Source organism: Geobacillus sp. CCR (genome assembly GCF_052906625.1).
Genome location: NZ_JBREBQ010000006.1, coordinates 1 through 57,671 on the forward strand (window position 1 = coordinate 1; position 57,671 = coordinate 57,671).

General features: G+C 55.4%; 57 protein-coding genes (1 of these 57 running past the window's edge). 2 read left to right on the top strand and 55 right to left on the bottom strand.

The window, feature by feature from the left end; genetic code table 11:
- Positions 1–267: 267 nt before the first annotated feature.
- From murA to ACVBDQ_RS04815, 45 genes are all read right to left on the bottom strand, one after another.
- Entirely contained in the window at positions 268–1,572 is a 1,305-nt protein-coding gene (murA, locus tag ACVBDQ_RS04595; RefSeq protein ID WP_021321920.1) for a UDP-N-acetylglucosamine 1-carboxyvinyltransferase, read from the bottom strand.
- Positions 1,573–1,603: 31 nt separating this feature from the next.
- Positions 1,604–2,359 (bottom strand): YwmB family TATA-box binding protein, encoded by a 756-nt coding sequence (locus ACVBDQ_RS04600; RefSeq protein WP_011232809.1) that lies wholly within the window; start codon positions 2,357–2,359, stop codon positions 1,604–1,606.
- 260 nt (positions 2,360–2,619) lie between these two features.
- Positions 2,620–2,859 carry a DUF1146 family protein gene (locus ACVBDQ_RS04605; RefSeq protein WP_014196942.1) on the bottom strand — a complete coding sequence of 80 codons (240 nt, stop codon included), beginning with the start codon at positions 2,857–2,859 and terminating at the stop codon, positions 2,620–2,622.
- 378 nt (positions 2,860–3,237) lie between these two features.
- Positions 3,238–4,731 (bottom strand): NADH-quinone oxidoreductase subunit NuoN, encoded by a 1,494-nt coding sequence (nuoN, locus tag ACVBDQ_RS04610; protein ID WP_023633284.1) that lies wholly within the window; start codon positions 4,729–4,731, stop codon positions 3,238–3,240.
- Positions 4,732–4,735: 4 nt separating this feature from the next.
- Positions 4,736–6,313 carry an NADH-quinone oxidoreductase subunit M gene (locus tag ACVBDQ_RS04615; RefSeq protein WP_446663057.1) on the bottom strand — a complete coding sequence of 526 codons (1,578 nt, stop codon included), beginning with the start codon at positions 6,311–6,313 and terminating at the stop codon, positions 4,736–4,738.
- Positions 6,310–8,163, bottom strand: coding sequence for an NADH-quinone oxidoreductase subunit L (gene nuoL, locus ACVBDQ_RS04620; protein ID WP_025039089.1), 1,854 nt, complete (start codon positions 8,161–8,163; stop codon positions 6,310–6,312). Before nuoL ends, ACVBDQ_RS04615 begins: the two co-directional genes overlap by 4 nt.
- Before the next feature lie 17 nt (positions 8,164–8,180).
- The gene (nuoK, locus tag ACVBDQ_RS04625; RefSeq protein ID WP_011232815.1) at positions 8,181–8,486 is read right to left on the bottom strand and encodes an NADH-quinone oxidoreductase subunit NuoK; all 306 of its coding nucleotides are present in this window, start codon (positions 8,484–8,486) and stop codon (positions 8,181–8,183) included.
- Complete coding sequence (locus tag ACVBDQ_RS04630) at positions 8,483–9,004, bottom strand: NADH-quinone oxidoreductase subunit J (RefSeq protein ID WP_446663058.1); 522 nt, start codon at positions 9,002–9,004, stop codon at positions 8,483–8,485. The genes nuoK and ACVBDQ_RS04630 overlap by 4 nt, the downstream gene beginning before the upstream one ends.
- A complete protein-coding gene (nuoI, locus tag ACVBDQ_RS04635; RefSeq protein ID WP_013146600.1) occupies positions 9,001–9,420 on the bottom strand; it encodes an NADH-quinone oxidoreductase subunit NuoI in 420 nt (139 codons plus the stop codon). The genes ACVBDQ_RS04630 and nuoI overlap by 4 nt, the downstream gene beginning before the upstream one ends.
- A 249-nt stretch (positions 9,421–9,669) precedes the next feature.
- A complete protein-coding gene (gene nuoH / locus ACVBDQ_RS04640) occupies positions 9,670–10,671 on the bottom strand; it encodes an NADH-quinone oxidoreductase subunit NuoH (RefSeq protein ID WP_011232819.1) in 1,002 nt (333 codons plus the stop codon).
- The gene (locus ACVBDQ_RS04645) at positions 10,668–11,768 is read right to left on the bottom strand and encodes an NADH-quinone oxidoreductase subunit D (RefSeq protein ID WP_014196947.1); all 1,101 of its coding nucleotides are present in this window, start codon (positions 11,766–11,768) and stop codon (positions 10,668–10,670) included. Before ACVBDQ_RS04645 ends, nuoH begins: the two co-directional genes overlap by 4 nt.
- A 3-nt stretch (positions 11,769–11,771) precedes the next feature.
- Positions 11,772–13,265, bottom strand: coding sequence for an NADH-quinone oxidoreductase subunit C (locus ACVBDQ_RS04650; RefSeq protein ID WP_446663059.1), 1,494 nt, complete (start codon positions 13,263–13,265; stop codon positions 11,772–11,774).
- A 3-nt stretch (positions 13,266–13,268) separates the two neighbouring features.
- Positions 13,269–13,781, bottom strand: a complete 513-nt coding sequence (locus ACVBDQ_RS04655; protein ID WP_011232822.1) for a NuoB/complex I 20 kDa subunit family protein — start codon at positions 13,779–13,781, stop codon at positions 13,269–13,271.
- Positions 13,772–14,140, bottom strand: a complete 369-nt coding sequence (locus ACVBDQ_RS04660; RefSeq protein WP_011232823.1) for an NADH-quinone oxidoreductase subunit A — start codon at positions 14,138–14,140, stop codon at positions 13,772–13,774. The genes ACVBDQ_RS04655 and ACVBDQ_RS04660 overlap by 10 nt, the downstream gene beginning before the upstream one ends.
- Before the next feature lie 273 nt (positions 14,141–14,413).
- The gene (locus tag ACVBDQ_RS04665; RefSeq protein WP_011232824.1) at positions 14,414–14,815 is read right to left on the bottom strand and encodes a F0F1 ATP synthase subunit epsilon; all 402 of its coding nucleotides are present in this window, start codon (positions 14,813–14,815) and stop codon (positions 14,414–14,416) included.
- A 22-nt stretch (positions 14,816–14,837) separates the two neighbouring features.
- Positions 14,838–16,259: a F0F1 ATP synthase subunit beta gene (gene atpD / locus ACVBDQ_RS04670; RefSeq protein WP_011232825.1), complete on the bottom strand. Its 1,422-nt coding sequence runs from the start codon at positions 16,257–16,259 to the stop codon at positions 14,838–14,840.
- Between the two features lie 27 nt (positions 16,260–16,286).
- Positions 16,287–17,144 carry an ATP synthase F1 subunit gamma gene (gene atpG, locus ACVBDQ_RS04675; RefSeq protein ID WP_011232826.1) on the bottom strand — a complete coding sequence of 286 codons (858 nt, stop codon included), beginning with the start codon at positions 17,142–17,144 and terminating at the stop codon, positions 16,287–16,289.
- A gap of 67 nt (positions 17,145–17,211) precedes the next feature.
- Positions 17,212–18,720, bottom strand: a complete 1,509-nt coding sequence (gene atpA, locus ACVBDQ_RS04680) for a F0F1 ATP synthase subunit alpha (protein WP_011232827.1) — start codon at positions 18,718–18,720, stop codon at positions 17,212–17,214.
- 24 nt (positions 18,721–18,744) lie between these two features.
- The gene (locus tag ACVBDQ_RS04685; RefSeq protein WP_011232828.1) at positions 18,745–19,281 is read right to left on the bottom strand and encodes a F0F1 ATP synthase subunit delta; all 537 of its coding nucleotides are present in this window, start codon (positions 19,279–19,281) and stop codon (positions 18,745–18,747) included.
- The gene (locus ACVBDQ_RS04690; protein ID WP_171660741.1) at positions 19,278–19,811 is read right to left on the bottom strand and encodes a F0F1 ATP synthase subunit B; all 534 of its coding nucleotides are present in this window, start codon (positions 19,809–19,811) and stop codon (positions 19,278–19,280) included. Before ACVBDQ_RS04690 ends, ACVBDQ_RS04685 begins: the two co-directional genes overlap by 4 nt.
- A gap of 120 nt (positions 19,812–19,931) precedes the next feature.
- A complete protein-coding gene (atpE, locus tag ACVBDQ_RS04695) occupies positions 19,932–20,150 on the bottom strand; it encodes a F0F1 ATP synthase subunit C (RefSeq protein ID WP_011232830.1) in 219 nt (72 codons plus the stop codon).
- A 71-nt stretch (positions 20,151–20,221) separates the two neighbouring features.
- Positions 20,222–20,935 (bottom strand): F0F1 ATP synthase subunit A, encoded by a 714-nt coding sequence (gene atpB, locus ACVBDQ_RS04700; protein WP_011232831.1) that lies wholly within the window; start codon positions 20,933–20,935, stop codon positions 20,222–20,224.
- Between the two features lie 17 nt (positions 20,936–20,952).
- On the bottom strand, positions 20,953–21,336 hold the full coding sequence (locus tag ACVBDQ_RS04705) for an ATP synthase subunit I (RefSeq protein WP_011232832.1): 384 nt from the start codon (positions 21,334–21,336) through the stop codon (positions 20,953–20,955).
- 4 nt (positions 21,337–21,340) lie between these two features.
- A complete protein-coding gene (locus ACVBDQ_RS04710) occupies positions 21,341–21,562 on the bottom strand; it encodes an AtpZ/AtpI family protein (protein WP_446663060.1) in 222 nt (73 codons plus the stop codon).
- Between the two features lie 603 nt (positions 21,563–22,165).
- Positions 22,166–22,795 carry a uracil phosphoribosyltransferase gene (upp, locus tag ACVBDQ_RS04715; RefSeq protein WP_011232835.1) on the bottom strand — a complete coding sequence of 210 codons (630 nt, stop codon included), beginning with the start codon at positions 22,793–22,795 and terminating at the stop codon, positions 22,166–22,168.
- Positions 22,796–22,946: 151 nt separating this feature from the next.
- A complete protein-coding gene (gene glyA, locus ACVBDQ_RS04720) occupies positions 22,947–24,185 on the bottom strand; it encodes a serine hydroxymethyltransferase (protein WP_446663061.1) in 1,239 nt (412 codons plus the stop codon).
- 92 nt (positions 24,186–24,277) lie between these two features.
- A complete protein-coding gene (locus ACVBDQ_RS04725; protein WP_446663062.1) occupies positions 24,278–24,856 on the bottom strand; it encodes a TIGR01440 family protein in 579 nt (192 codons plus the stop codon).
- A gap of 769 nt (positions 24,857–25,625) precedes the next feature.
- On the bottom strand, positions 25,626–26,072 hold the full coding sequence (gene rpiB, locus ACVBDQ_RS04730) for a ribose 5-phosphate isomerase B (RefSeq protein ID WP_011232838.1): 447 nt from the start codon (positions 26,070–26,072) through the stop codon (positions 25,626–25,628).
- A 95-nt stretch (positions 26,073–26,167) separates the two neighbouring features.
- The gene (locus tag ACVBDQ_RS04735) at positions 26,168–27,457 is read right to left on the bottom strand and encodes a methyl-accepting chemotaxis protein (RefSeq protein ID WP_011232839.1); all 1,290 of its coding nucleotides are present in this window, start codon (positions 27,455–27,457) and stop codon (positions 26,168–26,170) included.
- A gap of 25 nt (positions 27,458–27,482) precedes the next feature.
- Positions 27,483–27,929 carry a low molecular weight protein arginine phosphatase gene (locus tag ACVBDQ_RS04740; RefSeq protein ID WP_011232840.1) on the bottom strand — a complete coding sequence of 149 codons (447 nt, stop codon included), beginning with the start codon at positions 27,927–27,929 and terminating at the stop codon, positions 27,483–27,485.
- Positions 27,930–28,183: 254 nt separating this feature from the next.
- Entirely contained in the window at positions 28,184–28,735 is a 552-nt protein-coding gene (locus ACVBDQ_RS04745) for a manganese efflux pump MntP (protein ID WP_011232841.1), read from the bottom strand.
- Positions 28,736–29,147: 412 nt separating this feature from the next.
- Positions 29,148–30,215: an L-threonylcarbamoyladenylate synthase gene (locus ACVBDQ_RS04750; protein ID WP_013146615.1), complete on the bottom strand. Its 1,068-nt coding sequence runs from the start codon at positions 30,213–30,215 to the stop codon at positions 29,148–29,150.
- 129 nt (positions 30,216–30,344) lie between these two features.
- Entirely contained in the window at positions 30,345–31,208 is an 864-nt protein-coding gene (spoIIR, locus tag ACVBDQ_RS04755) for a stage II sporulation protein R (protein WP_013146616.1), read from the bottom strand.
- A 59-nt stretch (positions 31,209–31,267) separates the two neighbouring features.
- Positions 31,268–32,149, bottom strand: coding sequence for a peptide chain release factor N(5)-glutamine methyltransferase (gene prmC, locus ACVBDQ_RS04760; RefSeq protein WP_033005969.1), 882 nt, complete (start codon positions 32,147–32,149; stop codon positions 31,268–31,270).
- Positions 32,139–33,215, bottom strand: a complete 1,077-nt coding sequence (gene prfA / locus ACVBDQ_RS04765; protein ID WP_301102143.1) for a peptide chain release factor 1 — start codon at positions 33,213–33,215, stop codon at positions 32,139–32,141. The genes prmC and prfA overlap by 11 nt, the downstream gene beginning before the upstream one ends.
- A gap of 95 nt (positions 33,216–33,310) precedes the next feature.
- A complete protein-coding gene (locus ACVBDQ_RS04770) occupies positions 33,311–33,751 on the bottom strand; it encodes a hypothetical protein (RefSeq protein WP_015376071.1) in 441 nt (146 codons plus the stop codon).
- Positions 33,752–33,886: 135 nt separating this feature from the next.
- Positions 33,887–34,069 (bottom strand): hypothetical protein, encoded by a 183-nt coding sequence (locus tag ACVBDQ_RS04775; RefSeq protein ID WP_014196961.1) that lies wholly within the window; start codon positions 34,067–34,069, stop codon positions 33,887–33,889.
- Positions 34,070–34,086: 17 nt separating this feature from the next.
- Complete coding sequence (locus ACVBDQ_RS04780; protein WP_011232847.1) at positions 34,087–34,710, bottom strand: thymidine kinase; 624 nt, start codon at positions 34,708–34,710, stop codon at positions 34,087–34,089.
- Between the two features lie 163 nt (positions 34,711–34,873).
- The gene (rpmE, locus tag ACVBDQ_RS04785; protein ID WP_011232848.1) at positions 34,874–35,074 is read right to left on the bottom strand and encodes a 50S ribosomal protein L31; all 201 of its coding nucleotides are present in this window, start codon (positions 35,072–35,074) and stop codon (positions 34,874–34,876) included.
- 257 nt (positions 35,075–35,331) lie between these two features.
- The gene (rho, locus tag ACVBDQ_RS04790) at positions 35,332–36,606 is read right to left on the bottom strand and encodes a transcription termination factor Rho (RefSeq protein ID WP_011232849.1); all 1,275 of its coding nucleotides are present in this window, start codon (positions 36,604–36,606) and stop codon (positions 35,332–35,334) included.
- 252 nt (positions 36,607–36,858) lie between these two features.
- Positions 36,859–37,821: a class II fructose-bisphosphatase gene (gene glpX, locus ACVBDQ_RS04795; RefSeq protein WP_011232850.1), complete on the bottom strand. Its 963-nt coding sequence runs from the start codon at positions 37,819–37,821 to the stop codon at positions 36,859–36,861.
- A gap of 34 nt (positions 37,822–37,855) precedes the next feature.
- Positions 37,856–39,142, bottom strand: a complete 1,287-nt coding sequence (locus ACVBDQ_RS04800; RefSeq protein WP_011232851.1) for a UDP-N-acetylglucosamine 1-carboxyvinyltransferase — start codon at positions 39,140–39,142, stop codon at positions 37,856–37,858.
- A gap of 132 nt (positions 39,143–39,274) precedes the next feature.
- The gene (gene fsa / locus ACVBDQ_RS04805; RefSeq protein WP_011232852.1) at positions 39,275–39,916 is read right to left on the bottom strand and encodes a fructose-6-phosphate aldolase; all 642 of its coding nucleotides are present in this window, start codon (positions 39,914–39,916) and stop codon (positions 39,275–39,277) included.
- Positions 39,917–39,991: 75 nt separating this feature from the next.
- A complete protein-coding gene (locus tag ACVBDQ_RS04810) occupies positions 39,992–40,855 on the bottom strand; it encodes a class II fructose-bisphosphate aldolase (protein WP_011232853.1) in 864 nt (287 codons plus the stop codon).
- 208 nt (positions 40,856–41,063) lie between these two features.
- Entirely contained in the window at positions 41,064–41,426 is a 363-nt protein-coding gene (locus ACVBDQ_RS04815; protein ID WP_013146624.1) for a response regulator, read from the bottom strand.
- A 123-nt stretch (positions 41,427–41,549) separates the two neighbouring features.
- Between ACVBDQ_RS04815 and ACVBDQ_RS04820 the strand changes: the two genes are divergently transcribed.
- Entirely contained in the window at positions 41,550–42,071 is a 522-nt protein-coding gene (locus ACVBDQ_RS04820) for a DUF2529 domain-containing protein (protein ID WP_011232855.1), read from the top strand.
- A gap of 180 nt (positions 42,072–42,251) precedes the next feature.
- On the opposite strand, the gene ACVBDQ_RS04825 is transcribed toward ACVBDQ_RS04820, so the two are convergent.
- The 10 genes from ACVBDQ_RS04825 to ACVBDQ_RS04870 form a co-directional block, all read right to left on the bottom strand.
- Positions 42,252–43,847, bottom strand: coding sequence for a CTP synthase (locus ACVBDQ_RS04825; protein WP_011232856.1), 1,596 nt, complete (start codon positions 43,845–43,847; stop codon positions 42,252–42,254).
- Between the two features lie 160 nt (positions 43,848–44,007).
- Positions 44,008–44,565, bottom strand: coding sequence for a DNA-directed RNA polymerase subunit delta (rpoE, locus tag ACVBDQ_RS04830; protein ID WP_011232857.1), 558 nt, complete (start codon positions 44,563–44,565; stop codon positions 44,008–44,010).
- 387 nt (positions 44,566–44,952) lie between these two features.
- Positions 44,953–48,213, bottom strand: coding sequence for a fused isobutyryl-CoA mutase/GTPase IcmF (gene icmF / locus ACVBDQ_RS04835; protein ID WP_011232858.1), 3,261 nt, complete (start codon positions 48,211–48,213; stop codon positions 44,953–44,955).
- A gap of 17 nt (positions 48,214–48,230) precedes the next feature.
- Positions 48,231–48,863: a TetR/AcrR family transcriptional regulator gene (locus ACVBDQ_RS04840; RefSeq protein ID WP_011232859.1), complete on the bottom strand. Its 633-nt coding sequence runs from the start codon at positions 48,861–48,863 to the stop codon at positions 48,231–48,233.
- A 246-nt stretch (positions 48,864–49,109) separates the two neighbouring features.
- Entirely contained in the window at positions 49,110–50,252 is a 1,143-nt protein-coding gene (locus ACVBDQ_RS04845) for an acyl-CoA dehydrogenase (protein ID WP_011232860.1), read from the bottom strand.
- A 524-nt stretch (positions 50,253–50,776) separates the two neighbouring features.
- Positions 50,777–51,910: an acyl-CoA dehydrogenase gene (locus tag ACVBDQ_RS04850; RefSeq protein WP_011232861.1), complete on the bottom strand. Its 1,134-nt coding sequence runs from the start codon at positions 51,908–51,910 to the stop codon at positions 50,777–50,779.
- 233 nt (positions 51,911–52,143) lie between these two features.
- Positions 52,144–52,995: a 3-hydroxybutyryl-CoA dehydrogenase gene (locus tag ACVBDQ_RS04855; RefSeq protein ID WP_011232862.1), complete on the bottom strand. Its 852-nt coding sequence runs from the start codon at positions 52,993–52,995 to the stop codon at positions 52,144–52,146.
- 59 nt (positions 52,996–53,054) lie between these two features.
- Complete coding sequence (locus ACVBDQ_RS04860) at positions 53,055–53,216, bottom strand: hypothetical protein (RefSeq protein ID WP_446663063.1); 162 nt, start codon at positions 53,214–53,216, stop codon at positions 53,055–53,057.
- 101 nt (positions 53,217–53,317) lie between these two features.
- On the bottom strand, positions 53,318–54,496 hold the full coding sequence (locus ACVBDQ_RS04865; protein ID WP_015376074.1) for an acetyl-CoA C-acetyltransferase: 1,179 nt from the start codon (positions 54,494–54,496) through the stop codon (positions 53,318–53,320).
- Positions 54,497–54,652: 156 nt separating this feature from the next.
- Entirely contained in the window at positions 54,653–56,749 is a 2,097-nt protein-coding gene (locus ACVBDQ_RS04870; RefSeq protein ID WP_014196973.1) for a heterodisulfide reductase-related iron-sulfur binding cluster, read from the bottom strand.
- A 336-nt stretch (positions 56,750–57,085) separates the two neighbouring features.
- On the opposite strand from ACVBDQ_RS04870, the gene cls reads away from it, so the two are divergent.
- Positions 57,086–57,671: the beginning of a cardiolipin synthase gene (gene cls, locus ACVBDQ_RS04875; RefSeq protein ID WP_011232866.1), read on the top strand. 605 nt of this gene lie beyond the right edge of the window; the window shows 586 of its 1,191 coding nt (coding positions 1–586); the start codon lies at positions 57,086–57,088; its stop codon lies off the right edge, out of view.

The following is a 57,671-nucleotide window of genomic DNA, read 5'->3' on the forward strand; positions in this document are numbered from 1 at the left end:
TCGTTGGGTAGTCGTCAACCTGCCCCCTGATGCAACCCCAAGTCAAGGAAGGAGGACGAAGTCCGTTTGCACTTCTGGGGAGTTGCAAGCCCCCACTTCAAGCGTTAGCTAAGTGGGGGTAGTTGACACAGACGGTCTTTCTCTGAGCTTCAAAACAGACCGTTAGGAACGAACGGTTGTTTTTTACCGTCCTTCGACGGTCGCCCGTGTTCCAAGAAAAAACGACCATTCCCTGCTCGAAGGCAGTTCACGGTCGTTTTTTCGCCATTATCCGTTCCATTCGATCGCTTGGATCGGGTCGAGTTGTTCTGTTTCTTCCCGAACGCGTTCAATGTCAGCGCCAAGCGCGGCCAGTTTTTCATGAAAGCGGACATAGCCGCGGTCAAGATGACGAAGCTCGGTCACGCGCGTGTAGCCGTCCGCCGCAAGTCCAGCCAAAATCAAAGCGGCGGCAGCGCGCAAATCGGTGGCCGCCACTTCGGCGCCTTGCAGCTGGCACGGGCCATTGATAATGACGGAACGCCCTTCAATTTTAATATCGGCGTTCATGCGCCGGAATTCCTCCACATGCATAAAGCGATTTTCAAACACCGTCTCGGTGATCATGCTCGTGCCTTCCGCTTTCAACAAGAGAGCCATCATTTGCGACTGCATGTCGGTCGGAAAGCCCGGATATGGCATCGTTTTAATGTCGACGGCTTTCAGCTTTTCCGGACCGATGACACGCAAGCCGCTTTCCTCTTCAATGACGGTCACGCCCATTTCTTCGAGTTTAGCGATCAGCGAGCCTAAATGTTCCGGAACGGCTCCTTGCACGAGGACATTGCCGCCGGTGATTGCCGCCGCCACCATAAACGTGCCGGCTTCGATGCGGTCCGGAATGACCGTATGCGTTGTGCCGACGAGCTCGTCAACTCCCTCGATTCGAATCGTTCCGGTGCCGGCGCCGCGCACTTTGGCGCCCATCGCGTTCAAAAAGTTCGCCAAATCGACGATTTCCGGCTCTTTCGCACAGTTTTCGATCACAGTCGTGCCTTCCGCGAGCACGGCGGCCATCATAATGTTTTCCGTCGCCCCGACGCTTGGAAAGTCCAAATAAATTTTGGCGCCGCGGAGCCGTCCGTTCACTTCCGCATCGATAAAGCCATTGCCGACTTTCACAGACGCGCCCATCGCTTCAAATCCTTTTAAATGTTGATCGATCGGGCGCGAGCCAATGGCACAGCCGCCCGGCAGCGCCACGCGGGCTCGGCCGTTGCGCGCCAACAGCGGCCCCATGACAAGCACCGACGCGCGCATTTTTCGCACATATTCAAACGGCGCTTCCACCGTCAACGGACCGGTGGCATCGACGGTGACCGTCTCGTCGGCAATGTGCACATCGGCGCCTAAATAGCGGAGCACTTCACTGATTGTATATACATCGGAAAGAGCAGGCACATCATGAATCGTACTTGTTCCTTTCGTAGCCAATAAAGTGGCAGCGATGACAGGCAAAACGGCATTTTTTGCGCCTTCCACTTTGACGGTGCCGCTCAACCGGTTTCCGCCACGGACGATGATCTTTTCCAAGGTATTCCCCTCCGCGTCCAATTTCTCTATATTAGTATTCAATGGTAATGATTGGGGTTCCAGCAACGACGCGCGTCTTGCCGCCCAATTTTTCTCTCAAGGCGAGTTGCAGGTTGATCGGCTGATGATTGGCGGCCGGGAGAACGTTCTTCCACTGCCCAGTATATGCAGACAGGGAAACGAGTGACTCTTCCCGCAGCCACTCGACAGGCGTCGCTTGAAAATCGCGAAGCAATTGAGAAGCTTGATCGAACAAACCACCTTCCATATTACCACTGAACTCGCCTTCAATACAAGCGAAAAATGTAGAGTGATTCACAAATAGTCCGTTCGTCGTTTTTTGAATGTGCTGTGCTGCTTCTTTCCACCCAGCTTGGCTCCACGTTGGGCCGGTCGCTTCATAGAGGATATACGTTTGCGGCGTTCCATTTGTGACGGTCATCACGAGCTGGATTTGTTCACGAAAAAAGGAATGTTCATTCGTGCCGATCACTTTTTGCCAATGGCTAGTTTGGTGGAACGTCCAGCGGAAGGAGCGGTATGTTTGTTTGAACTCCGCCATTTTTTTGAAAAAGTCCGCATCATTTTGAATATCGTGGGCATACTCTCTTGTGTACACGACCCAGCGGCCGAGCGAGGCACCGTGTTGCGCCAATGTGTGCGCCATCATTTCCAACGGTTCGGACCATTCGTTCCCCCGCGCGCCTTCCGTCCGGTATTGCCCTGCGGCCAACAACAAGACCGCGGCGGCCAGCGCCATCAGCCAACAGATTGGATTTTTTCTCATCTTCGTTCCCTTCCTCTCCTTACTTGTTATTGTTGCCACCGGGCAAGGGAACATACGTCAAAAAAATCGACAACCGGCGATTTTTGAAATCGCTTTCATAAATAAACATCAAAGCGGAGGGCAAACAGCCGAGAATCCATGGAAGAAGGGGACGGGACGGGGAGCAAAGAGGCGGCGGCAAGAACGGATCGGCCGGACAGAGGGCGGGGCAAGCGGACAGTTGGAGGGGGAGCCGAAGCACCACGGCGCCCCGGGCCTCCCTATTCGCGGAACAAATACGGCAAATCGGTTGACCAAGCCCAATAGTCAAGGAAAAAGTTCGCCACCGTCGAGCCGATGGCAATCGTCAATAAAATGTACAGCAGCCGCCCTTGGACGACGCGGTTCGGCCGAAGCAGCACCTCGAGCCGCACCGCCTGCAGCGTCCACCACGTCACCGCTAGAAACGCCAAATGAACGATAATCGAAATCAACGCTTGTTGGCCGATGACCAGCATCATCAAGTTTCACCTCTTTCTCAAGCATATGTGAAACGGCGCATACGAAGCATTTCCTCTTTTTCGGAACGCGGCGTGCAGCCAAAGCACTTCATGCGTTTCGAAAACAGATTAAGCGTCGCATGACAAGCTCTTCTCCCCCGAAACAGCACCGGCCGCACATCCAAGGTGCTCCTCGTCCCGAAACAAAGCCAGCGGGATGAGCATTCCCCTCTTTCTATGAAAATGCGCAGGCCTTGAAACTTTCATGCTAGGTGGAAAGCAAACATTGCTCGATGGAGCTTTCCTGCGCAAAGCACGCAGCGCATCCCCTCCTTTCCAAACGAAGCCGGCGGCGCAAAAAAAGAGGAGAGGCATTCTCCCTCTCCCTTTATTCTACCGTTACGGCAAAAAATCGCCAAAATGCCCAAACTGGGCAAGCATATCGTAAGCAAGCCCCGGCGCCCAGCCGATCGCCAACGTTCCAAGCGCGCAAAGAACGACGGCGGTCGACAGCCCGGCCGGCAGCCGGCCAAGCGGCGCGGTGAACGTCGGGCGGAAAAAGAGCTGGACGATCAAATTGAAATAATACACGTACGAGATGACGGTCGTGATCGCCATCACGGCGGCGAGCACATAATGGCCCGGCTCTGTGACGACAAGGCCGATGAAAATATGCAGCTTGGCGATAAAGCCAGCTGTTCCTGGGATGCCGGCGAGCGAGAGCAAAAACAGCCCGAACGCCGCAGCCAGAAATGGGCGGTGCCGATATAAGCCGGCGAGCCCATCCAAATCATCGGATCCGGTTTCATTGACAATATGGGCAATAATGGCAAACGCCCCGATGTTCATCAACGTATAGACGAGCAAATACATCCAGAGCGAATCGATCATCGCCCATGACATCGCGGCAAACCCCGCGAGCAAGTAGCCGGCGTGGGCGATGCCTGAGTAGGCGAGCAGCCGCTTTAAACTCCGCTGCCGAAGCGCCACGACGCTGCCGATGATCATCGTCAATCCAGCTAACACGGTGATGATCGGCTGCATCGACAAAAGAAGCGATGATGGGTCACGCCCTTCAGACGGCGCCGCGGCAAAGATCGTCACCAGCAAACGGAGAAGAAGGGCAAAGCCGGCCGTTTTCGACACGACGGCAAAAAACGCGGTCGCTGGAACGGGCGCTCCTTCGTACACGTCCGGCGCCCACATATGAAACGGAACAGTCGCCAGCTTAAACGAAACGCCGATGAGCAAAAGCAGAAACGCCAAAGCAAGCATGTACGGCTCGTTCGTCTCCTGCAAGCGGCGCGCGATGCCGCCGAGATTCGTCGTTCCGGTCAAGCCGAACACATAACTCATGCCAAACAGCATGATGGCGGTGGCGATGCCGCCATTGATGACGTATTTGAGCGCCGCCTCGTTCGATGCCGGCGCCGTTTTGCGCAAACCGGCCAAAATGTAGGACGACACCGAAAGCAGCTCAAGGCTGACAAATAATGTAAGCAAATCGCCGCTAGACGCCATCATCATCGCCCCAAGCAGCGCAAACAACATCATATAGACAAATTCGCCGCGGTGCGGACTGCCTTCTTTCGGCGCCCATTCGGCCACTAAAAGCAGAGCGAGCGCTCCGCCAGCCAGCAAAATGAACTTGAACGCTTTGGCGAACGCATCGAGCCGGAACGTATCATGCAAAATCGATGCCGACCCGGCCGGGATCATCGCCGCTGTCGCGATCATGGCGAGCGCCGCCGCCGCCGCGGCGCCCCAAGCAAGCGGCCGGCGGCTTCGATCACTCGGCAGCGCCAAGTCCATCACCAACAGCGCTATGGCGGCCGCGAGGACGATCCATTCGGGCGCCATCATGCTCCAATCGGATTGCCATACATCGTTCATGTGATCAACCCCCTAGCCCGTTCATCATCGTCTTGACGACGGCCGTAAGCGGCGCGGCCAATAGCTGTGGATAGACGCCGACGGCCACGATCAACGCGACGAGGATGAACGCCGGCACAGCTTCTTTTCCTTGCAAGTCAACGACGCCCCCTTGCGGTTCACCTAGGCTTGCCGCAGATGCTTGCGGCTCACGCCAGCCCATGACCGCTTCCCGCCGGTCGCGGGGGCGGCCGAACGTGATATCAAGGACGGCTTTCAGCGAATAGACAGCGGCGAAGATCAATCCAAGCGCACCCACGGCGGCAAGGGCCGGCTTCGTTTGAAACAGACCGAGAAACGACGTGAATTCACCGACAAATCCCGCCAGCCCCGGCAGACCGAGCAAGGCGAGCGCCGCTGTGAGCAAATACCCGGAAAAGAGCGGCATCGCTTTCGTCAGTCCACCAAGCCGGTTGATGTCCGTTGTTCCCATTCGATGAGCGAGCACGCCGACAAGCAAAAACGACAAGGCCGAGATGAGTCCGTGAGCCACCGATTGAAAGACCGCTCCTTGAATGCCGGCCTCATTCAACGCACCGAGTCCGATGAGCACGATCCCCATATGCGACACGCTTGAGTAGGCGAGCACGCGCTTCAATTCGCGCTGGCGAAGCGCCAACAGCGCGCCGTACAGCACGTTGATGACGCCAAATAGAGCGAGAACGCCGGCAAACGAGCGGAACTCATCCGGAAACAAGCCGACCCCGAAGCGAATCATCCCATACGCTGCGATTTTCAGCAACACCCCGGCATGAAGCATCACCACCGGCGGCGGCGCTTCGACGTGGACGCGGATGAGCCAGCAGTGGAACGGAACAGCCGGCAGCTTGACGGCAAATGCCAACAACAGCCCGCCGAGCAGCCAGCGACGCCCTTCCTCCGTCAACGGCGCAATCAGTTGCCCTTCCGCCGCTGGATTATGTAACATTTCATGAAGCAAGGCAAAGTTCGCTGTTCCAGTTCGGGCAAGCAGCACCGCGATCACAACAAGCAACAAAGCCGAGCCGAGCCCGTTGTACAACAAGTAGCTGTACGCCGCCCGCTCGCGCTCAAACCCGCCCCACTTGCCGACAAGCAAAAACATAGCGACCAACGTCACTTCTAAGAAGAGGAAAAACCAAACGAAATTGGCGGCGGAAAATACGCCGAGCATGCCAATCTCAAGCGCCAGCAGCCAGAGAAAATACCCTTTTTTCTCCGTTTTGACAAGCATCGACGCCAAAGCGGCCAACGTCGCCAACACCGCGGTCAGAACGATAAAGACAAGCGACAGCCCATCGATGCCGAGCTCATAGCGGATCACATACGCCGCGTCCGTCAAAAATGGCAGGTCAGCAAGCCGCACCCAGTCCCGCGCTTCGTCGAGCCGCTCGAGGCGAAACCCGCGCCCGGACTGAATGAAAGCAAACAACGCCAAAATGAGCGGCGGTACGGTGGCAGCCGTTCCGAGCCATTGAATCATTCGTTCATCCGTTTTGCGGACAAACATCAGCAACACGATGCCTAACAGCGGCGAAAAGACGAGCAGCGATAAAAACATCATAGCCAGTACCCCCCTGTTAAGGCGAAAATGACGACCAAAATCGCCAATCCGGCCACCGTCACCGCCCCATACGTCTGCGCCTGCCCGTTTTGCCCGCGCGACCCAGCCGAGGCGGCCGCGCCGACAATGCCGGCGGCAAGCCGGGCGAGCCCTTCAACAAGGAAGCGGTCGACATACGTCAACAGGCGGCTGATCCATGACACAAGCGACACGACCGTCAAACGGTAAATGTCATCGATGTAGTAATGACGGCGCAGCAGCTCATCAACATACGGAACACGCGCGGACAGCCAATCGCGCGGCATTTTCTGCGCCCCGTACATCAGCCAAGCGAGAAAAATCCCTGCAAACGACACGATCGTCGCCAAAACAGCGATCCATCCCGGCGCCGCTTCATGACGATACGCTCCATCCGTCAACCATTCGCCAAGGAACGAGCCAAACCATGGCGTTTGCATGTATCCGGATGCAATCGACAGCACGCCGAGCACAAGCATTGGCGCCACCATCGAGGCTGGCGCTTCATGAGCATCCTCATGATGCCGCGCTTTGCCGGCAAAGACGAGGAAAAAGAGCCGGAACATATAAAACGACGTCAACAGCGCGGCAGCGACCGCGAGCCAAAAGAGGAGGCGCGGCCCGTTCGTCCAGGCGGCGGCCAAAATTTCGTCCTTGCTGAAAAAGCCGGCGAATAGCGGAACCCCGCTGATCGACAGCGCCCCAATGAGGAATAGCGGCGCGGTCCATGGCAGCCGCCGCCAAAGCCCGCCCATTTCCTCGATGTTTTGCGTACGGACGGCATGAATGACGCTCCCGGCGGCCAAAAAGAGGAGCGCTTTAAAGAACGCATGCGTCGTCAAATGGAAGATGGCCGCGACATAGCTGCCGGCGCCAAGCGCCAACATCATATAACCGAGCTGGCTGATCGTCGAATACGCGAGGACGCGCTTAATGTCCGTCTGCACCAAGCCGATCGTCGCGGCGAAAATCGCCGTCACCCCGCCGATCGTCGCCACAGTCATCATGGCTGCATGGCTTGCCTCATACAGCGGAAACAATGCCGCCACAAGGTACACACCGGCCGCCACCATCGTCGCAGCGTGGATGAGCGCCGACACCGGCGTCGGGCCTTCCATCGCGTCTGGAAGCCATGTATGGAGCGGAAATTGCCCCGATTTGCCGATGGCGCCGATGAAAATCAAGATCGCCGCGAGCGTCGTCATCCCCGGCGACAGCGTCCCGTCGCCGACGGCGCGGAAAATGTCGTCGTAATCAAAGCTGTGCGTTTGCCAAAAGAGCAACATCATGCCGATGAAAAAGCCAACGTCGCCGATGCGCGTCATGATGAACGCTTTTTTCGCCGCCGCTTTTGCTTCTTCCTTATAGAAGTAAAAACCGATCAGCAAAAACGATCCAAGCCCGACGAGCTCCCAAAAGATGTACGCCTGCAGCAAATTCGGCGACAGCACAAGACCGAGCATCGCAAACGTAAACAGGCCCAAATACGCGTAAAAGGTGGAAAACCGTTCATCGCCAGCCATGTACCCTTGCGAATACACATGGACGAGCCAGCTGACGAGTGCGACGACGACGAGCATCCAAGCGTTTAGGGCGGTGGCGGAAATCCCGACCGTCAACGTCACGCCGCCTATCGTCATCCATGTCCAGTTTGCCTCATACGTCGACCCGCCGAGGCGGTCCACAAGCACCGCGAGCGCCAAAAGCAGCGACAAGAACGCCGCGGCGATGCCGACATAGGCGCTTGCCTGTTTCCATCTCCGTCCGAACAGCAGCAACAGAATGAACGAACCAAGCGGGAACAGCGGCACGACCCAAGCTAGGTTCATCATCGTTCCCATCCCCTTCTCTAATGTTTCAACGAATTGGCTTCATCGACTTGAACCGTCTTCCGGCTGCGGTAAAAAGCGATGAGCGCAGCTAAGCCGACGGCTGCTTCCGCCGCCGCCACGGCGATCGCAAACAGCGCGAACACATGCCCGTGAACGCTGGGATGGGCGCCGTATTTGGCAAACGCGACGAAATTGATGTTAACCGCATTTAACATCAGCTCAATGCAGATGAGCACAATGACCGTATTCCTCTTCGTGAGCGCCCCGTACAGCCCGATGCAAAACAAGATCAGCGCCAACGCTAAATAGGCCGATAATGTCATTCGTCTTCCGCCCCCTTGCCGTCTTTTTTCGCCAACACGATCGCGCCAATTAAGGCGACAAGCAAAATGACAGACACGATTTCAAACGGAATCGTATAATACGAGTAAAGCAACTTGCCGATCGCCTTAGCGTTGTCGCCCGCCAGCGCGCTGCCGTCAGCGCCGAAGTCGAGCTGGCGGATGCCGAAGTAGACGGCAAGGCCGAAGGCGATGACGGAGAGGGCGGCAACCGCTTTATGCCAGACGCCGCCGGTGGTTTGGCGCTCCCTTTCGTCTGTGTGATGGCGCGTCAGCATGATCGCAAACAGCATGATGATCGTGATGGCTCCGGAATAGATGAGCACTTGCACAACAGCGACAAATTCGGCGTACAACAGCACGTACAGCCCGGCAATGCCCAAAAATGTCATGACGAGGGCGATGACCATATGGACGACGTTCGTCAGCTGGAGCATCGTCACTCCCCCGGCAATCGCCGTGAGGGCGAGCAAGAAAAAGGCGATGTCCGTTCCGCTCACGGCTTATTCTCCCTTCTTATGTTCGTATCGTTTTCATCAAGCCAGGCCAAATCTTTATACAGAGCGTCGCGGCTGTATTCCGCGAGCTCAAAGTTGTTCGTCATGACAATCGCTTCCGTTGGGCATACTTCCGTGCACAAATCACATAAAATGCAAATTTCAAAGTTGATGTTGTACGTCTCAATCACTTTCCCTTTTTTCGTCGGATCGGGATGTTTTTTCCCGGTCAGCTGGATGCATTCGGTCGGGCAAATGTTGACACACTGGTTGCACACGATGCATTTTTCGGGATAAAATTTCTGGATGCCCCGAAACCGATCCGGGAGCGGGAGCGGTTCGTGCGGGTAATCGTACGTCACTTTTTCGCGCGTCAACTCTTTTAACGTATACGCCAATCCTTTCATCAACCCTATCATCCGTCTACCCCTCTCATGGGAAAAGTGGCGTTCCGACACGACCTCTGCCCGAAGAAGGAGGCCATGCTCATGGGCGGCTGCCCCCTTCCTGGCAAGACAAGTTGCTTTGTTTCTTTAGAGGACTGGCGAAAAACGACCGATTTCGCCGAATCCGTTGCTTTTGGTTGAAAGAGAGACGTTGATTTTACAGGACTTCTCAATTTGAGAAAAGTCCGTTTTTCGCGACTTTTCACTAAATCACCGGCTTTTTTAGAAAAACCACGCTTTAACGACCGCCGTCAGCACAATGTTGACGAGCGAAAGCGGAAGCAGCACTTTCCAGGCGAACTCCATCAGCTGGTCGGCGCGCACGCGCGGAAATGTGGCGCGAAACCAAATGAGGACGAAAACAACCGCACAAAACTTCAGCGCAAACCAGACCGCGCCAGGAATCCAGCCGAGAAAGGCGACCGGATGCCAGCCGCCGAGAAACAAAATCGTCACAAGCGCCGCCATGGCGAACAAATACACATACTCGGCGAGCATAAAGAACGCCCAACGGAATCCGGAATATTCGACATGAAAGCCGGCGACCAACTCGGACTCCGCCTCCGGCAAGTCAAACGGCGTCCGGTTCAACTCGGCCACCGCGGCAATGAGGAAAATCAAAAACGCCAACGGCTGGGCGAAAATGAACCAGACGTCTTTTTGCGCCGCAACGATGTCGACTAAATTCATGCTTCCAGCCAAAAGCACGACGCCAAGCGCTGACATGACGAGCGGAATCTCATAGGAAATCATTTGCGCGGCTGCCCGCATGCCGCCAAGCAGAGCGTATTTGTTGTTTGACGCCCAGCCGCCGGCGACAACGCCGACGGTCGTCAAGCCGGAGACAGCGATATAATACAGAAGGCCGACGCCAATATCGGCGAACCGGAACGCATCGGTAAACGGCAATACCGCCAACACCATAAACGACGGCACAAAGGCGATGATCGGCGCCAGCACGTAGAGCGGACGGTCGGCCGCTTTCGGGATCGTATCCTCTTTCAAAAGCAGCTTCAACACATCGGCAACGGTTTGCAGCAGTCCGAAGCGGCCGCCGACTTGGTTCGGGCCGATGCGCCCTTGCATAAACCCCATCACTTTCCGTTCGGCCAAAATGCCGTATGTGACAAAGGCGAGCACAACCGCCAAAAGCAGCGCCCCAAGCCCGAAAAACAGGGCGATGTTCGACCAGCCAGGCGTGGATTCAAGCCATTGTTCCATCATCCGTCGACCTCCCCAAGCACAATGTCAATCGACCCAAGAATGGCGATGACATTGGCCAAGTTTTCCCCTTTGAGCAGCTTCGGGAGTATTTGCAAGTTGTAAAACGATGGGCGCCGGAATTTGAGGCGGTACGGCTCTTTTTTGCCGTCGCTCGCAATATAGCAGCCGATCTCGCCGCGCGGCGCTTCGATGCGGACAAATGTCTCACCCGGCGGCGCTTTAATGATGCGGGGCACTTTTCCCATGATCGGCCCCTCAGGCGGAAATTGCTCGCACGCCTGCTCGATGATGCGGAGCGACTGTTCGATTTCCGCCATCCGGCATTCATAGCGGGCGAGGCAATCGCCGCCCTCGCGCACCGGCACGTCAAAATCAAAGCGGTCATAGATCGAATACGGTTCATCTTTGCGCAAATCCCATTTGACGCCGGTCGACCGCAAGTTGACGCCGCTCAGCGAATAGCTGATCGCCTCTTCTTTCGTATACCGCCCGACGCCGGTGACGCGCTGGCGGAAAATTTCATTGCCGGTGACAAGCTCATGATAGCCGTGAAGTTTCTCCCGCATGTACGGAACGAACTGCTTCACTTTGTCAATCCAACCGTCCGGCGCATCCCATTTGACCCCGCCGATGCGCATATAGTTGAACGTCAACCGCGCTCCAGACAGCTCATTTAATAGATTAATAATCATTTCGCGTTCGCGGAACGCGTACAAAAACGGGCTCGTCGCGCCAAGGTCAAGCAAGTACGTCCCCCACCAGACAAGGTGGCTGGCGATCCGCCCAAGCTCCATGGCGAGAACGCGCAAATATTCGGCCCGCTCCGGCACTTCAATGCCCATCATCGTTTCGACCGCATGGCAAAGCACATAGTTGTTCGTCATCGCTGATAAATAGTCCATCCGGTCGGTGTACGGGATGATTTGCGTATATTGCAGCCCTTCGGCAATTTTCTCCGTTCCGCGATGCAAATAGCCGATGACCGGTGTCGCTTCTTGAATGATCTCGCCGTCAATTTTTAAAATGAGGCGGAACACCCCGTGCGTGCTCGGGTGTTGAGGGCCGACGTTTAAAATCATTTCTTCTGTGCGCAGCATCATCTACACCTCCGCATCATACGGCTCGTAATCTTTGCGCAACGGATGCCCGACCCATTGCTCCCCTAGGAAGATGCGGATTAAGTTCGGGTGGCCGCGGAAACGGATGCCAAGCAAATCGTACGCTTCGCACTCCGGCCAGTTCGCCCCCGGCCAAAGCGGGACGAGCGAATCGACTTCCGGGTTGTCGCGCTCGATTTTGACTTTCAACGCCACCGGCTGCCGGTTCGGATAGGAATACAAATGGACGTACACTTCCATGTGCGTCTGAAAATCGGTTCCGTGCAGCTCGGACAAGTAGTCAAACCGGAGCTGTTCATTGTATTTTAAAAACTCGGCTACTTTGTAGTACGCCTCTTTTTTCACGACAAGCGTCGGCACATCTTTCGCCAGCCGGTTGATGTATGCATCCTCGAGCACGTCCGAACCGAGATGCTCATGAATGATGCGGACATATTTCTCAAGCAGCGGATCGTTCGGCGACGGAGCGGCATACCGTCCGGTTCCTCCGTCAGTTTCTTCGGCCTTTGTCCGGGCGGCCGCTGCCGCTTTTTGTTTCGCCCCCTCATCGCCAGCGCCGCCTTGTTGCTTCGCCAAGGCCGCCGCCCGCGCTTTTGCCGCGGCCGCAGCTTTCGCTTTCGCCGCGGCGGCCGCTTTTTGCTTGGCTAGCTCGTCATCGTCGCCCGACGCTTCAGCGGCTTTTTGTTTGGCTAATGCAGCAGCTCTCGCCTTCGCGGCCGCAGCTGCCTTTTTCTTCGCCAACTCAAGATCATCCTCCGCACCGCTTTCCGCCGCCTCGCGCTGTCTTCGCAGCTCCGCCGCCTTCGCCCGCGCTTCCTCCGCCGCCTTTCTCTTCGCCGCCTCGAGGTCGCCTTCGGTCGCCGCACCAGACGCAGCGGCCTCGCGCTGTCTCCGCAGTTCCGCCGCCCTCGCCCGCGCTTCCTCCGCCGCCTTTCTCTTCGCCGCCTCGAGGTCGCCTTCGGTCGCCGCACCAGACGCAGCGGCCTCGCGCTGTCTTCGCAGCTCCGCCGCCCTCGCCCGCGCTTCCTCCGCCGCCTTTCTCTTCGCCGCCTCGAGGTCGCCTTCGGTCGCGCCGCCTGTCGCGGCTGCTTCCCGCTGTCTTCGCAGCTCCGCCGCCCTCGCCCGCGCTTCCTCCGCCGCCTTTCTCTTCGCCGCCTCGAGGTCGCCTTCGGTCGCGCCGCCTGTCGCGGCTGCTTCCCGCTGTCTTCGCAGTTCGGCGGCCCTCTCCCGCGCTTCCTCGGCTGCTCGTTTTTTCGCCAATGCAAGATCGTCGGCCGATGCCGGTTCCGTTGCCTCTCCCTTCGTTGTTTCGAGCTGGCTGCCATTCGAATTCGGGGGCGTTTTCAAACTGCCCGTTTCGGCGGCTGACTTGGCCTGTTCATCTGCCTGCCTAGCCGCGAGCCGTTCGCGCGCCAGCTGTTTTGCCCGCTCAGCGGCTTCTTTTTTTCGCTGGGCCAAATCTTTTTCTTCATCCATCGGTTACAGCACCTTCTTCCCCGTTTTGGCTTCCAGTCGGATTTTTTCTTTTAATTTATGAATACCGTAGATGAGCGCTGCCGGGTTCGGCGGACAGCCTGGTATGTACACGTCCACCGGGACAATTTGGTCGACGCCTTTGACGACGCTGTACGATTTGACGTACGGGCCGCCGGCTGTCGCACACGAACCCATGGCGATGACCCATTTCGGTTCGGGCATTTGGTCATACAACCGGCGCAAGAGCGGCGCCATTTTTTTCGTCACCGTGCCCGAGACAATCATGACGTCCGCCTGCCGCGGCGAGGCGCGGAAAAACGAACCGAACCGGTCGAGGTCGTAATGGGCGCCGCCGACCGCCATCATCTCGATAGCGCAACAGGCAAGGCCGAACGTCAACGGCCAAAGCGAACTGCTTCGGGCCCATCCTTTCAACTGTTCCAACGTCGTCAAAAAGACGTTTCGCTTCACTTCTTCCATTTCGACGCCAGAAAAACCCTCCCATTTCACATCCATCGTAACACCTTCTTTTTCCAAGCATAGATAAGGCCAATGGCAAGCAAAACGATGAAAATGATCATTTCCACCAACGCGAACAAACCGAGTTGGTCATAGACAACAGCCCACGGGTACAAAAACACCGTCTCGATATCGAAAATGACAAACAGCAAGGCAAATAGGTAGTACCGAACTTGGAACTGAACGCGCGAGTCGTGAAAGGGATTGTTACCGCTTTCATACGTTGTCGCCTTTGCATCACTCGGCACGTGCGGCCGCAGCCACCGCCCGGCCGTGAGCGCCCCGATCGGCAGCAACACACCGAGGCAAAGGAAGACGAAGATGATCAAATAACTGTTTGCATAGATGTTGCTCAACCAGCTCGCCCCCTTCCGGTTTACTACATACGTATGGTGTTAATGATGAAATTTTTCAATAATTCCTTCGATTTCATTATAACATTTATATCCAGCCGTGTCAGCAAAACTTCAAGTTAACACTGTCAACACTGTATCCATTCATGTAAGCGCTTCATCTTTGTTGAAACGACGGAATGCGAGGAACGAAAAAAGAGAGAGCGTTTGCCTCTCTCCTTGACGGACGATTCTTCTGTTTTCATCAAAAAAAGCAGGGGAGTTTTCCCCTGCTTTTTACTTCATTTCCGCAACACTCAAACGGTTCATGGCGCGTTTTAACGCCAGTTCAGCCCGCTTGAAGTCGATGTCATCCTGCTGGCTTTGCAGGCGGCGCTCCGCCCGCTCTTTCGCCGCTTTGGCGCGGAGGACGTCAATGTCCTCCGCCCGTTCAGCAGCTTGAGCCAAAATCGTCACTTTGTCCGGGCGGACTTCCAAAAAGCCGCCGCTGACGGCAATGTATTGCGTTTTGCCGCCTTTTTTCAGCCGGGCCGCGCTGATCTCGAGCGGGGCGACAAGCGGAATGTGCCCCGGCAAAATGCCGAGCTCGCCGCTTTTCGCTTTGACGCTGACCATCTCAACATCGTCTTCGTACACCGGGCCATCAGGAGTAACGACGCTCACGTGGATCGTTTTCATTGTCCAATCCCCCTATCCCGGGTCACACTTCGACACCCATCGCTTTCGCTTTTTCAACGACTTCTTCAATGCGGCCGACTAAGCGGAACGCATCTTCCGGAAGATGGTCGTATTTGCCTTCCAAAATTTCTTTAAAGCCGCGCACTGTTTCTTTCACCGGCACGTAGGAGCCCGGTTGGCCCGTGAACTGCTCCGCCACGTGGAAGTTTTGCGACAAGAAGAACTGGATGCGGCGGGCGCGATGAACGACGAGTTTGTCTTCATCCGACAGTTCATCCATCCCCAAGATGGCGATGATGTCTTGCAATTCTTTATAACGTTGCAGCGTTTGCTGCACTTTGCGGGCGACTTGGTAGTGCTCCTCGCCGACGATTTCCGGCGCCAACGCACGCGATGTCGAAGCGAGCGGGTCAACGGCCGGATAAATCCCCATCTCCGCGAGCTTCCGCTCCAGGTTCGTCGTCGCATCCAAGTGCGAGAACGTCGTGGCCGGAGCCGGGTCCGTATAGTCGTCGGCCGGGACGTAAATCGCTTGAATCGAGGTGATCGATCCTTTCGCCGTCGACGTGATCCGCTCTTGCAATTGACCCATCTCCGTCGCCAATGTCGGTTGGTAACCAACGGCCGACGGCATGCGGCCTAACAGCGCCGACACTTCCGAACCGGCCTGCGTGAAACGGAAGATGTTATCGATAAAGAGCAACACGTCTTGGCCTTGTTCATCACGGAAGTATTCGGCCATCGTCAAGCCGGTCAAGGCGACGCGCATCCGCGCCCCCGGCGGCTCATTCATTTGTCCGAACACCATGGCCGTTTTGCTGATGACGCCGGAATCTTTCATCTCATGGTACAAGTCGTTTCCTTCGCGCGTCCGTTCGCCGACGCCAGCAAAGACGGAAATCCCGCCGTGCTCTTGGGCGATGTTGTGGATCAGCTCTTGAATCAAGACCGTTTTTCCTACGCCAGCGCCGCCGAACAAACCGATTTTTCCGCCTTTAATATACGGGGCAAGCAAGTCAACGACTTTAATCCCCGTTTCCAAAATTTCGACTTCCGTCGCCAATTCCTCGAATTTTGGCGCCGGACGGTGAATCGGGTCGCGGCGGGCGTCAGCCGGAATGTCGCCTTCCAAGTCGATCGGCTCGCCCAAGACGTTGAACACGCGGCCAAGCGTGACTTCGCCGACCGGCACCGAAATCGGTGCACCGGTATCGATGACTTCCATGCCGCGGATGAGGCCGTCTGTGGACGCCATCGCGATCGTCCGTACTGTATCATCGCCAAGGTGCAAGGCGACTTCCAATGTCAAGTCGATGTCGACTTCGTTTTCGTTGCGCGCTTTATGTTGAATTTTCAGGGCGTTGTAGATCGCCGGCAAGTGGCCGTTCTCAAACTTGACGTCTACAACCGGACCCATGACTTGGATAACGCGTCCTCTTGTCATCGTTTTCCCTCCTAACTTGCTAGTCCCCTATTGCAAGGCGTTTGCTCCGGCGACAATTTCCGTAATTTCTTGCGTAATCGCCGCTTGGCGAGCGCGGTTGTAGGAAAGCGTCAATGTGCGAATGAGCTCGTTCGCATTGTCCGTTGCGTTCTTCATCGCCGTCATGCGGGCGGCGTGTTCGCTTGCTTTTGCATCGAGCAATGCGCCGTAAATGAGGCTTTCCGCATACTGCGGCAATAAGACGTCCAAAATTTCTTCTTGCGACGGTTCAAATTCGTACACCGTGCGCTGCTTATTCTCCGCCAAGTCAGTGAGCGGCAGAAGCTTCCGTTCCGTCACCTCTTGCTGGATCGCGCTCACGTAATGGTTGTAATACATATACAGCTCGTCAAACGTACCGTCGGCGAATAACCCAACCGTTTTGCGGGCGATTTCTTTAATATCGGCAAACGACGGCTGGTCCGGCAAGCGGGTGATGTCGAGAATGACCGGCATGTTCCGCTTGCGGAAAAAGCTCAACCCGACGCGGCCGATGACGATGATCGCATATTCGTCCGGAGAAGCATGGCGTTTTTGGATCGTTTGGTACACGAGGCGCAGCACGTTGCTGTTGTACGCGCCAGCCAGACCGCGATCCGACGTGATCACGAGATACCCGGTTTTTTTCACCGGGCGCGAAACGAGCATCGGATGCGAAGCCCCCCCGGCGCCAAGCGCCACATTAGCCACGACTTCTTGAATTTTCTCCATATATGGAACGAACGATTTCGCGTTTTGCTCCGCTCGGTTCAGCTTCGACGTCGAGACCATTTCCATCGCTTTTGTAATTTGGCTTGTCTTCTTCGTCGCATTGATGCGCGTTTTAATATCGCGTAACGATGCCAAAGGTTTCACCACCTTTTTGCTGCACGGGTTCTAACAGGCGTGAGGGGGCGATATGCCCCCGCCGGCCTTATTGTGAAACGACAAACGTTTTCTTGAACGCTTCGATCGCTTTATTGAGATCGTCTTCGTTCGGAAGATCTTTCGTCGTGCGGATGTGCTCAAGCAAGTGTTGGCCGTTTTGGTCGAGCCACAAGTAAAACTCTTTCTCGAAACGGCGCACATCTTCAACCGGAATGTCGTCCAAAAAGCCGCGCGTCAATGCATAGATGATCAACACTTGTTTTTCGACCGGAATCGGCTGATGCAAATCTTGCTTCAGCACTTCGACCGTGCGCGCCCCGCGGGCGAGCTTCGCTTGCGTCGCCTTGTCGAGGTCGGAGCCGAATTGGGCGAACGCCTCCAGCTCACGGTAAGCGGCCAAGTCCAAACGGAGCGTCCCGGCTACTTTTTTCATCGCTTTGATTTGCGCTGCCCCACCGACGCGCGAAACGGACAACCCTGCGTTGATCGCTGGGCGGACGCCGGAGAAGAACAAGTCCGATTGCAAGAAAATTTGCCCGTCCGTAATCGAGATGACGTTCGTCGGAATGTACGCGGAAATATCGCCCGCTTGCGTTTCGACGAACGGAAGCGCGGTCAAGGAACCGCCGCCTTTGGCATCGCTCAATTTCGCTGCGCGCTCAAGCAGGCGGGAGTGCAAGTAGAAAATATCCCCCGGATACGCTTCACGGCCCGGCGGACGGCGAAGCAAGAGCGACAATTCACGGTATGCCGCGGCTTGTTTCGATAAATCGTCATAGACCACTAACACGTGTTGGCCTTTATACATGAAATACTCGCCCATCGCCACACCGGCATACGGCGCCAAGAACAAAAGCGGAGCCGGCTGCGACGCCGAAGCGGTGACGACGATCGTATAGTCGAGCGCGCCGTGTTTGCGGAGCGTTTCGACAACGGTGCGGACCGTCGATTCTTTTTGCCCGATGGCGACATAAATACAAATCATGTTTTGGTCTTTTTGGTTGATGATCGTGTCAATGGCGACGGACGTTTTCCCCGTTTGCCGGTCGCCGATGATGAGTTCGCGCTGGCCGCGGCCGATCGGCACGAGCGCGTCGATCGCTTTAATCCCGGTTTGCAGCGGCTCATGCACCGATCTCCGGTCCATAACGCCCGGCGCCGGGCTCTCGATCGGGCGCGTTTCCGTCGTTTCCACCGGCCCTAATCCGTCAACAGGCTGACCGAGTGGGTTGACGACGCGGCCGATGAGCGCTTCCCCAACGGGCACTTCCATGATCCGGCCCGTACGGCGCACTTCGTCCCCTTCTTTAATGCCGGTGTACGGTCCTAAAATAACGATACCGACGTTGTTTTCTTCCAAGTTCAACGCCATGCCCATCACGCCGTTGGCAAACTCGACGAGCTCGCCGGACATGACGTTATCGAGCCCATGAGCGCGCGCGATCCCGTCGCCGACTTGGATGACGGTGCCGACGTCGCTCACTTGGATTTGCGATTCATAGTTTTCAATCTGCTGCTTAATGAGCGCGCTGATTTCTTCCGCTCGAATGCTCATGCCTTTCACCCCTGTCTTCAAATGTTAGCCGATCAGCTGCCGCCGAATCCGTTCAAGCTGCCCGCTGACGCTGCCGTCGTAAATGCGGTTGCCGATGCGCAGCTTCACGCCGCCGATGAGTTCCGGATCAATGATATTTTCAATCTCAAGCGTCTGTTTGCCGACTTTTTGGGCAAAGACGTCGGAAAGCGCCCGCAGTTCTTCGTCCGTCAACGGCCGCGCCGAATAGGCGACCGCCTTGGCGATGCCACGCGCATCGTCGACTAGGGCGAGAAACTGTTCCGCCAGCTCGGGCACAAGGCCGAAGCGATGGCGCTCCAGAAGAAGGAGAAGCGTGTTTTGCACCGGGGTGGACACACCGGCGAACGCTTCGCGGATGAGCGCTTTTTTCTGATCCAAGGAAAGTTTCGGATACGAAAGAAGCGATAAAAACTCGCCGTTTTCCGCCAACGCCTGGCGCACGGCGCGAACATCTTCTTCGATTCGATCAAGCTGTCCTTGTTCGAGCGCGATTTGGAACAAAGCGGACGCGTACCGTTTGGCGATCACTTCTTGGTTCATCGCGCTCCTCCTGCCTCTTGAACGTCTTTGATGTACGCTTCGATCAGCTTGCGTTGATCTTGCTCGGTCAGCTCTTTTTCAATCACTTTTGAGGCGATCAAGACAGACAACGAGGCCACTTGTTCGCGGAGCGCGGCCATCGCCTGTTCTTTTTCACGCTCGATTTCTTTTTTCGCCGCTTCTTTCACCCGTTCCGCTTCCGCACGGGCCGAGGCGACAATTTGTTCTTTCTGCTCTTCAGCCAGCTTGCGCGCGTTTTCAATGAGCGCTTGCGCTTCTTGGCGCGACTGCTTCATCAGTTCGCGCTGTTCTTCAAGAAGTTTTTCTGCTTCTTGACGGCGTTTTTCCGCCTGGTCGATTTCGTTCGCGATATGTTCTTCACGTTGTTTCATGATATTCATTAACGGCTGCCAAGCGAATTTGCGCAACAAGGCCAGCAAAATGATGAACATCAGCAATTGGTAAATAATCGTGCCGCCGCTGATGCCATGCGCCGCTTCGCCGAGCACCCATACGTTTGCCTTCCACAACACCGCGTTTCACTCCTTTCGACAGCTATCGCACCGACGCGATCTCGCAAAACCGCACATAAAGGAATGGCGAAGGTGGTCGTTGACACGAACTTCGCCATCACTTTCCATATCGATTTCTTATCGACCTAAGTAAATGAACGAGAAGACGACACCGATGATCGGAAGCGCCTCAACCAACGCGACCCCGATGAACATCGTCGTTTGCAAAACCGGACGCAATTCTGGTTGACGAGCAATCCCTTCGATGGTACGGCTGACGATCAACCCGTTGCCGATGCCGGCGCCTAACGCCCCCAAACCTACCGCAATCGCAGCTGCAAGTACACCCAAACTCATGTTGATAGATCCTCCTTCGCAATGTTTAAAGTAATGTTTCATTCAAGTCTTGCTCTAATGAAAAGGAATGCTCAATGGTCATGACTGACCTTATGAGCCATATAAACCATTGTTAACATCGTAAAAATGAACGCCTGAATCGTTCCGACAAAAATACTGAACGCTTGCCACACCATCATCGGGATGGCTGCGCCAACAGCGCCAAGCACACCGTAATGCGTGCCAAGGCTGGCGAGCAAGCCAAGCAAAATTTCCCCAGCGTAAATGTTCCCGAAAAGACGCAAACCGAGCGTCAGCGTGTTGGCAAACTCTTCGATGATTTTAAGCGGGAACAACCAGGCGACTGGACGGGTGTAATCGCGCAAATAGTCGGACGCCCCTTTCATTTTGACGCCATAGTAGTGGGTGAGGCCGACGACCATCACCGCCAGCGTCAACGTAACGGTCGCATCCGCGGTCGGCGATTTCCACCAAAGTTCACCGTTTACGTGGACGGAAAACGGCAGTCCAAGCATATTGGCCACAAACACATACATGATGAGCGTGACGCCCAGCGTCAAAAAGCGGCCGCCCGTTTGCCAATCCATCGTGCTGTTAATGATGCCTCTGACAAAGTCAAAGACCCACTCCATAAAGTTTTGCATCCCCGTCGGGCGCAGCTGAAGCGAGCGAGTAGCCGCAACAGCAATGATGAAAACGATCAAGCTCGTGATCGTAATCATCAACATATCAGATAAATTAAACGTAAGGCCTAAAAATTCGACAAGCGGCGCTTTATGCTCCATCCTCTCTCACCTCGCTTTCATACCTGCAGCTTGTCGTTTTTCCATTTGTGAAAGAAGAAATCTATTATAATGACAATGTAGGATGTCATTAATCCCAAAACGGTTGGCACGATATGGAAATATTGCGGATACGTCAGAACAATGACAGCAGCCAACGCGGCAAGCGCCAAACGCGATAAGGTGCCTAATGTGCGCACTTTTTTGCGCGCCGCCACCGCTTGTCCGAATTTTTCGATTTTCCAGGTTAAGTTCCAAACCATGAGGAGGCTGATCGATGTGCCGAGAATCAAGCTGAGAAAAACGGTTTTATACGGCGTAAATCCAAAGCCGAGCGTATAGATGGCGAGCAAATACAATATGTACCTAACTTGCCGCAAAAACACCGTTTGAAGACTTCCCATTTTATTACTCCTCAGAGAAATATTGGCGGATCAAGCGCAACATGGCATACACGCCGGCCGCCAGTCCGAGCAAAAGGCCGACGATCAAAAAGATCGGCTCGGTGCCAAATCGATCATCGACCCATCTCCCACCGAAAACGCCGACCAAAATCGAACCGACAAGTTGGGAGACGATGGCGGACATCAACGCCATGGCTTGAAACGGGTGGCGCTGTTTTGGGGACATGCCAACACACCCTTTAACATAATGAAAACCTTCTCAATCTACCCCTTGTAAAGGATACAATACGGCCTGGTCAATGTCAATGTGTTTCCACGTAAAACCTCATTCACATAGGGCAAATATTAATAATTTGTGACAATTTCTCATTTTCTTCTCACAATGATGATGTATAATGATATATTTTATTTTTAGCCTATTTTCCTTTTCATGATTCTATATAGATGCAATTTGAAGCTTTACCATTTGCAGTTTTTACCGAGTATTTGATCGACTGTCGGGCGACCGAACAACGCCGCTTCCAGACCCATATATGGGTCTGTGAAGCAGGCGGTTGTTCGGTCCTCCGTCACGCCAAGGCGTGACGGAGAAGCCTGTGGCTTTCCTCCGACAGTCGAAAAGGGGCAAACCGCTTTTCCGTCAAGGATATGTTAAACTTCTTCGTTGCATCTATATATATACTTGGCTTTGCAAACGGAGCGGTTTCTCAGCGCCATCTTTCTGCCGCGGCCTATTCGATGCAAGCGCTTAACTGACGCATGGGCAAGGCACCCTCTCCGCCGCTCGATGGAATGCGAACCCCGCGCGGCGCGGAGCGCCTTGCAACTGTTATTTTGTGCCAAACAGCCGGTCGCCGGCGTCGCCGAGACCAGGGACAATATAGCCGTGGTCGTTCAACCGCTCATCAAGGGCAGCGATGTAAATGTCCACATCCGGGTGGGCCGTTTCCACCGCTTTGACTCCTTCCGGCGCCGCGATCAGGCACATAAATTTAATGCTTTTCGCTCCCCGCTTTTTCAGCGCATCGATCGCCGCCACCGCTGATCCGCCGGTTGCGAGCATCGGGTCGACGATGATAAAATCGCGCTCTTCGACATCGCTCGGCAGCTTGACGTAATATTCGACCGGCTTTAATGTTTGGGGATCGCGGTACAAGCCGATATGGCCGACTTTCGCCGCCGGGATGAGCTTCAGGATGCCGTCAACCATGCCGATGCCGGCGCGCAAAATCGGAATGACGCCCAGTTTTTTGCCGGCGATCACTTTCGCTCTGGCTTTACTGACGGGGGTTTCGATCTCGACTTCCTCAAGCGGCAGATCGCGTGTAATTTCAAACGCCATCAACGTCGCCACTTCGTCGACAAGCTCGCGAAATTCTTTCGTGCCCGTATTCTTGTCGCGAATGTAGGTCAATTTATGCTGGATGAGCGGATGATCAAAGACGTACACTTTTCCCATGGGTCAACTCTCCTCTTCCGTATGTATGCGCTGCACTTCTATACATTCTACTGGAAAACGAGCGCCTATTCAACTGCCGAACGAACGGAAAAAGGCGCACCGCCAAATCCGGAGGCGGTGCACCGTACGGTTTCGGACGAAGCGGCGGCGCTTAGTCTTGATAGAGCGGAAACTTTTCCGTCAAAGCGGCCACGCGTTGGCGCGCTTCCTCAAGCGCTTGTTCGCTGCCGACGTTTTTCAGCACAAGGCCGATGATGGCGGCGATTTCGTCCATCTCTTCCAATCCGAAGCCGCGCGTCGTGACCGCGGCCGTGCCGATGCGGATGCCGCTTGTGACAAACGGGCTTTCCGGATCGTACGGAATCGTGTTTTTGTTGACCGTAATCCCGACCTCATCGAGCACTTTCTCCGCCGTTTTCCCGGTCAGCTGCTGCGGGCGCAAATCGACAAGCAGCAAATGGTTGTCCGTGCCGCCGGAAATGAGAGTGAATCCTTCGTTTTGCAAGGCGGCTGCGAGCCGTTTGGCATTCTCCACGACGCGCTTCGCGTAGACTTTAAAGTCGTCTTGCAACGCTTCGCCGAGCGCGACGGCTTTGGCGGCAATGACATGCATGAGCGGGCCGCCTTGAATGCCAGGGAAAATGGCTTTGTCGATCTGTTTGGCGAACTGCTCCTGGCATAAAATCATCCCGCCGCGCGGACCGCGCAGCGTTTTGTGCGTCGTCGTCGTAACGAAATGGGCGTACGGCACTGGATTCGGATGAACACCTGCCGCAACAAGACCGGCAATATGGGCCATGTCAACCATTAAATAGGCGCCGACTTCATCGGCAATCTCGCGGAACTTGGCGAAGTCGATGATGCGCGGATAGGCGCTCGCGCCGGCGACGATCAACTTCGGCCGGTGAAGGCGCGCTTTTTCGCGCACGTCGTCATAGTCAATGACATGCGTTTCCGGATCGACGCCGTATTCGACAAAATTGTACTGAATGCCGCTGAAATTGACCGGGCTGCCGTGCGTCAAATGGCCGCCGTGCGACAAGTTCATGCCAAGCACCGTGTCGCCGTGCTCAAGAACGGTGAAATAAACGGCCATGTTCGCCTGCGCCCCGGAGTGCGGCTGGACGTTCACATGCTCCGCTCCAAACAACTGCTTCGCCCGCTCGCGCGCCAGCTCTTCGACGACATCAACGTATTCGCAACCGCCGTAATACCGGCGTCCCGGATAGCCTTCCGCATATTTGTTCGTCAGCACCGACCCTTGCGCTTCCATGACCGCGCGGCTGACAAAGTTTTCCGAGGCGATCAGTTCAATTTTCGCATGTTGCCGCTTCCGCTCTTGCTCAATAGCGGCGAACACTTGCGGATCTTGTTGTGGCAAGTAATTCATCAATAGCTCCCCCTTATGCGAAATCAGTGAATATTCGTTTTTATTTTATCAGCTTCAGCTAGGCAAATTCAAAGAAAAAATGAATGAAACCGCTAGAAAGAACAGGAATCATTCGGATTTTCCAACGAGTAGACCGCTCGGGCGCCGCCGATCAGCTTCGGCCGCGTTTTCGCCAGCGTCACGCACGCCGATCCAATGTGCTTCACCGAAACGCGCACGGGAACGGCAACCGGCTTCAAATGCATACCGATGAGCGTATGGCCGATGTCAATGCCGGCATCGGCGCGAATCGCCTCGACAACGACCGGGTCAGCGAACTTTCGATAGGCGTAGGCGGCCATCGCCCCACCCGCTTTCGGCACCGGAACGACCGAAACGATCTCCAGCCCGTGAGTTTTGGCGGTTTCCCGTTCGACAACAAGCGCCCGATTTAAATGTTCACAACATTGAAACGCGAGCGCAATGCCGCTTTCGCGCCGCCACGCGTCAAGCTCGGCAAACAGCATGGCGGCAACGTCCATCGATCCAGCCGTGCCGATCCGCTCGCCAAGCACCTCGCTCGTACTGCAGCCGATCACAACGACATCGCCGCGGCCAAGCGGAGCCTGTTTGCGAAACTCATGCAAGATGGCTTGCCATTGCTGCCGCCATTCGGTCAATCGTGCGTCCATGTCCTCTTCCCCTCCTTCGTTCGTTTTTATCCACGCTGCCGTTGACGAACACTGGCACTTTCGACGGTGATTCGTCAAAACCGGGTCCGGCTCCGGGGATGCCTGCGATACTCACGAATATGGAGTTTTCCTAGAAGGCTGATGAAAAAACAACCGTTTCCCCTGAATCGACAGTTCTCAAGTGAAGAGAACGAAACGCTTGCCGACTACAGCAGAAAAGCTGGGAACAGAGCCTTCTCAACGGGTTTTTATTGATTAATCAACACGCCTGACTTTTTGAACGCTCTCCCACCTACGCTCACGCTTAGAGGTGGGAGATTCTTGGGAACACCCGCCCTGCGGCAGGCTGTTCACCAAGCCATCCCCGTGCGTCCCACGGTTCAGCTGTCTTACCAAAACAGCAAAATTATATAAATGCAATTGAAAGCTTTTACATTCTTCGTTTTTACCGATCATTTCATCCGACTGTCGAGTGACCGAACAACACCGCTTAAAGACCCATGAATGGGTCTGTGAAGCGAGTCGTTGTTCGGTCTTTCGTCACGCCTTAGCGTGACAGAGGCAAGCCTATGGCTTGCCTTCGACAGTCAAAAATGGATGAGCCACTTTTCCGTCAAGAATATGTTAAACGATTTCGTTGCATCTCTATACACTCCCTTGCTGCCGCCATTCTCATGAAGCAAGACGCCCACGGCCGGCATGGGGCTGCACGGCGTCTCCCGCTTATGGCCCACAGGCCGCATCCGCTCCGATGCGGCCCTGGTTCCGCCTACAAATGCTTATTTTCATACTCGGCGATTTTGCCGATTCGCCGCGCATGGCGTCCGCCTTCAAATTCGGTCTCAAGCCATGCCTTGGCGATTTCGCGCGCCAGGCCGGGGCCGATGACGCGCTCCCCCATCGCGAGAATGTTGCTGTCGTTATGCATGCGCGTCAGCTTGGCGCTGTAGACGTCGTGGCAAAGGGCGCAACGCACCCCTTTCACTTTGTTGGCGGCGATCGTCATGCCGATGCCGGTGCCGCAGATCAAAATGCCGCGATCAAATTCGCCGCGCGCCACTTTTTCAGCGACGGGAAGCGCGTAATCCGGGTAATCGACCGATGTTTCACAATCGCAGCCAAAATCGGTGTACTCGATTCCCATTTCATCCAACAGTGCTTTAATTTCCTCACGAATGCGAATTCCACCATGGTCAGAAGCAATAGCGACTTTCATCACGTTCGGGCGGGGAGCCCTAGGCTTCGCAGTGATAGCGAAAGCCAGGGAGGAATCGCCCTTCCTCCTTTCGATGAATCATATTTGCATGTGCATCAACGGGTGCGGAACCGGGCGACAGCCGCCTGCAATTGTTCGGCCTGTTCAACCAACTCGCCAGCCAGTTTATGCACATCGTTGATCGATGCGGCCTGCTCCTCGGTCGCCGCCGCAACTTCGAGCGCGCCGGCGGACGTCTGCTCAGCAATCGCCGCCACTTCTTGCGTCTGCGCCGCGGCCCGCTTCATATGCCCCATTTGACGCTTCGCCAACTCAGCGATGTCATGGACGGCGCGGATCACTTCATCAGCTGAGGCCGCCATGGCCGCAATGGCCTCATTCGTGCGCTCCCCTTTCGCCGCCTCAGCGTTTGCGGCGGCCACCTGCTTGTCCATTTGCGCCACCACACGGGCGACTTCATTTTGAATGTTGCCGACCAGTTCCGCGATTTTCTTGACCGCCTTGGCGCTCTCATCAGCCAGCTTGCGCACTTCCTCAGCGACGACGGCAAACCCCCGGCCGTGCTCGCCGGCGCGGGCTGCCTCAATGGAAGCATTGAGCGCAAGCAAGTTCGTCTGTTCAGCGATGTCCGCGACAAGCAACGTAATGTTGCCGATTTGATTGGCGTGTGCTTCGAGCTGCTTGACAGCCGCCCGCGACAGTTCTTGATCGTCAGCCAGCTGATCGATGCCGCTGACAAGCGAATGGGTGATATCGCGGCTTGCCTTCAGCGTTTCGGCCATCCCATATACCGACTGTTCCGCACGCTCGGCTGTTTCTTTTACTTGTACTGCGATGGCGAGCACATCCTCGGCCGCCGCAGCCGCTTCTTGGATCGCCTCGGCCGAAGACGCCGCCCCTTTGGAAATGTCGTCAATGGTCGCTGCAATATCGCGTGCACGGTTTGACGCTGTTTCGGACGCCTGCCTCATTTCCGCCGTCTTTTCAGTCGTGCGCGCTGCGCTCTCTTCCACATTGGCGACGACTGCGCGCAAATGGCCGAGCATCCGGTTGAACGCGACAGCCAGCGAGCGAATTTCGTCATGGGAAGAGGGCAGCGGAACATCCTCATCGATATGCCCTTCCGTCGCCTTTGCCGCCGCTTCCTCGAGCCGTTGCAGCGGCCTTGTAATCCAGCCAGCGGCCAAATAGGCAAGCACTCCGGACCAAAAGATGCCAAGGAGCAACACGATCATCGTGAACACGCTTTTGTTCCATGAGGCGAACCACTGATCATACAAAACGTACAAGAAAAAGGCGCTCGTTGAATACGTGATCAGCGCCAACGCTGTCGTAAAGACGACGAGCTTCAGGCGCAAACCGAACCGATGACTTGTCCCCCCCATTTGTGTTCCCCCTCACTTCTCAACCTCATTGTTCTGTTTGCAACTTTTCCGCCAAGCGGTCAATGAGCGTCTCCAGCTCATCGCGCGCCGCCCGGTACACTTCAATCGGCCCGCCGAACGGATCGGCGATGTCGCCGTCTGTTCCCGAGACGAACTGCTTCAACGTAAACGTTTTGTCCTTCGCTTCTGGGAAACGCTCGACGATCATTTCTTTATGGCCGGATGTCATCGCCAGCACGTGCGTCGCCCAGTCGATATGCTCTTTTTTCAGCTGCGAGGAGCGGTGGGCCGCTTCGATTCCTTTTTCCTTCAACACCGTCTTGGCGTGAACCGACGCCTCGCTCCCTTCCGCCGCAAACACGCCGGCCGATTTCACCTCGACGCCTGGCAGCTGCTTATTCTCCAACAATGCAGCGGCCATCGGGCTTCGGCACGTATTGCCCGTGCAGACGAACAAAATGCGGTATGGCATACAACCACCTCTTCACATCAATGACTTACCATCAATATACCATAGGGAAAAGAGCAAAAAAAGGCTCTTCACCACAACATGTACTTGACAAGCAATGCGGGTTCCTGCGTAAGGATAGGCAAAAAGTGCTGATTTTCCCTCACAAGCGTAAATAGGGTATGCTCAGAAAAAATCAAGTACAACTTTTGGTGAAGAGCCGCAAAAAAAGCAGGCAGTCCGCTTTTTTCCACTGAAGGAAAACCGCCTGCCGCCGTTTATAGAAAAAGCAGCTTGAGCCCGAACGCCAGCAAAATGCTGCCGCCGAGCGCTTCGCTGTAAGAACCGAGCCATTGCTGAAAATGGCGGCCGACAAAAAGCCCAACCCATGTCAGCACCATGCTGAACAGACCAAACAGCAAAATCGTCACCATCGTCCGCGCTCCGAAAATGCCGAGGCTCAGCCCGACGGAAAAGCTGTCTAGGCTGACGCTGAACGCAAAAAAAAGCAACCCCACCCCACGAGGAAACAGCGGTGAGCCATCGTCCCTCCGGAACGAGGCGATGATCATTTGCCCGCCAAGCCATAACAGCAGCGCCCCGCCCGCGTATGTCGCGACACTTCCGAACTCGCGCGACAGCAGGCGGCCGACCGCCATGCCAGCAAGCGGCATGAGAATATGAAACAAGCCGATCGTCAACCCGATATAAAACATTTGCCGCAGCCGGAGGCGCAACAGCCCCATTCCTAAAGCGACTGAAAACGCGTCCATGCCCAGCGCCAGCGCCATCATTGACAGCGCGATGATTTCGCCGATGAATGCGCCCATGTTTCTTCCCTCCCGGACCGGCCTTATTGCTAAACATATGCACGTCCAGGGCAGTTTAGAAGCAGAGCGGGCAGCCAATGGGCGCCGCCTGATTGACGGGCGGACGGAAAAGAAAAAACCGGTCCACAACAGACCGGTTTAGCGCTTGGAAACGGCATCCCCCAAATCCTCTAGTTGCAATTTGAACCTTACCGTTTGCAGAGCCGTTTTCTCGACTGTCGCACGACCGAACAACGCCGCTTCCAAACCCATACATGGATCTGTGAAGCGCGTTTCCGTTCGGTCTTCCGTCACGCCAAGGCGCGACGAAGAAGCCTGCGGCTTGCCTCCGACCGTCAAAAAATAGACAAGCTGCTTTCTCGACCAGGATATGTGAAACTTGTTCACTGCATCTATACAGACGGCCGTCCTTTCATTTCCGCTGTTCGCTGATGGCGCGTCCGCCGGCTGCTTTGCGGAGCCGGTTCATGATCGCCGCGCCGATTCCTTCTTCCGGAAACGCCTCGCTGTAAATGAGATCGACGTTCGTTTCATCAAATCGGCGCAGCGTGTCGTACAGCCGGCTCGCGACCGTCTCAAGCGCCTGGCGCGTTCCGCACGGCAGCACGACATCGGCCGCATACTGATCCCGGTTCTCCTCGGTCGTCAACACGCCGACCGTTTTCCCTTCCGCCCGGCTTTCATCGACAAGCCGCTGCAAAAACGCGGGCGGGCCGGCGACGATCCAAAGCGGCGCTTTCGGCGCATAATGCGTATATTTCATCCCCGGCGCTTTCGGCGCCGCCTCGTCATCCACAGCAGCGGCCTCTTCAACGCGGCCGATCGCTTCAATAAGCGCCTCTTTCGTCACTCCTCCCGGGCGCAAAATCGTCGGCACGCCCCCACTGCAATCGAGCACCGTCGATTCAACGCCCACGCCGGTCGGCCCGCCGTCGATCACCCCGGCGATCCGCCCGTCTAAATCGGCAAGCACGTGCGCCGCCGTCGTCGGACTCGGCCTTCCTGACCGATTCGCGCTCGGGGCGGCCAACGCCAAGCCGCTCGCCTCGATCAACGCCAGCGCCAGCGGGTGATCCGGCATGCGCACCGCCACCGTCGGCAGCCCGGCCGTCACCCGTTCAGACACCGCTTTGGCCCGTTTTGGCAATACTAACGTGAGCGGCCCCGGCCAAAACCGCTCCATCAACGTTTTCGCCATCGGTGGGATCGAGGCGGCTACCGCCTCCGCTTGGGCCATGCTGGCGACATGAACGATGAGCGGATTGTCGCTCGGCCGCCCTTTGGCGGCGAAAATTTTTTCCACCGCGGCTGTATTGGCCGCATCAGCCCCCAACCCGTACACCGTTTCCGTCGGGAATGCGATAACTTCCCCGGCCCGCAGCCATTCAACCGCCTCTCGTATTTGTGGATAAACTTGCTGTTTATCAACAATATTATCCACAACCCAAACACGCGTTTTCAATCGTTTCACCTTCTCCATCGCCGTGATTCGCCTTGAAAATGGCGGCTTTTTTTACAAGCGTCAGATCGCCGCCCGATGCCTTTCCACAGTTATACACAAATTGTGAATAAACTTGTTATTTTTGTGGATAACTTTGTGGATAGATGCTTATGGAATGAGATGGCTGAGCCACTCTTTGAAGAAAAATTTGACTTCCACCGGCTGTTCCGGCTCGGCCATGACGACGAAGGACGATTCTTGATCATCAGTGTGCCCTTTGTCCTTCTCGCCATCCGCATGGATGGACGAAGCGGCGCGATCTTCGGTTTCCGCCATCGCACCCCTCTCCTCTTTCGGTTCGTCCCGCTCGATGGCCTGCTCGCCGCTTCGCATCGCCTCAGCTTCCGCTTCGGCCGACTCGCTGTTTTGCTTCGACCCGGCTTCCATTGACCGGACGCTCTCAGCCGACACCGGTTCATTCGTTCCTGCAGGCGATCGGTTCGCCGCCATCATGACGGCATCGCTGTTTGAAAAATCGAGAAAACAAAGCGGCGGGAACAGAACGCACCACCAGTTTGCTCCTTTTCCTTCCCCAAGCGTGATCAGCACGGCATCATAGATGCCAGCCGGATATACGTAGTTGCCGTACACTTTCGTCGGAAAATGAACCGGGCCAAACTCCACTTTGTACGTTTGATCGCTTTGTTCATCGCGCAACACGCGGGCGACCGTCCGCTCGATGTCCGGCAGGTGAGAGCGGATGACGCGCTTTGCTTCCTCAAACGAAGTGAGTTCGGCCACCCAGCCGTTGATTTGCGCATTGACCGCATCACGCACTTTTCGCTTCAATTGTTGGTCTTCATCGGCGTCGCTGTTGGCTAAAATGCGCAGGCGGATTGCCTCATCAGGGATGGCGACCGCCGCGTTCGCCCCGGCGTCCGTCTTGTGGCCGTACAGCTCGACGAGTACGCCTGTCGTTAATAGAATGATATATAAACATATGGCAATGGCATTTCCTTTGATGGTCATCATCGGCACCGTCCTTTCACCTTTCATTGTGGACGGCGCCGCTCGTTTTTAAACCTATCAATCTAACACGTTTTCCCGTTTTTCGGCCGCGTCATGTACACCATCCGGTCTTTGCCGTTGAGGTCAAAATCGACTTCCACTTCGGCTTCTGGAAACGCTGCGGCCAAGAGCGCCGCCACTGCTTCCCCTTGCCCGGCGCCGACTTCAAAAGCGGCAAGCGCCGGCGCGCCGAGCACAAGCGGCAACTCGCGGGCGAAGCGGCGGTAAAAATCGAGCCCATCGCGGCCGCCAAAGAGCGCCGTGTGCGGCTCATAGTTTTTGACGACCGGGGAAAGCATAGCGGCGTCCGTCTCTGGAATGTACGGTGGATTGGAAACGACGACATCGACCGTCCACCCCATGGCCATGATCGGCTGCAGCAAGTCGCCGCACAAAAATGAAACATTCGCCCCGAGCCGCCGGGCGTTTTCACGGGCGACCGCGAGCGCCGCTTCGGAAATATCGGTTGCGGTCACCGACAACGCTTTGTTCTCCAGCGCCAATGTCACGGCGATCGCCCCGCTGCCAGTGCCGACGTCAACGACATCGATCCGCTTCCGACCAGCAAATAGGCGCGGCACCCGTTTTAGGACGCCAAGCACCAGTTCTTCCGTTTCCGGGCGCGGGATCAACACATGGCGGTTGACAAGAAACGGCCGGCCGTAAAACGATTCATAGCCGATCAAATATTGAATCGGCACATGATCCACCGCATGGCGGCGCACATCGGCCGCAAATCGTTCATATACCGCTTCGTCGACCGGCTCGCGCCAACGGGCGAACAGCCCGGCCCGGTCCACGCCTAAATGGTGGCACAATAGCCACTCTGCCGCCCGCTCCTCTTTTCCGTGGGCGCGCAAAAAAGAAGAAGCCCAGGCGAGGACTTCGTGGACGTTACGACGCATCGTTCGCTTGCTCCAATTTTTTCGCCTGATCGTCCAAAATGAGCGCCTCGATAATTTCGTCGAGGTGGCCATCGAGCACTTGATCGAGCTTTTGGATCGTCAATCCGATGCGGTGGTCCGTGACGCGGTTTTGCGGGAAGTTGTACGTCCGGATGCGCTCGGAACGGTCGCCGGTGCCGACAGCTTGCTTGCGCGTTTGGTCATATTCGGCGCGCGCTTCTTGCTGGTACTTGTCATAAATGCGGGCACGCAATACTTTCATCGCTTTTTCTTTGTTTTTGATTTGCGATTTTTCGTCTTGGCACGTGACAACAATGCCGGTCGGAATATGGGTGAGGCGCACGGCCGACATCGTCGTGTTGACGCTTTGCCCACCCGGTCCGCTTGAGGCGAACGTGTCGACGCGAATGTCTTTTTCATTGATTTCGACTTCGATTTCTTCCATCTCCGGCAGGCAGGCGACCGTCGCCGTCGACGTATGGATGCGCCCGCCTGACTCCGTTTCCGGGACGCGCTGGACGCGATGCGCGCCGTTTTCAAACTTCAGCTTTGAATACGCCCCTTTGCCGTTGATCATAAAAATGATTTCTTTATAGCCGCCGAGGCCGGTCGGGCTCGCTTCGATCACTTCCGTCTTCCACCCTTGCGATTCCGCATAGCGCGTATACATCCGGTACAAGTCGCCGGCAAACAGCGCTGCCTCTTCACCGCCGGCGGCCGCGCGGATTTCCATAATGACGTTTTTCTCATCGTTTGGGTCTTTCGGCAAAAGCAGCACTTTCAGCTTTTCAACGAGCGCCTCTTCCCGTTCTTCCAGCTCGCCGATTTCCTCTTTCACCATCTCCCGCAGCTCCGGATCGAGCTTTTCCTCAAGCATCGCCTTCGCTTCCGCGAGTTGCTCGCGAACCGATTTGTATTCGCGGTACGTTTGCACCGTTTCTTCCAAATCCGCCTGCTCTTTCGAATAATCGCGCAGCTTTTTCGGATCGTTGATGACGTCGGGGTCCATCAACAGTTCATTGAGCTTTTCATACCGTTGCTCCACAGCTTCCAACCGATCAAACACATCATTCACCTCTGTTTTTCCCACACAGTCTAATTTTAGATTATAGCATGAAATGAAGCCAAACAAAAACCCCCGCTTTTGGCAAGCGGGAGCTCTCAGTTGACGCGCACGATGACCTCGTATGTCGGGATTGCTTTTGTCAGCAGCTTGTCAATGCGTTGCGCCTCGCGCTGCCGCTCCTCGTCAGACAGCTCTTCCGGTGCATCAACGGTCACATACATATTGCCGCCGTGAAACCAGATGGAGTCGGCGTGGTAATCGGTGTACCGCTCGATGAGTTGTGCTGCCTTGCGCGTATCGGCGCGCTGGTTTTCGCTTCCTTCGGTCAAGCTGATAAAATTCGGGTTTTGCCGCACGTTTTCCGGATCGTCGAAGTTGTTGTACAAGTCTCTGTCAGCGTCGATCTTCGGCCGCCCGTCCGTCATCAGCCGCGCGCCGTTTTTGTCCTCGCTTTGCTGGCGGTAGGACGGATGATCCGGAGCGAGCGAACAGGCCGAAAGCAGGAAGATCATTCCTAACAGCCAGATGCGTCTCATCCTTTTTCGCCTCCTTAGCTGTTAGGATGTCCATGATCGCCCGTCAATGATACACGGCAAGCCATAAATCTTTCTGCCATCATTCGTCTATTTTGCGGCGAACGAACAAAAGGGGCAGCCTAGTCAAGCGAACGATCAATGATGAACGAGCCGCATGCCAAACGCTTTTTCCTCCCATAGCGAATGGACGCACGAGACGGGCGAGAATGATGGCGCCGCTTCCGCCCTTCTCGGTCGGCGAAACATACGAATATGCACCGTTTCCATCAACGATGGCTGCGCTTCGCCACTTGGCCGATGAAAGCGGCCAAACAACATCAGTGACCGCCTCACCATCACTCACCCGTATGTCCAGCAAGCGGGTGGTTGTATCGCTTTTTCGGTTTGCCAGGCACTTCATGGTGATGGCGGCAGCGAGGCTCGTACGCCTCGCTGGCGCCGACGAGAATCACCGGATCGTCATAAGAGGCGGGCGCACCGTTAATGAGCCGCTGCGTCCGGCTGGCCGGGGAACCGCATACCGTGCAAACCGCCTGCAGCTTCGTCACCGACTCAGCGATCGCCATCAGCGCCGGCACGGGGCCAAACGGTTCGCCGCGAAAATCTTGGTCGAGCCCCGCGGCGATGACGCGGTAGCCGCAATCAGCGAGCGTTTGCACCACATCGATGATGTCGTCGGAAAAAAACTGTATTTCATCGATGGCGACGACGTCGGTGGCGGCGGAAATGTAGCGGAACATTTCCGCCGGCGTCGCGACCGGAATGGCGATCACCGAATTGCCGTTGTGCGACACGACTGCGTCTTCGCTATAACGATTGTCGATCGTCGGTTTGAACACTTTCACTTCCTGCTTGGCAAACTGAGCGCGGCGGACGCGGCGAATCAATTCTTCTGATTTGCCGGAAAACATGCATCCACAAATGAGCTCAAGCCAGCCGGACTGCGTCATCACGTACATCGGGGCCTCTCCTTTCACACAACACTGTCCTCAAACCATCGGCCGCTCCTTGCCGTCTGCCATCGCAACGATCAGCGGGATCAGCTTGATAAGCAACCGGTCTTCCATCTGCTCTCACGAAAAAGCAGGCAAGTTTCGCTTGCCTGCTTTCGTCACGTCCTTGTTACTTAAGGCCGTATTTTTTATTGAATTTATCCACGCGGCCCGCTGCCGTAACAAATTTTTGTTTGCCCGTGAAGAACGGATGGCATTCCGAGCAAATCTCCACGCGCAGCTCGTCTTTGACCGAACCGCTTTCGAATTCGTTGCCGCATGCGCAACGGACGATGACTTTTTTGTACTCTGGATGGATGCCTTGTTTCATCGTTTTCATCTCCTTCCGCCCTGTATCTTATCGAAACAGAGTGATTCGTAGCATGGAACGCTTCATGCTTATGCGCGCCCGCCCGTTTGGCAAGGCGCAGCGCATGGAACAGCTGGGGCTCCACCGAAGCGAACCCAGCCGGTGCAAATCACGGATCGCACAAACCAAAAGGCGATAGCCAAAACACACATGTTAAGATTATAACAGCTTTTCTGTCAGTTTGCAACGGGCGATTCGCGGCAAATTCCGCCAACTGCCTACAGACGGGGCGGGCCGCCCTGTTTCCACTCCTGATCGAGCAAGGCGAAAAACTCTTCGTTTGACTTCGTCCGGCGCAATTTGTTCAAAAACCGCTCGATAAAGTCGGGCGAATCGGCCATCGTTTTGCGGATCGCCCACAGCTTTTCCAAATGTTCTTTCGGGATGAGCAGCTCCTCTTTGCGCGTTCCCGAGCGGCGAATGTCAATCGCCGGAAAAATGCGGCGCTCGGCGAGCGAGCGGTCAAGATGGAGCTCCATGTTGCCGGTGCCTTTAAATTCCTCGTAAATGACGTCATCCATGCGCGACCCGGTGTCAATGAGGGCGGTCGCCAAAATCGTCAAGCTGCCGCCTTCTTCGATGTTGCGCGCCGCGCCGAAAAACCGCTTCGGGCGATGAAACGCCGCTGGGTCGATCCCTCCTGAGAGCGTGCGTCCGCTCGGCGGAATGACCAAGTTGTACGCCCGGGCGAGGCGGGTGATGCTGTCCATTAAAATGACGACGTCACGCTTATGCTCAACTAATCGCATCGCCCGTTCTAAGACAAGCTCGGCCACTTTAATATGGTTTTCCGGCACCTCATCAAACGTCGAGCTGACGACATCGCCTTGCACCGACCGCTCGATGTCGGTCACTTCTTCCGGCCGTTCGTCAATGAGCAAGACGATCAACTCGACATCCGGGTGGTTTGTGGTGATGCTGTTGGCAATTTCCTTCAGCAGCATCGTCTTGCCAGCTTTCGGCGGCGCGACGATCAACCCGCGCTGGCCAAAGCCGACGGGAGCGATCAAGTCGATGATGCGGGTCGACAGCTTGTCCGGCGTTGTCTCCAGCTTCATTTGCCGATTCGGGTAAAGCGGCGTCAACGCTGGAAAGTGAACGCGCTCCTTGGCGACTTCCGGGTCTTCGCCGTTGACCGCTTCGACATGAAGCAAGCCGAAGTAGCGTTCATTTTCTTTCGGCGGCCGCACTTTGCCGGATACTTTATCCCCGTTGCGCAAATCAAAACGGCGGATTTGGGAAGCGGAAATGTAAATGTCTTCCGAGCTCGGGGAATAGTTGATCGGGCGCAAAAAGCCGAATCCTTCCGACGGAATGATTTCGAGGATGCCTTCCATGAAAAAGAGGCCGTCTTGTTCGGCACGCGCTTTCAAAATCGCAAAAATAAGCTCCTTTTTCGTCAACTTGCTGTAGTATGAAATTTTGTATTGCTTGGCGAGCTCATACAGCTCCTTCAATTTCATGTTTTCTAGTGCTGCTAACGTTAATTCCATCTTGACACCACACTTTGCAAATTTTCCTATTCTCCCATCGTTCGTGTTCGGACGTATTGGTCATCAATTCGACAGGCGAAGGGATTCATTTCGAAGATGATGAAGGCTGAAATGAAATAAAGAAGTAGAATGGCAGAGCTTATTTTTGCATAAGCAACACGACTATTTTACCCTTTTTTCTTCTTTTTAATCAATATTTTTTTGTTTTTCCGAGCCAGGCGCGGCTCCGGCGCCCGGCCGGATGGTAGGATATCATTTGATGACTAAGTTCGGTTTTTTCTTCAAACTGTGCCGCCCTTCGATGAAGCGGACCGTGCCGGACTTGGCCCGCATGACGACGGAGTGGGTGAGGCCGTACGCCCCTTTCAGCCGCACGCCGCGCAACAGCTCGCCGTCGGTGACGCCGGTGGCGGCAAAAATCGCGTCGTCTCCTTTCACCAAATCGTCCATGCGCAGCACTTTGTTGACGTCAATGCCCATTTGTTTGCACCGCTCGACTTCATCGTCGTTTTGCGGCAGCAGCTTCCCTTGCAGTTCGCCACCAAGGCATTTCAACGCGACCGCGGCGAGCACTCCTTCCGGCGCGCCGCCCGAGCCGAACAAAATGTCAACGCCGGTATGGTCAAACGCCGTGTTAATGGCGGCGGCGACATCGCCGTCATTGATGAGCTTAATGCGGGCGCCGGCTTCACGCAGCTCATGAATGAGACGCTCATGGCGCGGACGGTTGAGAACAACCGCGACGACGTCTTCAATATCTTTGTTTTTCGCCTTCGCCACCGCCTTTAAATTGTCGATGATCGGCGCCTCAATGTCAATCATCCCGACCGCTTCCGGCCCGACGGCGATTTTCTCCATGTACATGTCCGGCGCGTGAAGCAGATGACCGTGGTCAGCGACAGCGACGACAGCCAAGGCGTTCCATCCCCCGGAAGCGACGATGTTCGTCCCTTCAAGCGGGTCGACAGCGACATCGACGCGCGGGCCATAGCCGTTGCCGAGCTTTTCCCCGATATACAGCATCGGCGCTTCGTCCATTTCCCCTTCGCCGATGACGACGGTGCCTTTCATCGGCACGGTGTCAAACACGTCGCGCATCGCCGACGTCGCGGCGTCATCAGCCTCATTCTTTTTCCCGCGCCCCATCCAGCGGGCGGCGGCAAGCGCCGCCGCTTCGGTGACGCGCACGAGTTCCATCGATAAGCTTCGTTCCATCGTCGTTCTCCCCTTCCCCTTTGTCGACTGGACGTTACGCGTTTTTCACTTGCTCGATTTCTTCATCGGTCATTTTTTCGCGCCAAATGGTGGCGCCGATGTCAGACAGTTTTTCGACGAGGTTGCTGTAGCCGCGGTCGATATGCTCGACGCCGGTGATCTCCGTCACTCCTTCAGCCATCAGCCCGGCAATGACAAGCGCCGCCCCGGCGCGCAAATCGCTCGCCTTCACTTTCGCCCCTTGCAGTTTGACGGGGCCGGTGACGATGGCTGAGCGGCCTTCGACTTTTACATTGGCGTTCATGCGCCGCAATTCATCGACATGCTTGAAGCGGGCGCTGTAAATCGTGTCGGTGACGACGCTTGTGCCGTTGGCTTTTGTCAGCAGCGCGGTAAACGGCTGCTGCAGATCAGTTGGGAAGCCCGGATAGACGAGCGTCTTGACGTCAACCGCTTTCAAAACGTCGGTGCCGCAGACGAGAATTTGATCTTCCCCCGTCTCCACGCGCACCCCCATTTCGCGCAATTTGGCCGTCAGCGATTCAACGTGCTGCGGGATGACGTTGTCGACGACGACTTCGCCATTGGTGGCCGCGGCGGCGATCATGTACGTCCCGGCTTCGATCCGATCCGGGATGATGGCATGGCGGCAGCCCGATAATTTTTCGACGCCGTCAATGCGGATCACATCGGTGCCGGCTCCTTTGATTTTCGCGCCCATATTCGAAAGCAATGTCGCTACATCGATGATTTCCGGCTCTTTCGCCGCATTTTCGATAATCGTCCGCCCTTTGGCGCGCACCGCCGCCAGCATGATGTTGATCGTCGCGCCGACGCTGACGACGTCCAAAAAAATGCGGGCTCCGCGCAGTTCCTCCGCGCGCAAGTAAATGGCGCCCTGCTCGTTCGTTACGGTGGCTCCCAGCGCCTCAAACCCTTTGATATGCTGGTCAATCGGGCGCGGACCGAGATGACATCCGCCCGGCAAGCCGACAACCGCTCTTTTGAAGCGGCCAAGCATCGCCCCCATCAAATAGTAGGAGGCGCGCAGCTTTTTCACCTTCCCATTTGGAAGCGGCATGGACACCATATTCGTTGGGTCGATGACCGCCTCTTTGCCGTCAAACGAAAACGAGCCGCCGATTTCTTCGATCAAGCTTCCTAAAATGTGCACGTCGGAAATGTCCGGCAACCCCTCGATCGTCACCGGCGAATCGGCCAAAATCGCTGCAGGAATCAAAGCGACCGCGCTGTTTTTCGCACCGCTCACTTTGATCGTTCCCCGCAGCCGATCTCCGCCGATAATTTTCATTTTATCCATCGTCGTCTCCCTTCTTTGCTCGGAAGTTGGCTTCACCCCTGGGACGAAAAAGCAAAGCCGGGCGGGCTCATCACGTCCGGCCTGAACGCGGCAGAGCGAGCCCGCTTCACCCAAGAGGCAAACGGCTTACTTTCATTTTTGCCGATTCCAGTCGGCGAGAAACTTCTCAATTCCTTGATCGGTCAGCGGATGGTTGAACAATTGCATAAGCACCTTGTACGGAACCGTGGCAATATGCGCCCCGCGCAACGCCGCTTCTGTCACATGGTGCGGATGGCGGATCGAAGCGGCGATGATTTCCGTTTCAATGCCATGAATGTTGAAAATCTCAGCGATGGTGGAAATGAGCTCTAAACCGTTATGGCCGATGTCATCGAGGCGGCCGAGGAACGGAGAGACGTACGTCGCGCCGGCGCGTGCGGCCAAGAGCGCCTGGTTGGCGGTGAACACAAGCGTCACATTCGTTTGAATCCCTTTTTCGCTGAACGCCTTGACTGCTTTTAAGCCTTCCGGCGTCATCGGCACTTTGATCGTAATGTTCGGGGCGATTTTCGCCAGCTCTTCGCCTTCCGCGATCATGCCAGCGGCGTCGGTCGAAATGACTTCAGCGCTCACCGAACCAGAAACGATCGATGTAATTTCGCGCAACCGATCATGGAACGATACGTTCTCCTTCGCCACGAGGCTTGGGTTGGTCGTGACGCCGGCCAAAATGCCGAGTTCATGGGCGTGTTTGATTTCTTCCAAGTTGGCAGTGTCGATAAAAAATTTCATGCTGAACCCTCCTTGTTATTCGTTGCACATGCAAAGGCAGCCGCGCGGCGGCCAAACGCCGCCCGCGAAGCCGATTCATCGCGCCGCTTTTCCGGACGAGCCAAACTCGCGCATTTTGCCGATGACCGTCGCTTTGATGGCGTCGCGGCCCGGGCCGATGATTTTGCGCGGATCATAGACGTTCGGGTCTTTCGCGAGCAGTTCGCGGACGACTTTGGTAAACGCCATTTGGTTTTCGGTATTGACGTTGATTTTCGATGTGCCAAGGGAGATCGCGCGTTGAATTTGTTCGGTCGGAATGCCGGTGCCGCCGTGGAGCACAAGCGGAACGCCGGTTAAATCGCGGATTTGCTCCATTTCGGCAAATCCGAGCTTCGGCTCTCCTTTGTACGGGCCGTGCACAGAACCGAGCGCCGGGGCGAGACAGTCGACGCCTGTCCGTTTGACAAGCTCTTCGCACTCTTTCGGGTCGGCGTAAATGATCCCTTCTCCGACGACGTCGTCTTCCTGCCCGCCGACGATGCCGAGCTCCGCTTCGACCGAAACGCCGCGCGCATGAGCATATTCAACGACTTGCGAGGTGATGCGGACGTTTTCTTCAAATGGATGGTGGGAGGCGTCAATCATAACCGAGGTGAACCCGGCGTCAATCGCCGCTTTGCATTTTTCAAAGCTCGATCCATGGTCGAGATGGATGGCGACCGGAACGGTGATGTTCATGTCTTCCATTAACCCTTTGACCATATTGACGACCGTTTTGAATCCGCTCATATAGCGGGCCGCCCCTTCGGAGACGCCGAGAATGACCGGCGATTTTTCCTCTTCGGCCGCCGCTAAAATGGCTTGTGTCCATTCCAAGTTGTTAATGTTAAATTGACCGACCGCGTATTTGCCGCGCAGCGCCTCGTTGAGCATCTCTTTCATCGATACTAACGGCATGGTTCCATCCTCCTTAGCTGATCGTCGTCTTTGTCGCCCTGGCGGTGACTGGGTCCACAGGCGCAAAATCCATCTACGTTATAAGCATACCAACTTGCCGGCAAAACGGCAACATTTCCACCCTTTATTCTCCTAAAGACGACAGCGTCATCAATGTCCATCGATGCGCTTTCTTTGCCAAAGGAAAGCCGCTCGTCGATGGCGCTGTCTAGGCGGTAATGTATTTTTTGACGGCAACGCGCAAATCGTCAATATCAAACGGCTTGGCAAAATGCATCAGCGCCCCGAGCTCTTTCGTTTCTTGAATCATATCGAGCTCCCCGTAGGCGGTCATGATGATCACCTTAATATCCGGATCAATCTCTTTCAACCGTTTTAAAATTTCAATGCCGTCCATGCCAGGAATTTTCATATCAAGAAGCACAAGATCGGGGTGATGTTTGCGGGCGATTTCGAGCGCCTGCATGCCGTTGGCGGCCTGATACGTTACATACCCCTCCCGCTGAAACACTTCGTTGAGCAAAATGCGGATGCCATACTGGTCGTCGACAATCAAAATTTTGTTTCCCACAGTTATGCACCTCTATTCCCTGTTTTCTCCCTATTAATGTTTCGCATTTGGCAAACCCTTTTCCTGCTTGCTTTTCTTGTTGTTTGCCGATTTTGTATAATAGCGGCGAAGGGAGGCCGAACCGTGAAAATTTTAACGACGCAAACGATCGGATTGTTGCAAAAAATCGCCGCGGATGAAGAGCTGGCGCTCGAAGACGGGGCGCGTCTGCTCGCTCAGGCCGCCATCGGTGATGGACGCATTTGGCTGTATGGCATAGGTGAACTCGATGCGGTCGTCACCGCCGCGCTTCTTGGCCCCGATCCGCTGCCGAAAGCCAAACGGCTTGAGCCGACAGCAACCGATGACTGGCAGGAAACGGACCGAGCGCTTCTATTTGCCCGCTTTTCCGCCGATCCTGAGGCCATTCGCCTCGTCGAACAGCTGCAGGCGCACGGCGTCGATGCAGTGGCCGTCGCGGCGCTCGTCAAGGATGAACCCGGACTGGCCGATATGGCCACCGTCTTTATCGACAGCAAACTTTCCCGCCCGCTCGTGCCGACCGAAGACGGCCGCCGCATCGGCATGCCGACGATCATCACCGCTTCATTCATCTACTACGGACTGCGCGTTTTGCTCGATGAAATTTTGGCGGAATATGAATAACAGCCGCCATGAAAGCGAGCGCTCTCCGACCGGCCAAAGGCAAAGAGGTATAGAAACCGCCCAAAAAACAGCGCCTGATCAATGGGCATCGTGCTTGACAAGATGAAAAATATCCAAAAAAGAAAGGGGGCTGAACCCAAAAGGCCGTTCTACGGCTTTTTTGGGACAGCCCCTTTTTCGTCACTCTTTCAGCGACGCTCTGACAAACTCGCGGAACAGCGGCTGCGGCCGCGTCGGGCGCGAGGTGAATTCCGGATGGAATTGCGCGGCGACGAACCACGGATGATCCTTGAGTTCGATCACTTCAACCAACCGTCCGTCCGGACTCGTGCCGGAAAAGACGAAGCCGTGCTCTTCCATGATCGGCCGGTATTGGTTGTTGAATTCGTACCGATGGCGATGGCGCTCGTAAATGACTTCATCGCCGTAGGCGGCGTAGGCAAGCGTCCCTTCCTGCAGCTTGCACGGATACAAGCCGAGGCGGAGCGTGCCGCCTAAATCTTCGACATCCTTCTGCTCCGGAAGCAAGTCGATGATCGGATGCGGCGTGTTCGGGTCAAACTCGGACGAATGGGCGCCGGACAACCCGACAACATGGCGAGCAAATTCAATCGAGGCGAGCTGCATTCCTAAGCAAATGCCCAAAAACGGCACGCGCTGCTCGCGGGCGTAGCGGATCGCCTCAATCTTCCCTTCGACCCCGCGGTCGCCGAACCCGCCCGGAACCAAAATGCCGTCCGCATCTTTCAACAGGTCGGCTACATTGTCACGCGTCACATGCTCAGCATTGATCCACTGAATATCAATGTCGGTGTCAAACGCATACCCCGCATGACGGAGCGCCTCAACAACAGAAATATAGGCGTCCGGAAGCTCGACGTATTTGCCAACCAAAGCGATTTTCGTCGTTTTCGATAAGTTGCGCACTTTCTCGACGAGCGCCTTCCATTCGGTCATATCCGCTTCGCGGCAGTTGAGGCGCAAATGTTCGCACACGATTTGGTCCAGTTTTTGTTCTTGAAGCATAAGCGGGACCGCATACAGCGTGTCGGCATCGCGCGCCTCGATGACCGCTTTCGGATCGATGTCGCAAAAGAGGGCGATTTTCTCTTTCATTTCCTGCGGCATCGGCATTTCCGTGCGCACGACGATGACGTTCGGCTGAATGCCGAGGCTGCGCAATTCTTTCACGCTGTGCTGCGTCGGCTTCGTTTTCATTTCCCCAGCCGCCTTGATGTACGGCACGAGCGTGCAGTGGATGTACATGACGTTTTCTCGTCCAACATCGCTTTTGATTTGGCGGATCGCTTCTAAAAACGGAAGCGATTCAATATCGCCGACCGTGCCGCCGATCTCCGTAATGACGACATCGGCGTTCGTCTCTCTTCCGGCCCGGAAGACGCGCTCTTTAATTTCGTTGGTAATGTGCGGAATGACTTGCACCGTGCCGCCTAGGTAATCGCCGCGGCGCTCTTTGCGGATGACGGCGGAATAAATTTTTCCTGTCGTCACGTTGCTGTATTTGTTTAAATTAATATCGATGAACCGTTCATAATGCCCTAAATCCAAATCCGTCTCTGCACCGTCGTCCGTGACGAACACCTCGCCGTGCTGATACGGGCTCATCGTCCCTGGGTCGACGTTAATGTACGGGTCAAACTTTTGGATCGTCACGTTCAACCCGCGGTTTTTCAACAAACGTCCAAGCGAAGCCGCCGTAATCCCTTTCCCGAGTGAGGAAACAACGCCGCCCGTCACAAAAATGTATTTCGTCATTTTGTCTTCCCCCTTGCCGAAATTGCGGTAACAGTTTCAGTGTTTGCGAAAGGCGCAAATAAAAAACGCTCCGCTTACCGTACGTAAGGGAGCGATCGATTTGTTCGTTTTCAAGAGCCCAACACACATTGTACCGGGTTCCCCTGGCAAAGTCAAGCGGTTATTCGTCTTCGTCCGGCTCTTCGAGATCAAGCTCTTCATCAAGCGGCGCATCGTCCAGCTCAAACTCTTCATCGCCGAGAATGTCATCGTCAAACGCGACGTCTTCGTCCAGATCGAATTCTTCATCTTCCAAGAGCTCGTCTTCATCAAGCTCGAGCTCTTCCCCATCATATTCATCCAAATCGTCGTAATCGAGATCTTCATCTTCAAGCAACTCATCGTATTCATCGTATTCATCGTCAAGCGCTTTTTTCTTCTTCTTCGGCTTGACGATCGTCACCGTTTCGTCTTCTGTCTGGTCAAACGGATACCATGCGCGCAATCCCCAGACGTTTTCCCCAACGCAAATAAACCGGCCGTCGATGTTTAAATCGGTGTAATATTGGGCCAGCCGCGCCTCCATCTCTTCTTCCGATATGCCGGCCAGCGCTGCTGCTTCACGAACGAGTTGATCAAACGGCAGCGCCTCCCGCTTGTCAAGCAAAATGAGGTTCGCCAGCTCGACGAACGACATCTCCTGCAATTCCTCCGGCGAGTATTGCTGCTGCAGGCTCAAGTTCAGCACTCCCCTTCTATATTAATGAAACAAATGAATGCAAGTGGAATACATACCATTCATTATAAACAAATTGTCGGGGTTTATGCTACCCATTTGCCGAAAAAAGCAAAGGAGGGCAGCCCTGCGGCGAGGGCGGCCCTCCTTCCGATTCCGACATATCCGTTGTCACAATCACCTTTGTTCACACCGCTCCACTTTTCCTTACGAAGCCCATTCGTCTTGCTCTTTTGGCCCAATCCGCGTTCCGTTCGTTTCACCTCCGGCGGGCCAGTACGCCAACAGCCGCTGCCCATCATTCTACCGATCTGCTAAAGTTCAACGGGCCGTTGTCCATTGTGATCAAGGGCGCCCATCGAAAGCAGAAAACAACGAAACTCCCTCGAATTACATATTCCGCCGGTATTGTCCGCCGACTTCGTACAAGGCGCGGGTGATTTGTCCAAGGCTGGCGACTTTCACCGTTTCCATCAATTCTTCGAAAATGTTGCCGCCGCTTGTCGCCACTTGCTTCAGCCGTTCGAGCGCCGGGCCGGCTTTGTCTTTGTTCCGCTCTTGGAATTCGCGCAAGTTGCGGATTTGCGTCTCTTTTTCTTCGTACGTCGCCCGGGCGAGCTGGATGTTGTTCAGTTCGTCCTCTGACGGCGGATTCGGGTTCAAGAACGTGTTGACGCCGATGATCGGCAGTTCGCCGGTATGTTTTTTCGTTTCATAGTAAAGTGATTCGTCTTGAATTTTGCCGCGCTGGTATTGCATCTCCATTGCCCCGAGCACGCCGCCGCGGTCGTTGAGCCGTTCAAACTCTTGCAACACCGCTTCTTCAACCAAATCGGTCAGCTCTTCAATGATGAACGACCCTTGGAGCGGGTTTTCGTTTTTGGTCAGGCCAAACTCTTTCGTGATAATGAGTTGGATCGCCATCGCCCGACGGACCGACTCTTCGGTCGGTGTCGTGATCGCTTCGTCATAGGCATTCGTATGCAGCGAGTTGCAGTTGTCATAAATCGCCAGAAGCGCCTGCAGCGTCGTGCGGATGTCGTTGAAATCGATCTCCTGCGCGTGCAATGAACGGCCGGACGTTTGGATATGGTATTTCAGTTTCTGGCTCCGTTCGTTGGCGCCGTATTTTTCGCGCATGACGATCGCCCAAATGCGGCGGGCGACGCGGCCGATGACCGAATACTCCGGATCGAGGCCGTTGCTGAAGAAAAACGACAAGTTCGGCGCAAAATCGTCAATGTGCATGCCGCGGCTCAAGTAATACTCGACATACGTAAAGCCGTTCGCAAGCGTAAACGCCAGCTGCGTGATCGGGTTCGCCCCCGCCTCGGCGATATGGTAGCCGGAGATCGACACCGAGTAGTAGTTGCGGACGCGGTGCTTGATGAAATACTCTTGAATGTCGCCCATCATTTTTAAGGCGAAATCGGTCGAGAAAATGCACGTGTTTTGCCCTTGGTCTTCCTTCAAAATATCGGCTTGAACCGTGCCGCGCACCGTTTGCAGCGTCCATTCCTTCACTTGTTCGTACTCTTCCGGCGTGAGCGGGCGGCCAAGCTCGGCTTCCTTTTTCTCGACTTGCTGGTCAATCGCCGTATTCATAAACATCGCCAGCAAAATCGGAGCCGGACCGTTGATCGTCATCGACACGGATGTGAGCGGGTCGCACAAGTCAAACCCTTTGTACAGCTTTTTCATATCATCAAGTGTACAGACGCTGACACCGCTTTCCCCGACTTTGCCGAAAATGTCCGGCCGGTAGTCCGGGTCTTCGCCATAGAGCGTCACGGAGTCGAACGCGGTGCTGAGCCGCTTCGCCTTGTCTTCTTTGCACAAGTAATGGAAGCGGCGGTTCGTGCGCTCCGGCGTCCCTTCGCCGGCAAACTGCCGTTTCGGGTCTTCGCCTTGGCGCTTGAACGGGAAGACGCCGGCCGTATACGGGAACGAGCCAGGGACGTTTTCTTTATACACCCAGCGCAAAATCTCTCCGTAGTCTTTGAATTTCGGCAAGACGACTTTCGGAATGTCCAAACCGGACAACGTTTTCGTCGTCAGTTCGGTGACAATTTCTTTGTCTCGCACTTTCGTAACAAATTGTTTTGCCGCATATTTCGCTTTCGTTTCTTCCCATGTCGCCAAAATGCGCTTCGATTCCGGCGTCAATTTCGCCTCATAATCCGCTTTGAGCGTCTCGAGCGCGCGGATCACGTCTTCCGCTTCGCCCCGTTCCTTCGCCGCTTCGATGGCCCCTTCGATTTGGAAGAGGCGTCGGGCCACTTCGACTTGCTGCTCGGCGCGGCGGTGGTACGAGCGGACCGTTTCCGCGATTTCACGCAAATAGTAGCGGCGCTCGTTCGGGATGATGACATTATGCTTTTCGACATTGGCGACCGTTTTTAAGCTTGTTTTCCAATTCGTTCCTGCTTTTTTATTGATCGTATCCACAAGCGCGACAAAGAGCGTATTCGTGCCTGGGTCGTTAAACTGGCTGGCGATCGTGCCGTACACCGGCATTTCCGAAACATCGCGGTCAAACAGCTGGTGGCTGCGCTGATATTGTTTTTGCACTTGCCGTTTTGCGTCTTCTGACCCTTTGCGCTCGAATTTATTAATGACAATCAAATCGGCATAATCGATCATGTCGATTTTCTCAAGCTGCGTCGGCGCGCCGAACTCGCTTGTCATGACGTACATCGACACGTCGCACACTTCGGTAATGGCGGCGTCGCCTTGGCCGATCCCGCTCGTTTCAATGATGACAAGATCAAATCCGGCCGCTTTGACAACCGAAATGGCGTCGCGAATCGCCGGCGACAGTTCCGTGCGGGAATGGCGCGTCGCCAAGCTTCTCATGTAAACGCGCGGCGAGTTGATCGAGTTCATCCGGATGCGGTCGCCCAACAGCGCCCCGCCCGTTTTTTGCTTCGTCGGGTCGACTGACAAGATCGCGATTTTGATATCAGGAATTTCGTTTAAAAAGCGGCGGACGAGCTCATCGGTGAGCGAGCTTTTCCCAGCTCCGCCTGTGCCGGTGATGCCGAGCACCGGCACGCGCTTCTCGAGCGCCTTCACTTGTTCAATGGCGGCTTCCGCCGCCGCGGCCGCCTCTTTGTTTTCCCCCTCGGCGCGATATTCGCACAGCGTGATGAGCCGGGCGATCGCCTGCACATCGCCGGACGGAAGCCGCTCCAGTTCATCGGTCACCACCGTCACGGTCGGAAAATCGCACTCTTCAAGCATGACGTTGATCATCCCTTGCAAGCCGAGGCGTCGGCCGTCTTCCGGCGAGAAAATGCGGGCGATGCCATATTCGTGCAGCTCTTTGATTTCCCGCGGGATGATGACGCCGCCCCCGCCGCCGTAAATGCGGATATGGGACGCCCCCCGCTCTTGGAGCAGGTCGTACATATATTTAAAAAATTCCATATGCCCGCCTTGATACGAGGAGACGGCAATGCCTTGCACATCTTCCTGAATGGCGGCATTGACGATTTCCTCCACCGATCGGTTATGGCCTAAATGGATGACCTCGGCGCCGCTCGCCTGCAAAATGCGGCGCATAATGTTGATTGAGGCGTCATGGCCGTCAAACAAGCTCGATGCAGTCACAAAGCGGACGTGATGCTTCGGACGGTAAATGTGCGCCATCGTTTCTTCTCCCCCTTTTAGACTCGCTGTTTCTCCATAATCCCCTTTAATAAAAACTCGGTTTGCAGTTCGATATATTCATCGAGTGTATACATTTTCCGCAGCACCCAACGGCGGAACGCCCACATTTGCCCAAGAACGACGATGTTGTGGGCGAACAGGCGGATTTCGCTTTCAGAAAGCTGCAGCGCCCCGCTCTCAACGCATGCGCGCAAAATATGTTCGAAAATCGCCGCCATATCGAGTTCTTTATTCAACACATACGGCAGCGATTCTTTGCTTAGCGCTTTCACTTCTTGATACATGACGAGCACTTCATCATCGAGTTCATCAACAACGCGGAAATAGTGGGCAATGGCGCGCCTTAACCCTTCGATCGTGCCATGGTGGGCACCGAGGTCTTGTTCCGTCCGCTCCCGCACTTCGTCGTAAATGCGGTCGCACACGAGATAGAGGACGTCTTCTTTCTTGCGGATGTACTCGTACAACGTGCCGATGCTGAAGCCGGACGCTTTGGCGATCTCCCTTGTCGTCGTTTGGTGGAAACCTTTTTGTTTAAACAAGGAAATCGCGCCTTTGATCATCTCATTGCGCCGTTTTTTCACGAGCTTTTCGTCTTTGACCGATGCAATCACTTCCCGTTTTTTCATGTTCGTTGTCTCTCCCCCATTCCCATTTGACGGCGGGGCGCCGCCCCGCCCCATGCCTATCCGTGCGCCCTTCCCCAAAGCGCCAAGCCGCCGTTCAGATCCAAAACCATTGAAATGACGCACAATGTTTCAATCGCGCGCCAACACGAATGAGTGGACGCGCAGTGTTTAATTGTGTGTCAACACGAATGAGTGGACGCGCAGTGTTTAATTGTGTGTCAACACGAATGAGTGGACACGCAATGTTTAATTGCGTGTCAACATGCGCGAAATGACAAGGCGTTGGATTTCTTGCGTTCCTTCGTAAATTTGCGTAATCTTCGCGTCGCGCATAAACCGCTCGACCGGGTAGTCCTTCGTGTAGCCGTTGCCGCCGAAAATTTGCACCGCCTCGACCGTCACTTTCATCGCCGTGTCGCCGGCAAACAGTTTCGCCATGGCGGATGCTTTGCCGTACGGCAAGCCATTCGACTCCAACCATGCCGCTTGATAGGTCAAGAGCCGCGCCGCTTCAATGGCCGTCGCCATGTCAGCGAGCTTGAAAGCGACCCCTTGCTGCTCGATGATCGGTTTGCCGAACTGGACGCGCTGTTTCGCATAGTCCACCGCCGCATCCAGCGCGCCCTGGGCAATGCCGACCGCTTGGGCGGCGATGCCGTTGCGGCCGCCATCGAGCGTCATCATGGCGATTTTAAACCCTTCTCCTTCTTGACCGAGCAAGTTTTCTTTCGGAATGCGGCAGTCTTCAAAAATGAGCTCCGTCGTCGGCGACGAACGAATGCCGAGTTTCTTTTCCTTTTTGCCGAACGAAAAGCCCGGCGTTCCTTTTTCCACGATAAAGGCGCTGATCCCTTTATGCCGCTTTTCCGGATCGGTGACGGCAAATACGACGTAAATTTCCGCTTCGCCGCCGTTGGTGATCCATACTTTCGAGCCGTTTAAAATGTAGTGGTCCCCGTCTTTTACCGCACGCGTTTTCATCGAGGCGACATCCGACCCCGCCCCCGGCTCGGACAGAGCGTATGCCCCCAGTTTTTCCCCAGTCGCTAAGGCGCGCAAATACTTTTGCTTTTGTTCTTCGTTGCCGAACTTGTAAATCGGCCAGCTGGCGAGCGATATATGCGCGGAAAGCGTCACCCCGGTCGAGGCGCAGACGCGCGACAGCTCCTCAACGGCAATGACATAGGCCAAATAATCGCTGCCAATGCCGCCGTATTCTTCCGGCCACGGAATGCCTGTTAAACCGAGTTCAGCCATTTTGTTGAAAATGCCGCGGTCAAACCGCTCTTCTTCGTCGCGCTCAGCGGCAGTCGGCGCTACCTCATTTTCGGCAAATTCGCGCACCATTTTTCGCAGCATTTCATGTTCTTCGCTCAATCGAAAGTTCATCGTTTCATTCCCCCGTTTTCCTATATATCCGAAATCCTCGTCCCCCGTGCCAGCGTGATCACCGTTTTCCAAAAACAGACAACGAATCGTTGTGCCGCGACGTTGCCATCCAGTTCGCCGCCCATTCCGGGTTTTCCAAAGACAGACAACGAATCGTTGTTGGGAAAAGAGAATAGGATCGCTCCGGCTGCACAACAAAACGCAGCAAATGACAGAGCCCCGTGTTTATGCCTCCATCCCTGAAAGCGGCGTTGTTCAGCCTTCCGAAGACCCGACGGTTTGCGGCTCATTCCACCATTTCATTCGGTTGCCAATCATGAGCTGACTGAACACAAGCTTTTCTGCCTCTTCCCTCGAACAAGAACGCCGACGGGCAAATGCCATTTGCCCGCAAAACGTTCATTGTTCGAGGAGGGCATGCTGTCGCATGCCCAGTCGGCAAGCGAACGGCTTGCCGACTACGGCAGAAAAGCTAGGAACAGAGCCTTCTCATCTGGTTTGGATTGGTTCATCAACATGCCTGGTTACAAATGTTTGCTGATGACGATGCGCTGAATTTCGCTCGTTCCTTCGTAAATTTGCGTAATTTTCGCGTCACGGAACAGCCGCTCGACCGGGTAGTCTTTCGTGTAGCCGTTGCCGCCGAAAATTTGCACCGCCTCGATGGCATTGTCCATCGCTGTTTGTGAAGCGAAGAGCTTCGCCATCGACGCCTCTTTTCCGCACGGCAGCCCTTGCGCGCGCAGCCAAGCGGCGCGATAGACGAGCCATTTCGCCGCTTCCGCCGCCGTCGCCATATCGGCAAGCTTGAAAGCGACGCCTTGCTGCTCAATGATCGGTTTGCCAAACTGCACCCGCTCTTTCGCGTAGGCGACGGCATGTTCGACTGCCGCCTCCGCGATGCCGAGCGCTTGGGCGGCGATGCCGATCCGACCGACGTCAAGGTTGGCCATCGCGATTTTAAATCCTTCCCCTTCCTGACCGAGCAAGTTTTCCGCCGGCACTTCGGCGTCTTCAAACGTAATGGTCACCGTCCGCGACCCGTGCAGCCCCATCTTCTTCTCATCTTTGCCAATCGACATCCCTGGCGTCCCTTTTTCCACAATGAACGCGGAAATGCCGCGGCTTCCGGCTTCTTCCGGATTCGTGCGGGCGAAGACGATGTACGTATCTGCCTCCCCGCCGTTGGTGATGAATATTTTTGAGCCGTTTAGCACATAACGATCTCCACGGCGCACCGCTTTCGTCTTCAAGCTTTTCGCATCCGAGCCGGCGCTCGGTTCAGTAAGGCAAAACGCCCCCAAGTACTCACCTCGGGCGAGCTTTGTCACGTATTTTTGTTTCTGTTCTTCGGTGCCGAAATACAAGATCGGATTCGTGCCGACCGACGTGTGCACTGATAAGATGACACCGACGGTCGGGCTCACTTTAGAAATTTCATGAATGGCGATGATGTACGAAACAAAGTCCATACCCGCGCCGCCATATTGCTCCGGGACAGTGATGCCCATTAGGCCGAGTTCGGCCATTTTCGCTAAAATCGGGCGCGGAAACTCCCCTTGTTCCATGCGCTCGACAAATGGGGCGATCTCCGCCGCGGCGAACTCGCGCACCATTTGCCGCATCATTTCCTGCTCTTCGGTGAAGCGAAATTCCATGAAATGGCCTCCTTCCGATGTCGCTGACACAATGGTGTTTTCAGGCGCTCCTCCGCTCCATGGGGCAGCCAGCAGGCAGCTGAACGATTCTATAGATTTGCCTTATAGGCTGTAAAACAGCGTTCCCGCATGCACCTAACGTGCGGCGTTACGGTCGGCAGACAGCATAGCGGGCGCCGCCCCACGCACATTGCGGCACGCTTCGGCGTTGTCCTGGAGCGACGCCAAGCGGTTTATTCATACGTGTAAAATCCGCGGCCCGTCTTGCGGCCGAGCCAGCCGGCTTTCACATATTTGCGCAAGAGCGGGCATGGGCGGTATTTGTCATCGCCGAACCCCTCATGAAGCGTTTCCATAATGTATAAGCACGTATCGAGCCCGATAAAATCAGCGAGCGTCAGCGGACCCATCGGATGGTTCATGCCGAGCTTCATCACTTCATCGATGGCTTCTTTGGTCGCCACCCCTTCGTATAAGGCGTAAATCGCTTCGTTGATCATCGGCATGAGAACGCGGTTCGAAATAAAGCCCGGAAAGTCGTTCACTTCGACCGGCACTTTGCCGAGCTTGCGGGCAACGGCTTCGATCGTTTCATACACGTCATCAGCCGTCGCCAATCCGCGGATAATTTCGACGAGCTTCATCACCGGCACCGGGTTCATAAAGTGCATGCCGATCACTTTCTCTGGCCGTTTCGTCGCGGCGGCAATTTCCGTAATCGGCAGCGACGACGTGTTCGACGCTAAAATCGTCTCCGGGCGGGCGAGCGCATCGAGCTCGGCGAACAGCTTTGTTTTCACGTCCATGTTTTCGACGACCGCTTCAATGACAAGATCCGCTTCAGCGGCGGCATGCAAGTCGGTCGAGCGGGCAAGCCGCGCGAGCGCTGCGTCTTTGTCCACCGCTGTCATTTTCCCTTTTTCCACTTGGCGGGCGAGCCCTTTTTCGATGTTGGCGATTCCTTTGTCCAACTGCGCTTCGCTAATGTCGTACAAAAACACTTGATAGCCGGCGACGGCGCACACTTGAGCGATTCCTGACCCCATCTGTCCGGCGCCGACGACCATGATTGTTTTCACATCCATCTTCTGTTCCCCCTATCGTCCGCTTTGCGTTTCCTTCTCCGCGCCTAAACTCATATGCCTCACTGCCGCCAGCAGCCAACGGCAACCGGTCTTTGCATCGTCATCACAACAACCCCTGCTGTCAACCGTTGATACCGCGGCTGTTGCGGCAATGAGCAACGTGCCGCACGCTGCGGCAGAGACAGCGGCGGCATGCCGCACCATATGGCGCGATGCCTCATGACGCAACGCTTGGGGCAGACGGTCACACGCCGCATCCTATGCCTTGGCGCAACACTGGAAGGCGACGGCGGCATGCCGCTTGCCCGCCGCGCCCCGCTCGTTATACCTCGACCAAGATGGCGTCGCCTTGGCCGCCGCCGCTGCAGATGGCGGCGATGCCGAGGCCGCCGCCGCGGCGTTTCAGCTCATAAATGAGCGTGAGGATGATGCGTGCGCCACTCGCGCCGATCGGGTGGCCGAGGGCGACAGCGCCGCCGTTGACGTTCACTTTTTCCGGGTCAAGGCCGGCGATTTGGATCGCAGCAAGAGCAACAGCGGCAAACGCTTCGTTTATTTCGAACAAGGCAATGTCGTCGACCGTTTTTCCCGTTTTGCGGAGCAGCTCGTTGATGACAAGTCCCGGCGTTTTTGGGAAATCTTTCGCCTCAACGGCGATGGCGGTGTGGGCGACAACAGTCGCGAGCGGCTCAAGCCCCTCGCGGGCGGCGCGCTCCTCGCTCATCAAGACGAGCGCCGCGGCGCCGTCGTTGACGCCCGGGGCGTTGCCGGCAGTGATCGTTCCTTCTGGGTCAAACACCGGCGGCAGTTTCGCCAACGCTTCAAGCGACGTGTCTTTGCGCGGCGCCTCGTCGTGTTCGACGACAAGCGGCTCTCCTTTGCGCTGCGGAATCGTCACCGGAACGATCTCTTCCGCGAGCCGACCGGCTTCGATGGCGGCAATGGCTCGCATATGGCTGCGGTACGCCCACTCATCCTGCGCCTCGCGTGTAATGCCAAGTTCACGCGCTGTATTCCCGCCATAAACGCCCATATGGACGCCGGTAAAACTGCATGTCAAGCCATCATACACCATTAAATCCTTCACCGTGCTGTCGCCCATTCGCAACCCCCAGCGCGCTTTCGGCAGCACGTACGGGGCGTTGCTCATCGATTCCATCCCGCCCGCGACAACGACATCGGCGTCGCCTAAGCGGATGAGCTGATCCGCGAGCGTCACGGCGCGCATGCCCGATGCGCATACTTTATTGACCGTCTCGGTGCGAACATGCCACGGAATGCCGGCATGGCGCATCGCCTGCCGCGATGGGAGCTGTCCTTGTCCGCCTTGCAAGACGGTGCCTAAAATGACATGATCGACTTGTTCCGCGCTCACATCCGCGCGGGCAAGCGCTTCTTTCACGGCAATGCCGCCGAGTTCTGACGCTGACAGCGCTTGCAAAGAACCGCCGAGTTTTCCGAACGGGGTGCGCGCCCCGCTGACAATCACTGTTTTTCCCATATTCCTCTCCCCTTTTCATCGGATAAGAAAGCGATTACAAAACACAGACTGAACGCTCGCTCGGTCGTGGTGCGAAAGAGAAGGTGTACGATCATACACCTTCTCTTTCATTATACTTATTATTTTAAAAAATAGAAATTGTCTTCGCAACTATTTTTACGACGCCGCTTCTTCTTTTTCTTCACCAAATACTGATTTTGCCAAAATCTCGGCGACATCGTACGTAAAGACGCGGTCTTCCACTTCCTTGGCCTTCGTGCCGTCTGACAACATGGTCAGACAGTACGGACAGCCGGAGCTGATGACCGTCGGATTGACAGCGAGCGCTTGCTCGGTGCGGGCGACGTTGATCCGGTTGCCGGTCGTCTCCTCCATCCACATGAGGCCGCCGCCGGCGCCGCAACACATGGCGCGTTCGCGGTTGCGCTCCATTTCGACAAGCTCGACGCCCGGGATAGCGCGCAAAATTTTCCTTGGCGCGTCATAGACGTCATTGTAGCGCCCTAAATAGCACGAGTCATGGAACGTAATGCGTTCATTCACTGGATGTTTCGGCACGAGCCGCCCTTCTTCGATGAGCTTGGCGAGCAGCTCGGTATGATGATACACTTCGGCCTCGAACCCGAAATCCGGGTATTCATTTTTGAACGTATTGTAAGCGTGCGGGTCGATCGTCACGATTTTCTTGACGCCCGCTTTTTCAAATTCCGCGATGTTGTTCGTCGCTAATTCTTGGAACAAAAACTCATTTCCTAACCGGCGCGGCGTATCGCCTGAGTTTTTCTCTTTGTTCCCTAAAATCGCAAACTTGACGCCCGCTTCGTTCAGCAGTTTGGCAAACGCAAGGGCGATTTTTTGGCTCCGGCTGTCATACGACCCCATCGAGCCAACCCAGAACAAGTACTCGATTTCCTCTCCCGCTTTCGCTGCCTCTTTGACGGTCGGCACATGCACATCATCGCGCAGCTCGCGCCAGTTCTCCCGCTCTTTTCGGTTCAAGCCCCACGGATTGCCTTGGCGTTCGATGTTCGTCATCGCCCGCTGCGCGTCCGGGTTCATCCGTCCTTCCGTCAGGACAAGATAGCGGCGCAAGTCGATGATTTTATCGACATGCTCATTCATGACCGGGCATTGGTCCTCACAGTTGCGGCACGTCGTACAGGCCCAAATCTCTTCTTCGGTGATGACATCGCCGATTAAGCTTGGCATTTCGATCGTCGCCGCCTGCTCCGACGCCGCGGCGAACGCGAGCTGATTGCCCCTTGTATGTTTGAAAGCGAACGCGGGCACCCACGGCGTGCGTGACGTGACGACCGCCCCTTTCTCCGTCAAATGGTCGCGCAATTTTAAAATCAAATCCATTGGCGACAACATTTTCCCCGTGCCGGTCGCCGGACACATGCTTGTGCAGCGGCCGCATTCGACACAGGCATACAAGTCGATCAATTGCTTTTGCGTGAAATCCTCAATTTTGCCGACGCCAAACGATTCTTGGCTTTCGTCTTCAAAATGGATCGGCGCAAGCTTCGGCCGCGTCAGCCGGCTGAAAAAGACGTTGATCGGCGCAGCGATCAAATGGGCGTGCTTTGATTGCGGCACGTACACGAGGAACGTGAGCAAAATCAACAGATGCACCCACCAGGCGATAAAGAAGAGCACCGCAGCCCCCGTTTCGCCGACCCAGGAAAACGCGGCAGCAATAAGCGAGGCGACCGGCTCGCTCCATGTCGCTTCTTCGCCGTGCCAAATGATGCTCATCCCGTTGCCGAACAACACCGACAGCATGAGCCCGGCGATGAAGATGAGGACAAGCCCAGCTTTCAAGTCGCGCTTTAAACGGACGAGCTTTTCAATGTAACGGCGGTAAAAGGCGGCGAGCACCGCGATCAAAATAAGCAAGGTAACGATTTCTTGGAAAAACGTAAATCCCGCATACAGCGGCCCAAGCGGCAAATGCGCCCCCGGCGCAAGCCCTTTGATGATGAAATCAATCGCGCCAAATTGGACGAGAATAAAGCCATAGAAAAAGACGACGTGGATCAGTCCGCTTTTTTTGTCCTTGAGCAGCTTTTTCTGGCCGAACACGTTGACCCAGATGTTTCGCAGCCGCTCTTTTACTTTGTGGTCAAACTCGAATTTTTTGCCGAGTTTGATGTACATCGCCCGCGTTTTTACGACATATGCAAACAAGTAAATTGCGTAAGCGGTTACAAGCAAAAACGCGAGCCAGTTCACCACCAACAAGGCATTCATCTTCTCTCCCCTTCCCCCGTTTTTCGAGCGAATGTGTTGCCATAACAAAAGAAATTTTCAGAATTCGCTTTATGTCTATTGTACAAATGAATGAGCATTCAGTCAATAGCCTTTTTTTCATCCCAGCCGCGAAAACTTTCCCTTTGCAACGGAGCGGTCGCGGGGGAATCATCGATTTGTTCAGCCCTCTATAGACTCCCATGACGAAAAAAATTCATCAATATGGAAATTTTATTCATTTGGAGTTTGGGTATGTTCACGGTAGATGCAATTTGAAACGTTTTGCGCGTTCTCGGGCACATTAATAAATACCGAATCGACATAGGAGGAGAAGATATGGTCGTCATTTCCGTCATTGCCATCGTATTGCTGCTCGTTTATCTTGATGACAAGCTTGGACAGTTCATCTTCCGCAATGGGCGCAAAAAAGTCGTCTACCCGGAGCGGAGAAGCGATATTTCCCTCTATATCAACGGCAGGCATTTATTTTCTGATTACTTCGCTGAACTAGGCCGCGCCCGCGATCATATTCACGTCTTGTTTTACATTATAAAAAATGACGAAACGAGCGCGCCATTTTTCCAGATTTTAAAGGAAAAAGCAGCTGCCGGCGTGAAAGTGCGAGTGTTGACCGATTGGATCGGCAGCTTTGGACTGCCGAAAGCGCTCATCCGTTCGCTCGAGGAAAGCGGGGTGGAGTTCGCCTATGCCCGAAAGCCGCGCTTTCCGTTTTTCATTTACCGCCTCAACCGCCGCAACCATCGGAAAATTACGGTCATCGACGGTCGGGTCGGCTACATCGGCGGCTTTAACATCGGCCGTGAATACAACGGAAAAGACGCCAACTTCGGCGAATGGCGCGATTACCACTTAAAAGTGAACGGCGAAGGGGTTCACGACTTGCAAGAACAGTTTTTGCACG

Bases quoted from the DNA above. Each gene is read 5' to 3' on its own strand.
- atpB (WP_011232831.1), bottom strand. From the start codon at position 20,935: ATGGAGCATAAAGCGCCGCTTGTCGAATTTTTAGGCCTTACGTTTAAT.
- rho (WP_011232849.1), bottom strand. From the start codon at position 36,606: ATGGAATTAACGTTAGCAGCACTAGAAAACATGAAATTGAAGGAGCTG.
- fsa (WP_011232852.1), bottom strand. From the start codon at position 39,916: ATGAAATTTTTTATCGACACTGCCAACTTGGAAGAAATCAAACACGCC.
- spoIIR (WP_013146616.1), bottom strand. From the start codon at position 31,208: ATGATGACCATCAAAGGAAATGCCATTGCCATATGTTTATATATCATT.
- rpmE (WP_011232848.1), bottom strand. From the start codon at position 35,074: ATGAAACAAGGCATCCATCCAGAGTACAAAAAAGTCATCGTCCGTTGC.
- atpA (WP_011232827.1), bottom strand. From the start codon at position 18,720: ATGAGCATTCGAGCGGAAGAAATCAGCGCGCTCATTAAGCAGCAGATT.
- ACVBDQ_RS04725 (WP_446663062.1), bottom strand. From the start codon at position 24,856: ATGGACGCACGATTGACCGAATGGCGGCAGCAATGGCAAGCCATCTTG.
- ACVBDQ_RS04780 (WP_011232847.1), bottom strand. From the start codon at position 34,710: ATGTACGTGATGACGCAGTCCGGCTGGCTTGAGCTCATTTGTGGATGC.
- nuoH (WP_011232819.1), bottom strand. From the start codon at position 10,671: ATGATGGAACAATGGCTTGAATCCACGCCTGGCTGGTCGAACATCGCC.
- ACVBDQ_RS04825 (WP_011232856.1), bottom strand. From the start codon at position 43,847: ATGACGAAATACATTTTTGTGACGGGCGGCGTTGTTTCCTCACTCGGG.
- ACVBDQ_RS04770 (WP_015376071.1), bottom strand. From the start codon at position 33,751: ATGAGACGCATCTGGCTGTTAGGAATGATCTTCCTGCTTTCGGCCTGT.
- ACVBDQ_RS04705 (WP_011232832.1), bottom strand. From the start codon at position 21,336: ATGGGAAGTCTTCAAACGGTGTTTTTGCGGCAAGTTAGGTACATATTG.
- glpX (WP_011232850.1), bottom strand. From the start codon at position 37,821: ATGGAACGAAGCTTATCGATGGAACTCGTGCGCGTCACCGAAGCGGCG.
- ACVBDQ_RS04740 (WP_011232840.1), bottom strand. From the start codon at position 27,929: ATGCCATACCGCATTTTGTTCGTCTGCACGGGCAATACGTGCCGAAGC.
- nuoN (WP_023633284.1), bottom strand. From the start codon at position 4,731: ATGAACGATGTATGGCAATCCGATTGGAGCATGATGGCGCCCGAATGG.
- ACVBDQ_RS04605 (WP_014196942.1), bottom strand. From the start codon at position 2,859: ATGATGCTGGTCATCGGCCAACAAGCGTTGATTTCGATTATCGTTCAT.
- ACVBDQ_RS04775 (WP_014196961.1), bottom strand. From the start codon at position 34,069: ATGTTGTTTGGCCGCTTTCATCGGCCAAGTGGCGAAGCGCAGCCATCG.
- ACVBDQ_RS04745 (WP_011232841.1), bottom strand. From the start codon at position 28,735: ATGGGCGCATTCATCGGCGAAATCATCGCGCTGTCAATGATGGCGCTG.
- ACVBDQ_RS04845 (WP_011232860.1), bottom strand. From the start codon at position 50,252: ATGAACTTTCGATTGAGCGAAGAACATGAAATGCTGCGAAAAATGGTG.
- ACVBDQ_RS04860 (WP_446663063.1), bottom strand. From the start codon at position 53,216: ATGAGGCATCGCGCCATATGGTGCGGCATGCCGCCGCTGTCTCTGCCG.
- ACVBDQ_RS04735 (WP_011232839.1), bottom strand. From the start codon at position 27,457: ATGGGGGGGACAAGTCATCGGTTCGGTTTGCGCCTGAAGCTCGTCGTC.
- ACVBDQ_RS04685 (WP_011232828.1), bottom strand. From the start codon at position 19,281: ATGAACCAAGAAGTGATCGCCAAACGGTACGCGTCCGCTTTGTTCCAA.
- rpiB (WP_011232838.1), bottom strand. From the start codon at position 26,072: ATGAAAGTCGCTATTGCTTCTGACCATGGTGGAATTCGCATTCGTGAG.
- ACVBDQ_RS04665 (WP_011232824.1), bottom strand. From the start codon at position 14,815: ATGAAAACGATCCACGTGAGCGTCGTTACTCCTGATGGCCCGGTGTAC.
- ACVBDQ_RS04850 (WP_011232861.1), bottom strand. From the start codon at position 51,910: ATGGAATTTCGCTTCACCGAAGAGCAGGAAATGATGCGGCAAATGGTG.
- nuoL (WP_025039089.1), bottom strand. From the start codon at position 8,163: ATGATGAACCTAGCTTGGGTCGTGCCGCTGTTCCCGCTTGGTTCGTTC.
- ACVBDQ_RS04840 (WP_011232859.1), bottom strand. From the start codon at position 48,863: ATGAAAAAACGGGAAGTGATTGCATCGGTCAAAGACGAAAAGCTCGTG.
- nuoI (WP_013146600.1), bottom strand. From the start codon at position 9,420: ATGATAGGGTTGATGAAAGGATTGGCGTATACGTTAAAAGAGTTGACG.
- ACVBDQ_RS04650 (WP_446663059.1), bottom strand. From the start codon at position 13,265: ATGGATGAAGAAAAAGATTTGGCCCAGCGAAAAAAAGAAGCCGCTGAG.
- ACVBDQ_RS04615 (WP_446663057.1), bottom strand. From the start codon at position 6,313: ATGATGTTTTTATCGCTGCTCGTCTTTTCGCCGCTGTTAGGCATCGTG.
- ACVBDQ_RS04710 (WP_446663060.1), bottom strand. From the start codon at position 21,562: ATGTCCCCAAAACAGCGCCACCCGTTTCAAGCCATGGCGTTGATGTCC.
- ACVBDQ_RS04600 (WP_011232809.1), bottom strand. From the start codon at position 2,359: ATGAGAAAAAATCCAATCTGTTGGCTGATGGCGCTGGCCGCCGCGGTC.
- ACVBDQ_RS04865 (WP_015376074.1), bottom strand. From the start codon at position 54,496: ATGGGAAAAACAGTGATTGTCAGCGGGGCGCGCACCCCGTTCGGAAAA.
- prmC (WP_033005969.1), bottom strand. From the start codon at position 32,149: ATGCGTCGTAACGTCCACGAAGTCCTCGCCTGGGCTTCTTCTTTTTTG.
- atpE (WP_011232830.1), bottom strand. From the start codon at position 20,150: ATGAGTTTGGGTGTACTTGCAGCTGCGATTGCGGTAGGTTTGGGGGCG.
- ACVBDQ_RS04750 (WP_013146615.1), bottom strand. From the start codon at position 30,215: ATGGAGAAGGTGAAACGATTGAAAACGCGTGTTTGGGTTGTGGATAAT.
- ACVBDQ_RS04655 (WP_011232822.1), bottom strand. From the start codon at position 13,781: ATGGATGTGAAATGGGAGGGTTTTTCTGGCGTCGAAATGGAAGAAGTG.
- glyA (WP_446663061.1), bottom strand. From the start codon at position 24,185: ATGAATTACTTGCCACAACAAGATCCGCAAGTGTTCGCCGCTATTGAG.
- ACVBDQ_RS04870 (WP_014196973.1), bottom strand. From the start codon at position 56,749: ATGAATGCCTTGTTGGTGGTGAACTGGCTCGCGTTTTTGCTTGTAACC.
- nuoK (WP_011232815.1), bottom strand. From the start codon at position 8,486: ATGACATTATCGGCCTATTTAGCGTTGGCGCTGATCTTGTTTTGCATC.
- icmF (WP_011232858.1), bottom strand. From the start codon at position 48,213: ATGGCGCACATTTACCGTCCGAAGCATCACGTCCGCTTTGTGACTGCA.
- ACVBDQ_RS04855 (WP_011232862.1), bottom strand. From the start codon at position 52,995: ATGGATGTGAAAACAATCATGGTCGTCGGCGCCGGACAGATGGGGTCA.
- ACVBDQ_RS04810 (WP_011232853.1), bottom strand. From the start codon at position 40,855: ATGCCGTTAGTATCGATGAAAGAGATGCTCAACGAGGCGCTGCGCGGC.
- ACVBDQ_RS04800 (WP_011232851.1), bottom strand. From the start codon at position 39,142: ATGGATAAAATGAAAATTATCGGCGGAGATCGGCTGCGGGGAACGATC.
- ACVBDQ_RS04645 (WP_014196947.1), bottom strand. From the start codon at position 11,768: ATGCTGCGCACAGAAGAAATGATTTTAAACGTCGGCCCTCAACACCCG.
- upp (WP_011232835.1), bottom strand. From the start codon at position 22,795: ATGGGAAAAGTGTACGTCTTTGATCATCCGCTCATCCAGCATAAATTG.
- atpD (WP_011232825.1), bottom strand. From the start codon at position 16,259: ATGACAAGAGGACGCGTTATCCAAGTCATGGGTCCGGTTGTAGACGTC.